This window comes from Pedobacter sandarakinus (genome assembly GCF_026240095.1).
Lineage (GTDB): Bacteria > Bacteroidota > Bacteroidia > Sphingobacteriales > Sphingobacteriaceae > Pedobacter > Pedobacter sandarakinus.
The window spans coordinates 1-57,671 of the sequence record NZ_JAPIVG010000008.1 but is presented as its reverse complement, the minus strand read 5'-3'; the positions used below and the strand labels follow the sequence as shown (position 1 = coordinate 57,671).

Annotated in this window: 44 protein-coding genes and 2 tRNA genes (1 of these 46 running past the window's edge); 23 read left to right on the top strand and 23 right to left on the bottom strand. The window is 38.8% G+C overall.

Translation table 11 applies throughout. The annotated features are described in order from the left end of the window. The 11 genes from gatA to feoB all read left to right on the top strand — a co-directional run. Nucleotides 1-158: the end of an Asp-tRNA(Asn)/Glu-tRNA(Gln) amidotransferase subunit GatA gene (gatA, locus tag OQ268_RS17435; RefSeq protein WP_265858075.1), read on the top strand. Its footprint begins 1,264 nt before the window's first position; 158 of the gene's 1,422 nt are visible here — the last part of the coding sequence; its start codon lies beyond the left edge, outside the window; it ends in the stop codon at nt 156-158. 44 nt (nt 159-202) lie between these two features. After that, nucleotides 203-1,606, top strand: a complete 1,404-nt coding sequence (locus tag OQ268_RS17430) for a lytic transglycosylase domain-containing protein (RefSeq protein ID WP_265858074.1) — start codon at nt 203-205, stop codon at nt 1,604-1,606. Nucleotides 1,607-1,861: 255 nt separating this feature from the next. Continuing rightward, nucleotides 1,862-4,180, top strand: coding sequence for an NADP-dependent malic enzyme (locus OQ268_RS17425; RefSeq protein ID WP_265858072.1), 2,319 nt, complete (start codon nt 1,862-1,864; stop codon nt 4,178-4,180). Between the two features lie 50 nt (nt 4,181-4,230). Then, nucleotides 4,231-4,815 carry a Holliday junction branch migration protein RuvA gene (gene ruvA, locus OQ268_RS17420; protein ID WP_265858070.1) on the top strand — a complete coding sequence of 195 codons (585 nt, stop codon included), beginning with the start codon at nt 4,231-4,233 and terminating at the stop codon, nt 4,813-4,815. A gap of 12 nt (nt 4,816-4,827) precedes the next feature. Further along, complete coding sequence (sov, locus tag OQ268_RS17415; protein ID WP_265858068.1) at nt 4,828-12,009, top strand: T9SS outer membrane translocon Sov/SprA; 7,182 nt, start codon at nt 4,828-4,830, stop codon at nt 12,007-12,009. Between the two features lie 496 nt (nt 12,010-12,505). Beyond that, nucleotides 12,506-12,886: a glycine cleavage system protein GcvH gene (gene gcvH, locus OQ268_RS17410; protein WP_265858065.1), complete on the top strand. Its 381-nt coding sequence runs from the start codon at nt 12,506-12,508 to the stop codon at nt 12,884-12,886. A 10-nt stretch (nt 12,887-12,896) separates the two neighbouring features. After that, nucleotides 12,897-13,295, top strand: coding sequence for a VanZ family protein (locus OQ268_RS17405; RefSeq protein WP_265858063.1), 399 nt, complete (start codon nt 12,897-12,899; stop codon nt 13,293-13,295). Nucleotides 13,296-13,541: 246 nt separating this feature from the next. After that, nucleotides 13,542-16,358, top strand: a complete 2,817-nt coding sequence (locus OQ268_RS17400) for an outer membrane beta-barrel family protein (protein WP_265858061.1) — start codon at nt 13,542-13,544, stop codon at nt 16,356-16,358. Nucleotides 16,359-16,515: 157 nt separating this feature from the next. Continuing rightward, nucleotides 16,516-19,281, top strand: a complete 2,766-nt coding sequence (locus OQ268_RS17395) for an outer membrane beta-barrel family protein (RefSeq protein WP_265858059.1) — start codon at nt 16,516-16,518, stop codon at nt 19,279-19,281. Between the two features lie 164 nt (nt 19,282-19,445). Continuing rightward, the gene (locus OQ268_RS17390) at nt 19,446-19,661 is read left to right on the top strand and encodes a FeoA family protein (RefSeq protein ID WP_265858057.1); all 216 of its coding nucleotides are present in this window, start codon (nt 19,446-19,448) and stop codon (nt 19,659-19,661) included. Between the two features lie 12 nt (nt 19,662-19,673). Beyond that, nucleotides 19,674-21,782 carry a ferrous iron transport protein B gene (gene feoB / locus OQ268_RS17385; RefSeq protein ID WP_265858056.1) on the top strand — a complete coding sequence of 703 codons (2,109 nt, stop codon included), beginning with the start codon at nt 19,674-19,676 and terminating at the stop codon, nt 21,780-21,782. A gap of 204 nt (nt 21,783-21,986) precedes the next feature. On the opposite strand, the gene OQ268_RS17380 is transcribed toward feoB, so the two are convergent. Beyond that, a complete protein-coding gene (locus tag OQ268_RS17380) occupies nt 21,987-22,463 on the bottom strand; it encodes an Lrp/AsnC ligand binding domain-containing protein (protein WP_265858054.1) in 477 nt (158 codons plus the stop codon). A gap of 156 nt (nt 22,464-22,619) precedes the next feature. Between OQ268_RS17380 and OQ268_RS17375 the strand changes: the two genes are divergently transcribed. The 3 genes from OQ268_RS17375 to OQ268_RS17365 all read left to right on the top strand — a co-directional run bounded on the left by OQ268_RS17375 (nt 22,620) and on the right by OQ268_RS17365 (nt 24,140). Continuing rightward, a tRNA-Asp gene (locus OQ268_RS17375) sits at nt 22,620-22,728 on the top strand. 88 nt (nt 22,729-22,816) lie between these two features. Continuing rightward, nucleotides 22,817-22,960: transfer RNA gene (locus tag OQ268_RS17370), tRNA-Asp, on the top strand. Nucleotides 22,961-23,099: 139 nt separating this feature from the next. Further along, nucleotides 23,100-24,140, top strand: a complete 1,041-nt coding sequence (locus tag OQ268_RS17365) for a LacI family DNA-binding transcriptional regulator (RefSeq protein WP_265858052.1) — start codon at nt 23,100-23,102, stop codon at nt 24,138-24,140. 34 nt (nt 24,141-24,174) lie between these two features. On the opposite strand, the gene frr is transcribed toward OQ268_RS17365, so the two are convergent. The 7 genes from frr to rplM all read right to left on the bottom strand — a co-directional run bounded on the left by frr (nt 24,175) and on the right by rplM (nt 29,599). Next, nucleotides 24,175-24,738: a ribosome recycling factor gene (frr, locus tag OQ268_RS17360; protein WP_265858050.1), complete on the bottom strand. Its 564-nt coding sequence runs from the start codon at nt 24,736-24,738 to the stop codon at nt 24,175-24,177. A gap of 40 nt (nt 24,739-24,778) precedes the next feature. Then, complete coding sequence (pyrH, locus tag OQ268_RS17355; protein ID WP_265858048.1) at nt 24,779-25,483, bottom strand: UMP kinase; 705 nt, start codon at nt 25,481-25,483, stop codon at nt 24,779-24,781. Nucleotides 25,484-25,547: 64 nt separating this feature from the next. Beyond that, nucleotides 25,548-26,642, bottom strand: a complete 1,095-nt coding sequence (nagA, locus tag OQ268_RS17350; RefSeq protein ID WP_265858046.1) for an N-acetylglucosamine-6-phosphate deacetylase — start codon at nt 26,640-26,642, stop codon at nt 25,548-25,550. Between the two features lie 296 nt (nt 26,643-26,938). Further along, on the bottom strand, nt 26,939-27,784 hold the full coding sequence (tsf, locus tag OQ268_RS17345; protein ID WP_265858044.1) for a translation elongation factor Ts: 846 nt from the start codon (nt 27,782-27,784) through the stop codon (nt 26,939-26,941). A gap of 129 nt (nt 27,785-27,913) precedes the next feature. Beyond that, on the bottom strand, nt 27,914-28,747 hold the full coding sequence (gene rpsB, locus OQ268_RS17340; RefSeq protein WP_265858042.1) for a 30S ribosomal protein S2: 834 nt from the start codon (nt 28,745-28,747) through the stop codon (nt 27,914-27,916). A gap of 18 nt (nt 28,748-28,765) precedes the next feature. Then, a complete protein-coding gene (gene rpsI, locus OQ268_RS17335; protein ID WP_265858041.1) occupies nt 28,766-29,152 on the bottom strand; it encodes a 30S ribosomal protein S9 in 387 nt (128 codons plus the stop codon). 3 nt (nt 29,153-29,155) lie between these two features. Beyond that, entirely contained in the window at nt 29,156-29,599 is a 444-nt protein-coding gene (rplM, locus tag OQ268_RS17330) for a 50S ribosomal protein L13 (protein ID WP_010602007.1), read from the bottom strand. A gap of 847 nt (nt 29,600-30,446) precedes the next feature. On the opposite strand from rplM, the gene OQ268_RS17325 reads away from it, so the two are divergent. Next, complete coding sequence (locus OQ268_RS17325; protein WP_265858039.1) at nt 30,447-30,905, top strand: DUF2442 domain-containing protein; 459 nt, start codon at nt 30,447-30,449, stop codon at nt 30,903-30,905. 40 nt (nt 30,906-30,945) lie between these two features. On the opposite strand, the gene pnuC is transcribed toward OQ268_RS17325, so the two are convergent. Further along, nucleotides 30,946-31,608 (bottom strand): nicotinamide riboside transporter PnuC, encoded by a 663-nt coding sequence (pnuC, locus tag OQ268_RS17320; protein ID WP_265858037.1) that lies wholly within the window; start codon nt 31,606-31,608, stop codon nt 30,946-30,948. 224 nt (nt 31,609-31,832) lie between these two features. On the opposite strand from pnuC, the gene hflX reads away from it, so the two are divergent. The 6 genes from hflX (at nt 31,833) to OQ268_RS17290 (ending at nt 35,927) form a co-directional block, all read left to right on the top strand. After that, on the top strand, nt 31,833-33,023 hold the full coding sequence (hflX, locus tag OQ268_RS17315) for a GTPase HflX (RefSeq protein ID WP_265858036.1): 1,191 nt from the start codon (nt 31,833-31,835) through the stop codon (nt 33,021-33,023). Nucleotides 33,024-33,111: 88 nt separating this feature from the next. Next, nucleotides 33,112-33,492, top strand: a complete 381-nt coding sequence (rbfA, locus tag OQ268_RS17310) for a 30S ribosome-binding factor RbfA (RefSeq protein ID WP_265858034.1) — start codon at nt 33,112-33,114, stop codon at nt 33,490-33,492. Between the two features lie 4 nt (nt 33,493-33,496). Next, nucleotides 33,497-34,126, top strand: a complete 630-nt coding sequence (gene trhA, locus OQ268_RS17305; protein ID WP_265858031.1) for a PAQR family membrane homeostasis protein TrhA — start codon at nt 33,497-33,499, stop codon at nt 34,124-34,126. Nucleotide 34,127: 1 nt separating this feature from the next. Beyond that, a complete protein-coding gene (locus OQ268_RS17300; protein WP_265858029.1) occupies nt 34,128-34,820 on the top strand; it encodes a peptidoglycan DD-metalloendopeptidase family protein in 693 nt (230 codons plus the stop codon). A gap of 60 nt (nt 34,821-34,880) precedes the next feature. Beyond that, nucleotides 34,881-35,534 carry a TonB family protein gene (locus OQ268_RS17295; protein ID WP_265858028.1) on the top strand — a complete coding sequence of 218 codons (654 nt, stop codon included), beginning with the start codon at nt 34,881-34,883 and terminating at the stop codon, nt 35,532-35,534. Between the two features lie 57 nt (nt 35,535-35,591). Then, on the top strand, nt 35,592-35,927 hold the full coding sequence (locus OQ268_RS17290) for a hypothetical protein (RefSeq protein WP_265858026.1): 336 nt from the start codon (nt 35,592-35,594) through the stop codon (nt 35,925-35,927). On the opposite strand, the gene OQ268_RS17285 is transcribed toward OQ268_RS17290, so the two are convergent. After that, nucleotides 35,920-36,774 carry a diacylglycerol/lipid kinase family protein gene (locus OQ268_RS17285; RefSeq protein ID WP_265858024.1) on the bottom strand — a complete coding sequence of 285 codons (855 nt, stop codon included), beginning with the start codon at nt 36,772-36,774 and terminating at the stop codon, nt 35,920-35,922. The two genes, OQ268_RS17290 and OQ268_RS17285, sit on opposite strands and share 8 nt — an antisense overlap. A 54-nt stretch (nt 36,775-36,828) precedes the next feature. On the opposite strand from OQ268_RS17285, the gene OQ268_RS17280 reads away from it, so the two are divergent. Next, nucleotides 36,829-37,809: an App1 family protein gene (locus tag OQ268_RS17280; protein ID WP_265858022.1), complete on the top strand. Its 981-nt coding sequence runs from the start codon at nt 36,829-36,831 to the stop codon at nt 37,807-37,809. A 153-nt stretch (nt 37,810-37,962) separates the two neighbouring features. Here OQ268_RS17280 and OQ268_RS17275 read toward each other — a convergent pair whose 3' ends face one another. The 3 genes from OQ268_RS17275 to OQ268_RS17265 form a co-directional block, all read right to left on the bottom strand. Continuing rightward, the gene (locus tag OQ268_RS17275) at nt 37,963-38,331 is read right to left on the bottom strand and encodes a YccF domain-containing protein (RefSeq protein ID WP_265858020.1); all 369 of its coding nucleotides are present in this window, start codon (nt 38,329-38,331) and stop codon (nt 37,963-37,965) included. Nucleotides 38,332-38,766: 435 nt separating this feature from the next. After that, nucleotides 38,767-39,966, bottom strand: a complete 1,200-nt coding sequence (locus OQ268_RS17270; protein ID WP_265858019.1) for a DUF1501 domain-containing protein — start codon at nt 39,964-39,966, stop codon at nt 38,767-38,769. A 19-nt stretch (nt 39,967-39,985) separates the two neighbouring features. Then, nucleotides 39,986-41,425 carry a DUF1800 domain-containing protein gene (locus OQ268_RS17265; protein WP_265858018.1) on the bottom strand — a complete coding sequence of 480 codons (1,440 nt, stop codon included), beginning with the start codon at nt 41,423-41,425 and terminating at the stop codon, nt 39,986-39,988. A 75-nt stretch (nt 41,426-41,500) separates the two neighbouring features. On the opposite strand from OQ268_RS17265, the gene aat reads away from it, so the two are divergent. After that, nucleotides 41,501-42,133 (top strand): leucyl/phenylalanyl-tRNA--protein transferase, encoded by a 633-nt coding sequence (gene aat / locus OQ268_RS17260; RefSeq protein ID WP_265858016.1) that lies wholly within the window; start codon nt 41,501-41,503, stop codon nt 42,131-42,133. A 2-nt stretch (nt 42,134-42,135) separates the two neighbouring features. Here the strand turns inward: aat and OQ268_RS17255 are convergent, their stop codons facing one another. The 10 genes from OQ268_RS17255 to OQ268_RS17210 all read right to left on the bottom strand — a co-directional run bounded on the left by OQ268_RS17255 (nt 42,136) and on the right by OQ268_RS17210 (nt 57,588). Further along, nucleotides 42,136-42,723: a TMEM175 family protein gene (locus tag OQ268_RS17255; RefSeq protein WP_265858014.1), complete on the bottom strand. Its 588-nt coding sequence runs from the start codon at nt 42,721-42,723 to the stop codon at nt 42,136-42,138. 80 nt (nt 42,724-42,803) lie between these two features. After that, nucleotides 42,804-43,586: a 3-keto-disaccharide hydrolase gene (locus OQ268_RS17250; RefSeq protein ID WP_265858012.1), complete on the bottom strand. Its 783-nt coding sequence runs from the start codon at nt 43,584-43,586 to the stop codon at nt 42,804-42,806. A gap of 65 nt (nt 43,587-43,651) precedes the next feature. Next, nucleotides 43,652-43,963, bottom strand: coding sequence for a YgaP family membrane protein (locus OQ268_RS17245; protein ID WP_265858010.1), 312 nt, complete (start codon nt 43,961-43,963; stop codon nt 43,652-43,654). 82 nt (nt 43,964-44,045) lie between these two features. After that, entirely contained in the window at nt 44,046-46,937 is a 2,892-nt protein-coding gene (locus OQ268_RS17240; protein WP_265858008.1) for a DEAD/DEAH box helicase, read from the bottom strand. Nucleotides 46,938-47,085: 148 nt separating this feature from the next. Further along, on the bottom strand, nt 47,086-47,442 hold the full coding sequence (locus tag OQ268_RS17235; RefSeq protein ID WP_265858006.1) for an iron chaperone: 357 nt from the start codon (nt 47,440-47,442) through the stop codon (nt 47,086-47,088). A gap of 248 nt (nt 47,443-47,690) precedes the next feature. Then, nucleotides 47,691-48,677: a pyruvate dehydrogenase complex E1 component subunit beta gene (locus OQ268_RS17230; RefSeq protein WP_265858004.1), complete on the bottom strand. Its 987-nt coding sequence runs from the start codon at nt 48,675-48,677 to the stop codon at nt 47,691-47,693. A gap of 239 nt (nt 48,678-48,916) precedes the next feature. Further along, entirely contained in the window at nt 48,917-49,474 is a 558-nt protein-coding gene (locus tag OQ268_RS17225) for a GNAT family N-acetyltransferase (protein WP_265858003.1), read from the bottom strand. 1 nt (nt 49,475) lies between these two features. Continuing rightward, entirely contained in the window at nt 49,476-49,910 is a 435-nt protein-coding gene (gene tnpA / locus OQ268_RS17220) for an IS200/IS605 family transposase (protein WP_265858001.1), read from the bottom strand. A gap of 1,385 nt (nt 49,911-51,295) precedes the next feature. Further along, nucleotides 51,296-54,172, bottom strand: a complete 2,877-nt coding sequence (locus tag OQ268_RS17215) for a PD-(D/E)XK nuclease family protein (protein WP_265858000.1) — start codon at nt 54,170-54,172, stop codon at nt 51,296-51,298. 152 nt (nt 54,173-54,324) lie between these two features. Beyond that, the gene (locus OQ268_RS17210) at nt 54,325-57,588 is read right to left on the bottom strand and encodes a UvrD-helicase domain-containing protein (RefSeq protein WP_265857998.1); all 3,264 of its coding nucleotides are present in this window, start codon (nt 57,586-57,588) and stop codon (nt 54,325-54,327) included. Nucleotides 57,589-57,671: the final 83 nt, after the last annotated feature.

The following is a 57,671-nucleotide window of genomic DNA, read 5'->3' as shown; positions in this document are numbered from 1 at the left end:
ATATCTTTACTGTGTTGCCTTCCTTAAGTGGTAATCCTGCTATTGCTTTGCCCTTGGGCAATAATGCTGCAGGTTTGCCGTTAAGTATTCAATTTACTGCCAAACATTTCGAGGAAGACAAGCTCCTGGCTTTTTCTCATGATTTTTTATCAAGTTAGTGAAGCCTATAGGGTTAATCACTGATTTATAATCGCATTTGCTCATGATTAGAAAATTACTTTTTATTTCAGTTTGTGCCCTAATCGGATTAATCTCTTCCACATCAGCCCAACAGATTCTTAAAAAAGATAGCGTTTCCAGGCCTCAGAATAATATTTTCATCAATACAGATACTACTGCAGTGCCTTCTATTTATGAAAACCCATTGCTAATGGGGCAAAATTATATTTATAAACTTCGTTTAGATTCGATTACCAAAACTGTACCGTTGCCTTATAATGAATATGTGCAGCAATACATTGATATCTATGCCAAACGGAAAGATATGTTTGGTAAGATGATGGGATTGGCGAATTACTATTTTCCAATTTTCGATAAGGCACTTAATGATTTCAATATCCCACAGGAGATAAAATACCTTACCATTGTAGAATCGCAAATGAATCCCCATGCCATATCTAGGGTGGGTGCTACAGGAATCTGGCAATTCATGTTTGGGACAGGCAAAGCTTATGGCTTAAAAATGGATAACTTTGTTGATGAACGTAAAGACCCTATCCAGGCCAGCTATGCAGCGGCTGCGTATTTCAGAGATGCATATGAAGAATTAGGCGATTGGTTATTGGCTATTGCAGCTTATAATTGTGGCAAGGGTAATGTTACCCGGGCAATGATTAAGGCAAACTCCCGGGATTTTTGGGAAATTCGCCAGTTTTTACCCAAAGAAACGAGAAATTATGTACCTGCATTCATTGCTGCCATGTATGTAATGCACTACTCTGCCAAGCATCAAATTACCGCACAGGCTTGCAACATGTTCTTAAAAACGGATACCGTACAAACTAATCGTTTTGTCTCACTTGCAAATTTAGCCAAAGCTTTAAATGTTGATGAGACCGCACTGTTTGCACTCAACCCGTCTTATAAGAAAAAGATTGTAAATGGAACAGATGAAGATCCTAAGCGTATTGTGATGCCTAAACTTAGAGATATTGATTTTGCAAGTGTTTATGAGGTGCTAAATGAAGGCGATGTAGAAGGAAGTACTCAAATTATTCAGGCCAGCACAGACGATGTCAGGGATTTAAGAAAACTCCATGCAAAAACTGTTACAAGCAGCTCGGTGGTTTACCATAAGGTGGTGCAAGGTCAAAATTTAACAACGGTTGCTAATAAATATGGTGTAGAGGTTCAGGATTTGCGTGTATGGAATGGCCTTAAAAGCAAAACCATTGTTCCTGGCCAGAAGCTGAAAATTCTTGCAAGAAATGTAAATCGCTTAAAGCCGCCGGTATCCTATTTAAGTTATAAAGTTAAAGTTGGAGATACCTTGTCGGAAATTGCCGAGAAGTTTGATGGTGCAACCGTACAGAGTATAAAACGCGACAATAAACTTAGCAAAGCTGGTTTGCAGGCAGGCATGGTTTTAAAGATTGGTAAAGGGTAAGCTCAACGGCACATCTTAACGTTTCTTAAGCGCTTCGTGAAAATAATCTATTTGCAGTTCCAAAAACCACCAAGTTTTTGATCTGGCCAATCAGTTTCTATGAACAGGATTCTCTATTCTATCCTCCTTTTATTTTCTAATCTTACCTTGGGTCGCAGCTGTTTGGACATTTAGGTAATAACTTAATTACTATTATATTTATTTTCTGCCCAATAAAAGAATTGTACCTTTGCAGCGTCACTAATAAGTTACGTAATGAGTAAAACCACTAGAAAGCAAGATGCGCTTGATTACCACTCGCAGGGCCGTCCGGGAAAGATACAAGTAGTACCAACCAAACCTACTAATTCGCAAAGAGATTTAACTTTAGCGTATTCTCCAGGCGTTGCAGAGCCATGTTTAAAAATTGCTGAAAATACAGAAGATGTTTATAAATATACCGCCAAAGGCAACCTGGTTGCGGTAATTAGTAATGGTACTGCCGTTTTGGGCCTTGGCGATATTGGTCCGGAGGCAGGCAAACCAGTTATGGAAGGCAAAGGTTTATTATTTAAAATCTTCGCTGATATTGATGTGTTCGATTTGGAATTGGACACCAAAAATGTTGATGAATTTGTAAAGATTGTAAAGGCTTTAGAGCCAACGTTTGGAGGCGTAAACCTCGAAGATATTAAAGCACCAGAATGTTTCGAAATCGAACGTCGCCTGAAAGAGGAGATGAATATTCCGGTGATGCATGATGACCAACATGGTACTGCTATCATATCTGCTGCTGCGTTGCTAAACGCTTGCGAAATTATCAAGAAAAAAATGGACAAGATAAAAATTGTAGTGAATGGCGCTGGCGCCGCTGCAATTTCTTGTACCAAGCTGTATGTTTCTTTAGGTGCAAAAAAAGAGAACATCGTTATGTGCGATCGTTCTGGTGTAATTCGCAAAGACCGTGAGGTATTAGATGCGACGAAAGCAGAGTTTGCTACCGCTCGTAACATTAGCACGTTAGAAGAAGCGATGAAAGATGCTGATGTTTTTATCGGTTTATCGTCTGCCGATTGTGTGAGTGCACAAATGTTGCTTTCAATGGCGAAAAACCCTATCGTTTTTGCTATGGCTAATCCTAATCCTGAAATAGCTTATGAGCTAGCCATTAAAACGCGTAAAGACGTAATTATGGCCACTGGCCGTTCAGATTATCCTAATCAGGTTAACAACGTATTGGGTTTCCCGTATATTTTCCGCGGAGCGCTTGATGTACGTGCAACGAGCATTAACGAACCAATGAAAATTGCTGCGGTAAGAGCCATTGCAGAATTGGCCAAGAAATCGGTGCCTGAAGCCGTAAACTTAGCTTACAATGCCCGTAACCTAAAGTTCGGTAAAGAATATATTATCCCAAAACCAGTTGATTTCAGGTTGATAACCGAAGTATCTACAGCCGTTGCTAAAGCTGCTATCGAAAGTGGTGTCGCAAGAAAAATTATTACTGATTGGGATGCATACAATGAGGAGTTGCGTAAACGCTTAGGCTTGGATGATGCCATCATGAGATCGATTACCACCAAAGCGAAGACCGATCCTAAACGTGTGGTATTTGCTGAAGCTGATAATTATAAGATTTTAAAGGCAGCACAGATTGTTAAAGATGATAACATAGCTATTCCAATCCTTTTAGGAAATAAGGAGAAAATACAATCTATTATCGATGAGCATGCGCTTGAGCTAGATGGTGTGGAGATTATCGATCAGATGCAAAATGCCGAAAAAACCAAGCAGTATGCAGAAGCACTTTATAAGAAACGCCAGCGTAAGGGAATTTCTTTGAACGATGCGACCAAGTTATTGAGAGATCGGAACTATTATGGTGCATCTATGGTAGAATTCGGCGAAGCTGATGCCATGATTTCTGGTTTAACTAAAGACTACGGATCTACCATCAAGCCTGCTTTACGAGTAATTGGGGTTGATCCAAGCGTTAAGCGTGTGGCGGGTATGTACATGATGATGACTAAAAAGGGGCCGGTTTTCTTTGGAGATACTACTGTTAACGTAGATCCAACGGCTGAAGAGTTGGTAGACATTACCTTATTGTTAGATAAATCTGTTAAACAGTTCAATATCAAACCACGTATCGCATTGTTATCATACTCTAACTTCGGTTCTAACGATGGTGTTACACCAAATAAGGTGAGAGAGACGGCTAAACTCTTGCATAAGAATCATCCAGAGGTTATTGTAGATGGCGAGATGCAAGGAAACTTTGCTATCAACAACGATTTATTGAAAGAAAATTTTCCGTTCAGTTCGTTAGCAGATGCCCCCGCAAATACCTTGGTTTTTCCTAACCTGGAATCTGGCAATATAGCTTATAAATTATTGCAGGAATTGGGTGGTGCAGAGGCGGTTGGTCCGATTTTATTAGGCTTAAACAAACCTGTGCACATCGTGCAGTTGGGTAGCTCGGTTAGAGAAATTGTAAATATGGTAACTATTGCTGTTGTAGATGCGCAGGCAAAAGAAGAAATTGCAGGAACTTCGAAACGAAAAGGTATATTTACAAAAACAACTAAGAAGTAATCAATTTATTACCAGTTTAAAAGCTGGTAATATATAAAAATCAAACATTCATGTACGCCTATATCGATGGTAAATTAACACATAAAAACCCAGCGTTTGTTGTGGTAGAGGCCGGAGGTATAGGCTATCATATTAATATTTCTTTAAATACTTATAGTGCATTAGCTGATGCAGAAAGGTGTAAATTATATACCTGGCTATATGTAAAAGAAGATGCACACACTTTATATGGTTTTGCGGATGAGGGCGAGCGTCGTTTATTCTTGCATCTCATATCTGTATCTGGCATCGGGCCAAATACCGGAAGAATGATTTTATCTTCCATCACCCCGGTAGAAATTCAGACAGCTATCGTTAAAGCCGATTTACCTCTAATCCAGCGAATTAAAGGCTTAGGTGCAAAAACCGCACAACGCCTGGTTTTAGAATTACAGGATAAGCTTAAAAAAGAAGGGGCAGACTCATTAATTTCTATGCCGCTGCACAATACCGTGAAGGATGAAGCGTTATCTGCATTGGTAATGCTCGGTTTTGCCAAACAAACTGCCGAAAAAACTATAGATCAGATTTTAAAAGTTACTGAGGGAACACTTTCGGTTGAGCAACTAATTAAACAAGCTTTAAAAAAATTATAGATCGTAACGCCTTTGAAGAGAATTTCTACACTCCTATTTCTCATCCCTTGTTTTCTATTTGCTACCAAAAACGCTTTCTCTCAAGTTGTTCCAGGCAAAGCGGATACTGCTGCGTCAAAAAATAATTTTAGCCTCCGAGAAAAACAACTTCTAGGCATTAGTCCTTCAACAAACCCATTCTATCCTCTGCCAAATAACATCAGGCGGGTGGTAGAATATGATGCTAAAAATAAACGATATATTGTTAAGGAACTTATTGGCGATAAGTATGTTACGCAAACACAATACCTTACTCTTGATGAGTACTCCAGGCTTGTAAATAGCGAAGTTAAACGGGGTAACTGGCGTAGTATCTCCAATGCTGAGGTAAGCGATTTCAGAAGTACAGGAATCATTCCGAAAATACAGGTCAATAGCAAGGCTTTCGAAAAACTTTTTGGTGGAAGCACGATAGATATCCAGCCGCGTGGCGAAGCTGAACTTACCTTCCTTGGTCGTATTAATAAGAATGAAAATCCTTTATTTAACGAGCGTCAACGTGTGCAAACCAACTTCGATTTCAACCAAAGGATTCAAATGGACCTGGTTGGGAATATCGGAACGAAACTTAAGATCAAAAGTAACTACAACACCGAAGCGCAATTCGATTTTGAAAATCAGATTAAGCTCGATTATACCGGCGGACCGGATGATATTATTAAAAAGATTGAGGCTGGTAATGTAAGCTTACCTTTGAATACAAGCCTAATTACAGGTACGCAGGCACTTTTCGGCTTGAAAACGCAACTTCAATTTGGTAAACTTAACGTTACGAGTGTTTATACCCAACAGAAATCTCAATCGAGGGAATTGCGCATTACCAATGGTGCCCAACAAAATGAATTTAGCATCAGTGCCGATAGCTATGAGGCAAACAAGCATTATTTTCTAGCACAATATTTCAGGAATAATTACAATAAGCACCTGGCAAATGCGCCGATTATTACATCGCCCATTCAGATTACAAAAATAGAGGTTTGGATTACCAATAAGGCAGGTAATACCACTGATTCTAGGGATGTATTAGGCTTCTTAAATTTGGGCGAAAACCAACCATTTAACCCAGGCTCAATAGTTGGGGGAGGTTCAGCACTTCCAGCCGGTACAACCGCTACGGGTTTTCCCCAGCAATCGAATACTTTATTGGCAAGTCTCCCTGCAGATGCAAGGCTAACCAACTCAAATGCCATCATTCCGTTTTTCCAGGGAAATGGTGGTCCAGATCAATATGCAAAGCTGATCTATGCCAGAAAGTTAACAGAACGCGAATTTACTTTCCAGCCGCAGTTGGGCTATATTTCGTTGAATAATCCGCTAAACGCTGATGAAGTTTTGGCTGTTGCTTACCGTTATACATACAATGGAGTGGAGTATCAGGTTGGGGAATTTTCTACAGATGTTACTTTTGATGCAGCCAATCCCAAAGTGCTGTATGCCAAATTGCTGAAAAACGAAACCACTAAGATAAACCTACCTACCTGGGATTTGATGATGAAAAACATTTATTCCATAGGTGGATATCAAATCAGCCCGTTAAATTTTAAGCTTGATATATTTCGAATTGATAATGAAACCGGGGTAGAAAAACCTATCATGACCGAGGGTCAGAATACAGCCAACAAACAATGGATTTCTTTAACCGAATTTGATCGCTTAAACCAGCAAAATGAAAAAAAACCTGATGGTATTTTCGATTTTGTGGCGGCAAATAATGCCTTTGGCTCATATTTTTCTAATAATGCCACATCAAACAATCAATTTGGGTCTGGTCTATCGCCATCTGGTTTGGCTTCCTTAGTTAATAACACCAACACTGGTTATATTACTATCGATCCTGCAAACGGTCGAATTATTTTCCCTATTATAGAACCATTTGGCAACGATTTGGCCAACAAGTTCTTGCCTAGCGAACAGGCTTTGATTGATAAATACACCTTCAGGGCACTTTATGATTCTACGCAGACCATCGCCCGCCAGCTGTTTCAAAACCAGAACAGGTATTTTATTAAGGGACGTTACCAATCTGAAGTTTCTTCTGAATTTAGTTTAAATGCCATCAACGTTCCCGAAGGATCGGTTAAGGTTTTTGCCGGAACAATGCCCTTGCAAGAAGGGGTAGACTATACAGTAGATTACCAGGGCGGAAGAGTAAGCATCATCAATCAGGCATTGCTTACATCCGGACAGCCGATTAGAATTACAACAGAAAACAACGAACTTTTCGGCTTGCAACAGCGTTCGCTTTTTGGAACCCGACTAGATTATCGGGTAAACAACAAGCTAAATCTAGGTGGTACCTTAATGAACTTAACTGAAAAGCCCCTTACGCAGAAAGTAAATATTGGTGAAGAGCCGATTTCAAATACCATTTGGGGTGCAGATATTAATTATAGCTCTCCTTCGAGGTTTTTAACCAAACTGGTTGATAAATTACCTTTTCTATCTACCAAAGCGCCGTCTAACGTAACTTTTTATGGCGAATTTGCGCAGTTGGTACCAGGGCATCCAAGGGCTTTAAACTTTGCTGGAAGTAAAAACGGAGTTAGTTATTTAGACGATTTTGAGGCATCAAGATCTATCATCGATTTAAAGAGCGCCATATCATGGCAACTTTCGGGCACTCCTCAAGATTTTCCGGAATCGCAGTTGGTTAACGATTTGGCTTATGGCTATAACCGTGCTCGGGTTGCTTTTTACAATATCGATCCTACATTTTACAATTCCAACGCTACTACTACGCCAAGCAATATCAGGAATAACCGTAACGAACTTTCTAACCACTATGTTCGGCAAGTTATAGAGCAGGAAGTTTTTCCGTTCAAAGAAACGGCAACCGGCCAGGCGCTAAATATTACCACTTTAGATGTGGCTTATTACCCAACAGTTCGCGGTCCTTATAACTATACCACTACAGGTTTTGGTAACGACGGAAAGTTAACCAACCCCAAACAACGATGGGGTGGTTTTCAGCGGAAAATAGAAACCAATGATTTTGAGGCGCTTAATGTTGGTTTCATCGAAATGTGGGTTTTAGATCCATTTATCTATAATAGAAACAACCAGGGGGGCGATGTCTATTTTAACCTGGGAAATATTTCAGAAGATATTCTAAAAGATGGTAGAAAATCATTAGAAAATGGTTTGCCCGCTACCAATGATCCATCGAAGTATGATGAAACCAATTGGGGGAGGGTACCTAAACTGCAGCCAGTAATACAGGCTTTTGATAATGATCCGGATGCAAGGAGGGCGCAGGATGTTGGTTTAGATGGTTTATCAGATGCCAACGAGAAAGCCAAATTTGCCACAGCTATCAATCAAATTAAATCGCAATTGAATGCAACTGCTGCAGCAGAAATTGATGCTGACCCCTCTTCTGATAACTACTCTTATTTTAGAGGTCCGGCATTAGATCAAATTAATGCAGGAATTTTAAAACGCTACGAAAAATATAACGGCCCTGAAGGAAACTCAAAAACATCGCAGCAATCCCAGGAAGAATTGGGATTAGAAAACTCTGCTTCTACGGCTTTGCCAGATGGAGAAGACATCAACAGGGATAATAACATGACCCAAAGTGACGAGTATTATCAGTATAAAGTATCTATGCGTCCGAATGATTTGGTAGTGGGTCAGAACTTTATTACAGATAAGGTAACCTCGCAAGTTAGACTAGCAAATGGAAATACCCAGGCTGTAACCTGGTATCAATTTAGAATACCCATTACCCAGTACGAGAAAAAAGTTGGGAACATTCAGGATTTTAAATCCATCAGGTTCTTTAGAATGTTTCTGACAAATTTTGCGGATACTGCAATTATGCGTTTTGCAAAGCTACAACTGATACGTGGAGAGTGGAGAGAATTTAATGCGAAGAATGTTGCCGACCAAGTAATTGTTGATCCGAATTTACCAGCATTTACGCCAGACAACTCTACGGTTGAGGTTTCTACAGTCAATATTGAAGAAAATGGTAGAAGAACACCAATTCCTTACGTTACGCCTCCAGGTATTTTACGCGAACGCGATTATAGCAACTACCGTGGAGATACCCGTTTAAATGAGCAGTCTTTAGCTGTTACGGTTAAAAACTTACGTGATGGTTATGGAAGGGCGGCATTTAAAACAGCATATAGCGATTTCCGTTCTTACAAGCATCTGGAAATGTTTATTCACGCAGAGGCGATCAATAATGATAACCTAAGCGATAGGGATGTGTCTGCATTTTTAAGGATTGGTACAGATAACCAGGATAACTATTACGAATATGTAATGCCTTTGAAAATTACCACACCGGGCACGAGTGATCCTGACGCGATTTGGCCTGAGGCTAACAGGATGGATATTGATTTAACGTTCTTTCAAAATGCCAAGCTTGCCAGAAATGTAGCCAGACAAGCAAATGGCCAGCCTTGGCCAATAAATGTGCCGTTCCCTTATACCGATGGTGATAGAACCATTTTGGTTAAAGGACAACCAGACATGAGTAAGGTGAGAGTTTACATGATGGGAGTTAGAAACCCGTTGAGGAATGCCAACACCCTGGAAAGTGATGATGGCCTAGATAAAAATGTGGTGGTTTGGTTCAATGAATTAAGATTAACAGAATTTGATGAGCAGGGCGGTTGGGCCGCAACAGCGAGATTGAATTTGAAGCTGGCTGATTTTGCAGATGTAAACGTTTCGGGTAGCAAATCTACCATTGGTTTTGGTTCTATCGACTCTAAAGTTAGCGAACGTAACAGGGCAGATAATGTTCTGTTAGATGTATCTTCCGCAATGGAGCTTGGTAAATTTTTACCCCAAAAATCGGGTGTAAAGATTCCAATGTTTGTCAATTATTCCAAGCAGGTTTCTACTCCACAATATAACCCACGTACGCCAGATATCGAGCTTAAAAATGCGCTTGATCAATCTTCCAGGGCTCAGAAAGATTCCATTCTAAACTTTGCGCAAGACTATACCGTGCGGCGTGGAATAAACTTTACTAATGTTAGAAAAGAGCGGGTAAACAATGCCAAGCCTGTTCGTTTGTGGGATATTGAAAACTTCGCAGCAAGCTATGCTTTTACACAGTATAATCACAGGGATTTTATCAACCAAAGCAGTATCCAAAATACCTATCGGGCATCATTACAATATAGTTATGCCAAGGAGGCCAAAGTATATGCACCTTTTGAGAAAATTATAAAATCTAATACCCTTGCCTTGCTTAAAGATTTTAATTTCAGCATTCTGCCAAGCGCCATTAACTTTAGAATTGATGTAGATCGATTATACGCAGAAAATACCCTGCGCAACAATGATCCAAACAATGCTATTCCGGTATTTCAAAATGGTTTTGGTACCACTTTTAATAAGAATTTTAGAATGAGCAGGATCTATGGAATTGCCTGGAACCTGACCAGATCCTTACAGCTAGATTTTAATGCGACAAACTATTCTATTATCGATGAGCCTGATGGCAGAATTGACGGCATGAAGCGAGATACCGTTTGGCAAAACTTAAAACGCTTGGGTAGGACTACCGACTACAACCACAACCTAAATGTAACGTACACATTGCCAATAGAGAAAATACCTGGCTTTAATTGGCTTACGGTGAAAACGAGGTATGGCACCAATTTCAACTGGCAAACCGAACCTTTATCTACCCTTTTAGATCCGAATATAAATTTAGGTAACACGGTTCAGAACAGCAGGAATATCCAGGTAAACCCAACATTGAATTTTACAATGCTGTATAATAAATTTGGATTTCTACGCAATGCAACAACCAGCAATGAAACTTCTGGAAAGTTTAAGAATTTCTTCATCAACCTGCTTACCAGCGTTAAAAATCTAAATGCAAATTATGTGCAAACCAAAGGTATTTTCTTGCCTGGGTATTTGCCAACTACAAAATATTTCGGAATTGATAATGTAACCGGCGCCCCTGGCTTAGGCTTTGCCTTCGGTAGCCAACGAGACATTCGCGATATGGCCCTAAACAATGGATGGCTAACTACCGATACCTTGCAAACTCAACTTTATGTAAATACCCTTCGTGAAGATTTACAGTTTACGGGTTTGATCGAGCCGATCCGCGATTTACGTATTACCATTAGGGCAAGCAAAGCGCAAACCAGAAATTTCTCTTCCAACTTCAGATATCTGGCGAGTACCAATAGTTTTGAAAATTTGAGCGCCATTACCACTGGCGATTACAGCATCTCTTACATTGCCTTGGGAACTGCATTTAAAGAGAAAAACTCGAGCGTAGTTTCCACTTTATTTAACCAGTTTATGGCAAATCGAATTATTATTTCGAAACGCTTAGGTGCCCAAAACCCTAATTCTGCTGGTCAAAATGCTGGCTTTGCGGATGGTTATGGCAAGGAAAGCCAGGATGTTCTAATTTCCGCTTTTATGGCCGCTTACACAGGCAAGGATGCAGGATCTTCAAAATTAAACTCATTTCCACGCATACCTTTGCCAAACTGGACTTTAACTTATAATGGCTTAACTAAAATTCCGTTTATTGCCGATCGTTTTTCATCGGTAGATATCAGACATGGCTACCGCTCTGCGTATAACATCAACGGCTTTAACTCCCTACTTCGCTATCAGGAATCGAACGGTTTTTCCGTAAATCGTGATGCCAACAATAATTTCTTACCAGAATTTCAATTTGCGCAAGTAACGGTTTCAGAATATTTTTCTCCATTAATTGGTGTAGATACCCGATTTAAAAACAACCTCACAGCCAGTTTAGAATTAAACCGCTCGAGGTTGTTAGGCTTAAGTTTAGCCAATAGCCAACTTGCACAGTTATCAGAAAACAATATGGTTTTAGGCTTGGGCTACCGTACCAATAAATTCCGTTTCCCATTTGGCCTGTTTAAGAGTTTAAAAATGGATAACAATATGGATTTTAAATTGGATGTTGCCATTCGCGATAATAAAACGGTTATCTATCGTGCCGATTTGCTGGAGGCAGAAGTTTCCGGGGGATCGAAGAACATCAGCTTAAGGCCAAGCGTGGATTATGTACTTAACCAAAAGTTTAATATAAGGCTTTTTTATGATTCGAACATTACCAAGCCGTATACATCTCAAACCTTCAACACGTCATTTAGCAATTTTGGTTTTAGTTTAAGGTTCACGTTGAATTAGGAATGCTAGCCCGGATGTGTAAAGTATTGATTTTGAACTTTTCGAATCTTTGATAACTTTCACCTAGAACCGTAAGCTATCAATTTTATCAGGTACAAAGCAGACTGAAGTATGGAAGTCTTCGCGTTGGCGATTTTGTTTTTAAACCTAATTTTAACATGCACTACAAGCCATCAAAGCCTACATTAAAATGCTGAGCCATCCATCCCTTTTGATGAATAAAACATAAAAAACAAAGTGAGATTTAGCTTTGTAGAAGTAGTTATTTTTCAAATGCACAAAAGGATTCGGGAATCTTATTAGAACCAGCCTTCTTTTGCATCTCTGCACCCCAAAATTTTAAATGGAAGCTAAATCAAATTGCTAAAAGCAAAACTAAATTGTACTTTTGAGGCACTAAGGTAGCCAATTGTAATTAAACCATTAGTGTATACAATTAGGCATGCCACTTCGAGGCTAAAAACATAACATATTCATAATCATCAATTAAATAACAATGAATTTTCCATCAGAATTAAAATACACTAAAGACCACGAGTGGGTTAAGGTAGAAGGTAACGAAGCTTATATCGGTATTACTGATTTTGCTCAACGTGAATTGGGCGATATCGTTTATGTTGATATCAATTCAGTTGGCGAAGAAGTTGCCAGAGAAGAAGTTTTTGGTACAGTTGAGGCAGTAAAAACAGTATCTGATTTATTTATGCCAGTAACCGGTACTGTATTAGAAATTAATCAAGAATTAAACGACAATCCAGAACTGGTAAATTCAGATCCATACGGAGAAGGTTGGATGGTGAAAGTTTCCTTATCAAACCTAACAGAGGTTGAAGATTTATTGACAGCAGATGCTTACCAATCTTTGGTAGGTGCTTAATTTAAATAGTTTGTACAAAGCACTAAAACATCAAAAGTGGGCCATATTTTGGACGCTGATTATTTTAGTGCTTTGTAATATCCACATGCCCGATACTGGCGGCGGTGGCTTCTTCTTCGAGGGTTTCGATAAAATGACTCACCTCGGTTTCTTCTTTATCCTCTCTGTATTGCTATTTTACGGCAAAATTAAATACCAGCATAGTTATGGCTTTAGAACGCTAACTATTTTTAAGATTTTACTAATCAACGCAATAATTGGTGGCGGTATAGAGTTATTGCAATGGAAAGTTTTTACCTATCGCTCTGGCGAGTGGTGGGATTTTGCCTGCGATATGCTTGGCGCATCAATGGCTGTATTCAGTTATGTGTTGCTTCATAAATTAAACTTCGATGAAAAAAATAATTAGTTTACTCCTTTTTACTATTTGCATATCGCTTGGTGGATGTAGCATTTTTAAAAAAGACTGCAATTGCCCAAAAGTTTACTACAAAACTTATCCTTCCCAAAATAGGCGGTAATGCCTGCCATAGTACCTACGGCAACATCTTAGTTGCTGTATTTAAAATGTTACCAAGCTTTTAACACATCTTAACAAACCTTTAAGCATTTGCCTAGTCTGATAGCTTAGTTTTGTACATATTATCTAATTTTAATGAAAAGGAACGTTCAAAGGGCAATCTTCATTGTTCTTATTTTTTGTGGCTATATCGCTCAGGCGCAAAATTCTGGCTCCATAACCGGGAAGGTTATCAATGCCAAAGATAAAAAACCGGTAGATTTCGCTACTATAGCTGTTAGAAACTTAAAAGATTCATCAGTAGTAGCATCGGGGCAAACCGAGCCGGATGGTACTTTTAGCTTTAAAGCTATTGCCCCCGGTAAGTACAGGATTTATGCCGCATTCTTAGGTTTAAAAACAACAACAAAAGATGTTGAGGTAGCAAAAGCTGCTGTAAATGCTGGTGAAATTGCTATGGGTGATGATGGTGTAGATTTAAATACGGTAGATGTTACGGCTAGCATTCCTGTGGTTGTAAAAACAGATACCTTAGAATTTGATGCAAAATCTATAAAAGTACGCGAGAATGCAGTTGTAGAAGATGTATTGAAGAAACTTCCTGGAGTGGAGGTAGCAAAAGATGGCAGTATTAAGGCGCAAGGTGAAACCGTGACCAAAGTAAAGGTAGATGGTAAAGAGTTCTTCGGTACCGATCCTCTATTGGCCACTAAAAACCTCCCTGCAGATATGGTAGATAAAATTCAGGTGATTGATGAAATGTCTGAGCAGTCGCAATTTTCTGGTGTTGATGATGGTACGCGAAGCAAGATTTTAAACATTACTACAAAAGCCGGGATGAAAAAAGGGTATTTCGGGAATAGTACCGTGGGCTATGGTACACAAGACCGTTATGATGCCAGCATCAACGTAAATAAATTTGATAACGACCAACAATTCAGCGTGATTGGACAATTCAATAATGTAAATAAGCAAAACTTTGGCCAAGGAAATGGCGTAGGTAATGGCTTCGGTGGCGGTGGTCGTGGTAACTTTGGAGGTGGTGGCAGCGGTGCTGGTAGTGGTGGTATCACCAATACCAATGCAGGTGGTTTAAACTTTTCTGATACTTATAAAGATGGTACCCAAATTCAGGGAAGTTATTTCTTTAATAAGTCTGATGTGTATAACCAACAAACCAGTTTTACTCAAAACCTGTTGGGTAATAGGGTTACAACCGTAAATAATAATTCAGATAACAATACCGACCGCATTAACCATCGTTTTAATTTTATGATTGATACCAAATTGGATTCTTCAACCACAATAAAAATCCAACCTAATGTATCTTACACCGAAAGCGATGCGACGAATTTAAGCGACTATAACAGAAATTTGTTACAAGCTCAAACAATTGGTTCGCAACGTTATCTAAGCAGTAGCTCTACGCCAAACATCAACAATAATTTATTGATTCGTAAAAAGTTTAAAAGAAGAGGCAGGACCTTATCTTTGAATGTAAATACTTCAATTAACAACAATGATGCAGATAACTTCAACAGGATTCATGAAACCAACACCATCAATTCAGTTGTAACATCAAATTTGTTAGACCAATTAAACAAGGTAAATACCAACTCCATTAACAACACATCTCGTTTGGTTTACACCGAGCCGTTATCTAAAACCACTAGTTTGGAATTTAACTATCAAAACGGTTATAGCCACGACAACCAAGGTAGGCAGGTTTTGGATTTTAACTCGGCAAGTGGTCAGTACGATTTAGTAAACCTGGATTTTACTAACCTTTACGAAAACCAAACCCTTACAAATGCTGCAGGAGTGAGTTATACCACCAACGAGAAAAAGTATAACTGGAATATTGGTTTGGCTGCACAGCAGACCAATAGAGAAAATACCAACCTTACAACGGGTATGGTTAGAACACAAAATTTTTTAAACCTAACACCATCCGCAAATTTCAGGTACAACTTCAGTAATTCGAGAAGGTTGAGCATCCGTTACAGGGGAAATACACAACAGCCAAGTATTAATCAAATTCAACCTATTCCAGATAACACCAATACACAAAGCGTTTTCGTAGGTAATCCAGATTTAAAACCATCATTTAATAATAATTTAAACTTCAACTACAACAACTTCGATTTTGCGAAGAGTAGAATGTTTTTTGTTTTTGTAAATTTAAGCCAAACCTTTAATGCCATTGGTAACCAGAGCCAATTGGTTACTAATCCATTAGATTCTAACTATGGTAAAATTAGAACCACTTATGTAAACGTAGATGGGGTATATGCTGGCAACGCCAGTGTTAATTTAGGTTTGCCTCTGCTGCCAGAGCGCAAATTAACGCTCAACGCATCGTTAAATGCTAATTACAATAGAAACGTAAACTTTACCTCTGGCAATGATAATCCAGCGGATTTAATTAGAAACATCACCAACGCATGGACAATCACTAACCGTTATAATTTCGTAACCAACTTTGATAAGTTTGATTTAACAGGAGGAATTTCGGGCACCTATAATCGGGCTACTTATTCTGCTCAACCAAATTCAACTACTAACTATTATACCATCAATCCAACTTTCGATGTCAGCTATGTTTTTCCGGGAAATATACGTTTTGCAGTCGATTTAGATTACATTAAGAACACAGGGCGTGGAGAGGGTTACAACACTCAATTTACCTTGGTAAATTCTTACATCAGTAGACAATTCTTTAAAAATAGGGGTACTTTTAAAATTGCAGTTAATGATGCCTTCAATCAAAACCAAGGAATTAGCAGAACGGCAAACAACAATACCATTACCGATTTAAACTACAATGTATTAAAACGTTATTATATGTTCTCATTCACTTATTCTTTAACCCGCATCGGCGGAAGAAATATGAGTGGTGATATGCAAATGCCTGGTCAGGATGGCGGGGGCGGCAGACGCATGAGAATGTAAGTCAGAGATTTTAAGGCCCGTTTAATAATAAGCGGGCCTTTTTATTTTGAAGAAAATTAATTGTCTAAACGACAATTATGTATTTCATTTGTTACCTAACGTAAGTAAACCTTTTTAAAAACGCTAAGTCTTTAAAGCGTAACCATTAACTAGCCGAATGAAACAAATCTTTACGTTCTTCTTCATCATTATTTGTTCTTTTAACGCCATTGCCCAGAAAACGGGTTCGGTTAGTGGTAGGGTTATCCAGTCTAAAGATCGGCAGCCTATCGATTATGCCTCAGTGGCAATTAAAAACATGGCAGATTCTACCACGGTAGGTGCGGTAAGTACTGAAGAAAACGGAAGTTTTGTTTTCAAAGGTCTTAAACCGGGAAACTACAGGCTTTATGCAGCATTTTTAGGTCTTAAAAATACCAATAAAGATTTTATAATTTCTGCTGAAAAACTAGATATAGCCATTGGCGATATCGTGTTGGAAGGTGGTGCTATAGATTTGCAAACGGTAGAAATTAAGGCTGAAGTTCCGCCAATTGTGGTAAAGAAAGATACTTTAGAATTCAATGCCAGCTCTTTTAAGGTTGTAGAGAATGCCGTGGTCGAAGATTTATTAAAGAAACTGCCTGGCGTGGAGGTAGATAAAGCTGGGGCGGTTAAAGCCCAGGGCGAAACCATCACCCGGATAAAAGTAGATGGGAAGGAATTTTTTGGTAACGACCCACTGCTGGCAACCAAGAACCTTCCAGCAGATATGATAGATAAAATTCAGATCATCGATGAACTTTCAGACCAGGCACAATTTACAGGAGTAGACGATGGATCGCGAACAAAAATCATTAATATCACCACAAAGAAGGATAGAAAACACGGCTACTTTGGTAATTCTACTGCGGGCTATGGTTCCGATGATCGGTATGATATTAACGCCAATATCAACCAGTTTAATCAAGACCGTAAACTAAGCGTGGTTGCCCAGTTCAACAATGTAAACAGGCAGAACTTTGGAGGTGGTTTGGGCGGTGGTAATGGTGGCAGCAACGGCGGACGAGGAGGTATTACGGAAACCAATGCCGGAGGTTTTAACTTCAACGATACCTATGCCGACGAAACCGAGCTTAGCTTAAACTATTTTGTTAACAGATCGGAAAACTTGATTTTACGCAATAGCGTTACTCAAAACCTTCTAGGTGATGTAACCACTATTTTCAACAATAATCAAATTAATAATTCGAGCCGCCTAAATCATCGGTTAAATTTTATGATCGATACCAAGCTTGATTCACTTACATCCCTTCGGGTACAACCCAATTTAAGCTACACCAATAATGAGGGTTTAAATTCAAGTGAGTATTCCAGAGATTATAGCACTTACATGATAAATGGTTCACAAGCGCTTACGAACCATAGCACATCACCGTCTATCAATAACAATATACTACTACGCAGGAAATTTAAGCGCAGGGGCCGAACGTTATCTTTAAATTTAAATACCAGTATCAATAACAATGATGCGGCTAATTATAATCAGAATAACGAAACCAGAACCCAGGGAACAGCAATTACACCCAAAAATACCAACCAATTTAATGATCAGGCAAGTGAATCCTTAAACCAAAGCACCAGGTTGGTTTATACCGAACCACTAGATAAAACTTTAAGTCTAGAGTTTAACTATCAAAACGGCTACAACCATAACAAATCAGACCGATTTACATATAACTTCAATCCAGCCACGCTACAATATGATCTACTCGATCAAACCTATAGCAATGCTTATGAGAATACAATTTTAGTAAATACTGCAGGTTTCAGTTTCAACAAAATGGCTAAAAAATACAATTGGAATGTGGGTTTTGCCGTTCAAAATACCGATAGAACGAATAATAACGTTACTCAAGGTTTTGTATTGAAGCAAAATGTTTTTAATTACACGCCATCGGCCATGTTCAGGTATAATTTCAGCAATAGCAAACGCTTTGTAATTAACTATAGGGGAAGTACCAACCAACCAAGTATACAGCAATTACAGCCTATCAGAAATAATACCAATACGCAGAACGTTCCAATTGGTAACCCAGATTTAAAGCCAGAGTTCAATAACAACTTGCGACTGTCTTTTAATACCTATACCGTTGGTAAAAACAGGTCGTTATTTGTAAACTTAAATCTTACCCAAACAAGTAATAGAATTGCCAATAGCGTTAGTTTAATCCCAACAGGTCCAGACCAGGGTAAACTTGCTATCCTCCCAGTCAATGTAAACGGTGTTTACTCCGGGTCATTAAATTCATCTTTGAGTTTACCACTTATGGCCGAAAACAAATTGAATTTTCATGTTAATGTGGGTGCAAATTACGATCGCGATGTAAACTTTACCAATTCCTTGCGAAACATCACCAATGGCTGGTCTATCAGTAATGGGTATCGTTTGGTTTCTAACCTCGAACAATTAGATCTTACAGCAGGTATTAATGGATCTATAAACCGTGCAACCTACTCAGAACAGCCAAATTCCAACACACGCTTTTATACCTTCAGCCCCAATATTAGTGTAAGCTATTTATTTCCTGGCAACATTCGTTTTGCTATAGACGCAGATTATAACCAGAATACAGGCAGAGGTGAAGCATTCGATACTCATTTCACGCTTTTAAATTCCTATATCAGTAAACAACTTTTTAACAATAGAGGTACGCTAAAGGCTGCGGTAAATGATTTATTGAACGAAAACCAAGGCGTAAGCAGAACGGCAAATAACAATACCATCAGAGATGAAAGTTACAATGTTTTGAAACGCTATTTCATGTTTTCCTTCACATACTCGCTCAATAGAATGGGGGGAAAAAACCGAATTCGAAGAAATGAAGATGGCGGTGGCAGAAATCGTGGCGGTGGCTCTGGCGGCGGTCGCCAGCGAAATTAAATCATTGTGGCGTAAAAGCACTTATTTCCTTCATTCATCACCATATCTTATTTGGAATAAATCTAAAGAAAGATTAACTTGCGCTAAATTTAGCATCAGCCTTCATTTTTAACATTTTCGTTTTTAAATGAGGCTCATGAGCAGTTAATAACTAAAGCAGGCAGATGAAACTTTCACATCTAAAGATTGGCGAAAAAGGAGTCATTGTAGCTTTTACAGATTTAGACATGTCTGTAAAGCTCATGGAGATGGGATGTTTGCCGGGCGAAATGGTGGAAGTGGAACGGTTTGCGCCACTTGGCGATCCAATGGCTATTCGCGTTGCTGGTTACCAGCTTTGTCTGCGTAAAAGCGAGGCTGAAGTAATCATCATTCAATAAATAACAAGGGTTTTGGATATTAAAGTTGCGTTAGTTGGGAACCCCAATACAGGTAAATCTACTCTGTTTAATCGCCTTACAGGATTAAACCAAAAGATAGGTAATTTTCCGGGCATCACTGTTGATAAGAAAACAGGTTTCATGAAATTTGTCGACGGTAGATCGGCGAGCGTAATTGACTTACCCGGAACATATAGTTTGTATCCTAAAAGCAGCGATGAACGCATCGTTTTCCAGGTTCTGGCCGATGAGAAAAATGCTAGCCATCCAGATGTGGTGGTGCTGGTAGTAGATGCCTCCAACCTAAAGCGTAATATGCTGCTTTATTCGCAAGTTGCAGATTTAGGTATTCCAACCATATTGGCTTTAAACATGATCGACCTTTCTGAAAAACAGGGGATCAAAATAAATGTCGATAAACTGGCAGAACGTTTGGGGGTGCAAGTAGTTCCTATTTCTGCTAGAAATAACATTGGCCTGGATAAACTTAAACAGGCCATTACCAATACCAATAAAATAGCCACCCAATTGCAAGAGGTAGATGTAAATTTCCTCGCACCAGAGGCTATCGATTCGGTAAAAGAGAAGCTTAATACCACTAGCGATTACTATGCTTTACAAGTACTCCATCAACACGAATATTTAAACTTCTTTTCCGAACAGGAGCAGCATGATATAGAAGCAATCGAGCAATTACATCAATTCGAATCTTCGAAAGTGCAGGCGGCAGAAACAATTGCCCGCTACAAATACCTCAGTACCATTTTAATTGGTGTAGTTTCAGATGTGGGTATGGCGAAGAAGTTTGTCATCAGTGATAAGTTAGATGCCATTTTAACCCACAAAATATGGGGATTGGCAATTTTTCTATTAATCTTACTGGTTATTTTCAATGCCATATTTGCTTGGTCTAGCTACCCCATGGAGTGGATTGAAACCGGCTTTGGCTACCTTACCGCATTGGGACACGAGTACTTACCAGGTGGAATGTTAACAGATCTTTTGCTCGATGGTATCATCGCTGGTTTAGGCGGAATATTTGTGTTTATTCCGCAAATTGCCATCCTTTTTGCATTTATCTCTATTTTAGAAGACACGGGTTACATGGCCCGGGTTACCTTTATGATGGATAAAATCATGAGTAAGGTCGGATTAAATGGTAAATCAGTAGTGCCTATGATTGGGGGTTTGGCTTGCGCCGTTCCATCTATTATGGCGGCCAGGAATATCGAAAACTGGAAAGACAGAATCATAACCATTATGGTAACGCCGTTAATAAGCTGTTCTGCCCGCCTTCCGGTTTATATCCTCATCATCTCACTCATTATTCCATCGCACAAAATCTTTGGAATTTTCAATATCCAGGGCTTAGCACTAATGATTATGTACTTGGTTGGTGTATTTGCCGCGGTTATTGTAGCATGGGTAATGAAACTCATCATCAAAACCAAAGAGCGGGCTTACTTCATTATGGAGTTGCCTGTTTACCGTATGCCAAGGTGGAAAAACGTATTCTACACCATGTACGAGAAATCAAAAACCTTTGTATTTGAAGCAGGAAAAGTTATCATTGCCATATCCATTATCTTATGGGTAATGGCATCCTTCGGACCAGGCAATCGCTTTCAACAGATAGATCAAAAATATCAGGCACAGTTATCGGGTAACAACCCCGAAGCTGCCCACATCCAAACCCTTGTGGCTACAGAGAAATTGGAAAACTCTTATGTTGGCATTTTAGGGCATTGGATAGAACCGGCCATAAGGCCACTTGGCTACGACTGGAAAATAGGTATTGGGTTAATTACCTCATTTGCCGCACGCGAAGCATTTGTGGGCACCATGGCAACCATTTATAGTGTAGATGGTGGCGATGCAGACACCTCTACCATCAGAGAACGCATGTCTGCGTCTATAAATAGCCGTACAGGTTTGCCAGTTTATACTTTTGCCACTGGTATATCGCTGATGCTTTTTTACGCCTTTGCCATGCAATGTATGAGTACAGTTGCCATTGTTTACCGTGAAACCAAGGGCTGGAAATGGCCCATTATTCAATTGGTTTACATGACTGCAATGGCGTACCTTGCTGCATTAGTTGCATACCAATTCCTAAGTTAAATACAAAAATTAGAAGAGCAGGGAAACTGCAACGAGCTGACGAACGTCCCGCTTTCCGTTTTACTTCACCCTCCCTTTCAGTACGGGCTACGTGCTCACTGCAATCGGGTCTAAACAGTTAGTTCAATGCAACTATTTAAAAACCATTGCACATCCTATCCTCCAGCATTCCACCTTGAAGCCTTCCGCCTTCAGCACCTGTTGCTACCCTAGTTCTATCTGGCGCTTAATGCTTTCTTCTAAAGAAATAAGAGTCTCTGTACGTTGTATGCCATTAACTGCCTGAATTTCCTCATTTAACACATGGCGCAAGTGGTTAGTATCTCTACAAATAATCTTCGCAAACATGCTGTAGGCACCCGTGGTATAATGCAGTTCAACTACTTCTTTAATGCTGCTTAGTTGAGCTACCGCATCTTTATACTGTATACCTTTCTCTAAATAGATACCGAGAAATGCACAGATATCATATCCTGCCTTCTGCGGATCAATAATGAGGTGAGACCCCTTAATAATGCCCATTTCATGTAATTTCTTCATTCGCACATGTATTGTTCCGCCAGAAACAATCAAATCTTTTGCAATTTCGGTGTAAGGCTTTGTGGCATCCTGCATCAATTGTTTCAAAATATCGATGTCGAGGTTGTCAATTTCTAAATTGGAATTGTCTTTTTTAAGCATATTTTTTAATAATGATAAGCGAATTTAGCAATATTTATGAATATTATAAAAATAAAATTAAATGTTTAAAATATTTGCAAGGTATTACATGTTCCTTTACATTTGTATCAAGCAATTAACAAAAGGGTACGTTCTTTAAACGATTGCAAAACATACTGTAGGGTGGTGAAACAGGCAGACACACCTCCTTGTCTCGGTGGCGGAGAAAATGGGAAAACCAGCAATGGCTAACTACTCCTTGAAGGTTCGATTCCTTCCCCTACAGCACTAAAGTTGTAAGTTACAGTTTTAAGTTATACGTTTCGCATATGGAAACCTTACTTATAATGTAAAACTTGTAATTATAGTAATAATGTTGGGTGGTGAAATTGGCAGACACGCCTCCTTGTCTCGGTGGTGGGGAATAATGGGACAAACGCAGTTTATTGGGTTGACCACAATTAATTTTTTGAACTGTAGCTAACTACCCCTTGAAGGTTCGACTCCTTCCCCAACAGCATTTTTTATGAATAATAAGTTAGTTAATTGAGCAATCCTGGATAGGTTGCTCTTTTTCATTTAAAGAAGATTTGCTAGCAACAATTCTCCCATTATTGTTATCTTGACAGCTTATTAATTATTGTGTGAGACATACTCATGAAGAAAAGAGTTTCAATTAAAGATATTGCCAAACAACTTAACGTTTCCATTACTTCTGTTTCTTTCGTTATTAATGGGCGTGCTAAAGAAATGAACATTAGCGATGCACTAGCTAAACGCGTAATGGATTTAGTTGCCGAATTAAATTATCAGCCGAATTCATTGGCTACAAGCCTGCGGACCGGAAAAACACGTATTTTAGGTTTCCTGGTAGACGATATTTCTGAACCTTTCTTTTCTGGCTTAGCAAAGCATATTGATGAAATTGCTTCTGAACTGGGTTATAAAATTCTTTTCAGCAGCACCAGAAACGATACCAAGAAAGCAACAGAGCTGCTTCAAATTTTTAAAGACAGACATGTTGATGGTTACATCATGGCGCTACCTGAGGGTTTAGAGGAAGAAATAAAAAAACTCATTGCAGCCCATGCACCAGTTGTATTGTTCGATAGATCGGTGCCAGAAATTGATACTGATTATGTGCTGATTAACAATAGACACAGTACGGCCACAGCAACGAAACACCTCATCAGTAACGGTTATCAGAAAATAGGTTTCGTAACCATAGATACTCACCAACAGCAGATGATTGATCGGCTTAATGGTTATGAACAAGAGATAGCCAATCATAAACTGCCGGCCACAATCCTGAAGATCAATTATACATCCTCTGCCAAAGCCATCGAGGAAATGACTCAATTTTTTAAAAATAACAAACATTTAGAAGCCGTTATTTTTGCTGCCAATTACATAACTTTAGATGGCTTACGTACCTTCAAGAAACTCGGATTACGCATTCATAAAGACTTAGCTGTAGTATCATTCGATGATTTTGAAATCCTTGAGTTTTGTGATCCCCCGGTTACAGCCATTGCCCAGCCTTTACGTGCCTTGGCAGAAAACATCATGAAAACATTGATGAACAGACTCGAGAACGCTACCCATGTTACCAGTTACAAGGAGATTGTTGTTCCTACAATATTTAATATAAGAGAGTCGAGCAAGAGATCTTTAACAAAAAAAAAGGGAACAGATTAATCAGCTGTTCCCTTTGATATTGTAATGTCGGTTATTATACCGTCATTACATCTTTTTCTTTAGCTTCAGCATGTTTATCTACCTTCACAATGTATGCGTCGGTTAATTTCTGAACCTCACCTTCACCAGTTTTAATTTCATCATCAGACACGCCGTCGCCTTTTAACTTTTGTATTTTAGTATTGGCATCTTTACGAATATTACGTACTGTAATTCGGCCACGTTCTGCTTCTTCTTTAACTTTTTTCACCAAATCCTTTCTCCGTTCTTCTGTTAAAGGTGGTACAACCAAACGAATAACAATACCATCGTTCTGTGGGTTAATACCAATGTTAGCTACCTGAATAGCTTTTTCTATTGCGGTTAAAAGCGATTTTTCCCAAGGTTGAATTACAATTGTTCTGGCATCTGGTGTGTTAATGCTGGCCACCTGAGCTAATGCTGTAGAGGCACCATAGTAATCTACAAAAATACCGTCAAGCATTCCTGCAGACGCTTTACCAGCTCTTATTTTAGTTAATTCAGCTTCACAATGATCGATGGCTTTGTCCATAGAAGACTGCGCATCCATTAATTGTAATTGTATGAGTTCGTTCATAATGTATGTATTTCTACAAAAGTAATAATTTTTTTAAAGGCTATTTCACCAATGTGCCAATAGGTTCGCCGTTGGCTATTTTCATGAAATTTCCGTGTTTATTCATGTCAAACACGATAATAGGCACTTGGTTTTCTTCGCAAAGGGTAAATGCCGTCATATCCATAACATTTAATCCTTTAGCATATACTTCTTTAAACGTAATTTCTTCGTATTTGGTTGCCAAAGGATCTTTTTCCGGATCAGCAGTATAGATACCATCAACGCGTGTGCCTTTTAAAACGGCATCTGCTTTAATTTCTATCGCCCTTAATGCAGCTGCAGAGTCTGTGGTAAAGTATGGGTTGCCTGTACCAGCCCCAAAAATTACCACCCTACCTTTTTCTAAGTGGCGCACAGCTCTTCTTCTGATGAATGGCTCGCAAATTTGTTCCATTTTAATGGCAGTGAGCAGTCGGGTTTTTATACCCACTTTCTCTAAAGCATCTTGCAAGGCCATGGAATTGATCACTGTTGCCAACATACCCATGTAATCTGCCTGTGCTCTATCCATCCCACTTTTTTCGGCACTTAAACCTCTGAAAATATTTCCGCCGCCTATTACGATTGCGATTTCCAAACCTTTATCATGTACGGCTTTAATATCCTCGGCATACTGTTTAACTCTCTCGTTATCAATGCCATATTGTTTGTCGCCCATTAGCGATTCTCCGCTAAGTTTTAATAGGATGCGTTTGTATTTCATGACCTCAAAAATATTAACATTTTTTTAATACCTGGCTATGCTTTTTAACAATTGATGTAAATATTTAGATTGAAACCGTTTGGCCTTTAAAAAATACCTTTTGTAACGCCAACTCCTCATCCACAACCAGCAGGTTGGCCTGTTTACCGAGGGCAATCTGGCCCATTAGATTATCGATGCCCATTAACTTCGCTGGATAGCTTGTTGCCATTTTAATTGCTTCTGCCAGTTCAATACCACAGTGTATAACACAGTTTTTAACTGCTTGTAACATTGTTAAAGATGAGCCAGAGAGTGTTCCATCTGGCATTACAAACTTGTCGCCGCTTTTAACATGTTGGTATGGGCCATTGCTGCATTCCGTTACCGCATCTGTAATTAGAAACAGCCTATCTTCTAATAATTTTTTGGCGAATTTTACCACTTCAAAATCTACATGCCTTCCATCAGCAATAATACTGGCCATGGCTTTATGGTGGTTAAAAATTGCGGTAGGTATGCCAGGTTCGCGATGATGAACAGGGCTCATGGCATTAAAAAGATGCGTTGTGGTTTGGATACCTTTATTATACGCGTTTGTTGCTTCTTGATGCGTTGCATTGCTGTGGCCCAAAGATACTACAACACCGTTGTCTAACAAATATGCAATTACCCGATCATCTTGCAATTCGGGCGCAATTGTCATCATCTTAATTACGCCATCTGCAAAATCTAATAATTCCTTAATCTCTTCGAGACTTGCTTTTCTAACAAATTCCGGAACGTGTGCGCCTAATCTTTTAGGGTTTAAAAAGGGACCTTCTAAATGCAAGCCTAAACAGTTCTTTGCAATGGTGCGATGTTCTTTAGCTGCTTTGATACACTCGTTAAAAACATCTGGTGTATTCGTAGCCATGCAGGCTAAAAAGCCCGTTGTGCCTTTTTTTAACAAATCATCTTCCATAATGGTTAAAGATTCTACTGTTGGGTTGGCCGAAAATAATCTGCCACCGGCACCATAAATTTGTAAATCGATAAAACCTGGAACAATGAATGTGTCAGCGGAGTTTTTGCCGTCTGCATTCCCGATAGACACGATTTTACCGTCTTGAATGTTTATGCTTTTGCTTTCATACAGTGTATTATTCTGGTAAAACTTTATATTGGATAGGTTTAACATAGGTTTGCTTTTAAAGTGCCTAATTTACTAAGATGATAGCTAATTTTGCGTTTTTATGAACAAACTTCAATAATAAACCCGATAGCGTGAAAATACTTTTTGTTGCAATTGTATGGTAGGTTATCACCATGTTCATGCTACTATTGCTGCTGTAGGAAAGAAGGCCGAAGCCAAAAAGATTGAAACAAGAGCGGGGCTGCAGTTGCCAAGCATTGCGAGCCGTTCATTTTCTAAAAAAAGGATATAAAAAAACCGCCCAGATTTACATCGGGCGGTTTCTATAATTTTATTTATGCTTATGCACCTAATTGTACACGTTTGAAAGCAGTTACGGTTAAACCTTTAGCAGTGTTATCTAAAAATTTACGAACATCCATAGAGCCATCTTTTACAAACTCTTGGTTTAATAAAGTGCTGTCTTTGTAGAATTTGTTCAATTTACCTGCAGCAATTTTTTCAACCATTTCTTCTGGTTTACCTTCCTGGCGGATAACGTCTTTCGCAATTTCGATTTCACGCTCGATAGTAGCCGGATCTACACCATCTTTATCTACAGCAACTGGGTTCATTGCAGCAATTTGCATTGCAACATCTTTACCTGCTTCAGTAATATCTGCGCCATTAGCACCTTGGAAAACTACTAAAACACCCATTTTACCGTTAGAGTGGATATAAGAAACGATTTTTTCGCCAGAGATATTTGCATAGTCCTGGATAACGATTTTTTCGCCAATTTTACCTGTTAACTCAGTAATGGTTTCAGCAACTGAACGGCCATCTTCTAAAGTAATAGCAGATAATTCTTCGATAGAAGCAGGGTTGTTGGCAACCGCCGCAGCTAAAACAGCCTGTGCAAGGTTACGGAAATCTTCAACTTTAGAAACTGGCTCAGTTTCGCAAGCTAAAGCAACTAATTTACCATTAGTGCCATCAGCAGAAACTTCGATAGATACTAAACCTTCTGAAGTAGCATTACCAGAACGAGCGGCAGATACCTTTTGACCTTTTTTACGCAATAAATCAACAGCAGCTTCGAAATCGCCATTAGCTTCTACTAGAGCTTTTTTGCAATCCATCATACCAGCGCCAGTTTGTTGGCGTAGTTTATTTACATCTGCGGCAGTAATTTGTACTGTAGACATTTTATTTCCTTTTTTAAAGTTTACAATCTTGTTATAACAATTACAGGTTACAAATTACAAGCGCTAAGTTAAACTCATATTAAGCCAACTTAAAACCTGAAACCAGTAACCTGCAATTAAAAAATATTACTATTCTTCTGTTTTACTTTCTTCTGATGAAGACGCTTCAACTTCTGCTTCAGCAGCTTTTTTACGTCTTGGCTCTTTTACTTCAGGAGCATCAGCTGCTGCTTTAGCTGCTACTGCTTCTTTTTCAGCCTCATCATCTTTTTCGCGTTTACGCTCGTCTAAACCTTCTTCAATCGCTTTGATAATTACATCAGTAATTAACGAGATAGATTTTGTAGCATCATCATTCGCCGGAATAGGGAAATCGATGTTAGAAGGATCAGAGTTTGTATCAACCATCGCAAAAGTTGGGATGTTTAATTTTAACGCTTCAGTTACCGCGATGTGCTCTTTCTTAACATCAATTAAGAATAAAGCTGCAGGTAAACGGTTTAAATCAGCAATACCACCTAAAAGTGATTCTAATTTAATACGCTCACGCTGAATCATTAAACGCTCTTTTTTAGATAAGATCGAATAAGTACCGTCTTTAGTCATTTTATCGATGTTAGACATCTTTTTAATTGACTTGCGAACAGTAGCAAAGTTAGTTAACATACCACCCAACCAACGCTCGGTTACGAAAGGCATGTTTACTTTTTTAGCTTGCTCAGCTACAATTCCTTTAGCTTGTTTTTTTGTTGATACAAATAAAACTTTACGTCCTGATTTTACGATTTGTTTAATCGCAGCCGCAGCTTCTTCAGTTTTAGTTAAAGTTTTGTTTAAATCTATAATGTGAATTCCATTACGCTCCATGAAAATGTAAGGAGCCATTTTTGGATTCCATTTACGGGTAAGGTGACCAAAGTGTACACCTGCATCCAATAAGTCTTGATAAGTTGTTCTTGCCATTGTCTTTGCCTCCTGTGATTAACGTTTACTGAATTGGAATTTCTTACGAGCTTTAGCACGTCCTGGTTTTTTACGCTCAACCATACGCATATCACGCGTCATTAGGCCTTTAGCACGTAATGCAGGTTTTTTCTCCGCATCTAGTTCAACAATCGCTTTAGCAATAGCTAAACGAACAGCTTCTGCTTGTCCTTTTACTCCACCACCTTGTACGTTTACAGTAATATCATAACGGCCAGTAAGCTCAGAAACCTCTAAACTCTGGTTTACGATATATTGCAAAGGTAAAGTTGGGAAATATTCTTTGTGATCTTTACCGTTTACGGTAATTGCGCCAGCACCATCTTTTAAGTAGATACGTGCAACAGCTGTTTTTCTTCTGCCTGAAGTGTTAGTAATTGACATTTCTTAAAGTTTAATGGTTTTTGGAGACTGAGCTGCATGAGGATGAGTTTCACCAGCATACACAAAAAGATTGGTGTAAAGTTTTTTACCCAATTTAGTTTTCGGTAACATACCACGTACCGCTTTCTCGATTACACGTTGAGGGTGTTTCGCCATTAACTCCTTTGGAGAAATAAAACGTTGACCACCTGGATAACCAGTATAAGAAACATATTGCTTTTCGCTGAATTTGTTTCCTGTCAATTTAACCTTGTCTGCATTGATAACGATTACATTATCGCCGCAATCTACGTGTGGGGTGTACTCTGGCTTGTTTTTACCACGGATGATCATAGCGATCTTCGATGACAAGCGCCCCAAAATCTCGCCTTGCGCATCAACAACAATCCACTGTTTGTTAACAGTTTTCGCATTGGCCGAGACAGTTTTGTAACTTAACGTATTCACTTGCTTGTATTTAATTTATTAAACAATTTATTATTCCCATTAAAATTGGGACTGCAAAGATAGAGAGAATACTTTTATTATCAAATAGTTGATGAGAAAAAAGTTGAAGGTTATTAGGTATTAGTTTTAAGATCGCTTAGATAGACTTAGGGCTAACGGTATTGTGGTTAGTCCCGCTCTTTTAAAGGGGTGTTAGTACGGTGGCGTGTTTTATTTTTTTGTAAATCAATTACAGTAATCCTTCGGTGGGTTTCAGCCCCGCTTTTTGTTGCAATCTTTTGCCATGGTCGTCATTGCGAGGAACGCAGCAATCTCAAGCAAAAGGATTTCCACTTCAATCGGGTTTAAAATAGCCTTGGTCCAGGAGTGAGATTGGTTTTCTACCCTGATTATTTAAGATCTTAATATTACATATTGTGATTTTAAACGATAATTATGAATTGTGATCATTCTCTGTAAGGACCTTTAACTTTAATCATCAAAATGAGGATTATAGAAACAGCCGTACAAAGCAGAAATATTTTAGCTCCCATAGCTTACTATAAAACTCTATAATTTAGAACATATCTAGAGCAAAGATCCTGAAATCGTTATTCCTTCACCATTCCAAACAGCCAAAAGTTCCAAAACAAATAAGTGCGACTATAACAAATAATTTTTTCATATACATAAAAGTATTAATATTCGTCCTACTGATCATCAAGCTTAAAGCCAATTCTACATAGAAATTCTATCTATAATTAATTATATTTGTGTAATGCCAAAACTCTATGAATATTTAGGTCTTATTATACTTTTTTATTCCAACGAGCATGAGCCGATTCATGTTCATGGGAAATATTAAGGTATGGAAAGTAAAGCCGAAATAATATTTATTAATGGTGTTTTTAAAGAGATTGTAATTTCTGATGTTAAAGGTAAAAAGCCTTTAGATTCAAAAAACCTAAAAAATTTTAAGGTTTTTGTCGAAGCATATAGAAATGATATCGTTACCAAATGGGTCGATTATTTCATTTACAACAAACCAATACAATCAGCAGTAATAACTAAAAAAAATATAGCTATGGTTATTGAAATTAAAAAAGCTGAGTATTTTGAAGATTATAAAATTGCTTTCGAATTTTCTGATCGCGTAAACCAGATTGTAGATTTTGAAAATTTCTTAAGTTTATCAAAAAATCCAATGACAAAAAAATACTTGGATAGAGGTAAGTTTAAAAATTTTACTATCGAGTTTGGTGATATTATTTGGAATGACTACGAAATGTGTTTCCCTATTTGGGATTTGCATAGTGGTAAAATTTAGAGATATTTTACAATTTTCTACAACATCTTCTTAAACTTCTTCATACAGGTTTACCATAACTTTTATATTCCTTTATCCAGTTCCATAAGGCGAAAGCGGCAATCAAAGTAAAAAGGACGTACTCCACACCAAAGAACATGGCGCCCTTTAAAAAATACAGGTAGGTGGCCACCACGTCTATCATCAACCAAATAATCCAGCATTCTATTCGTTTCTGTATCATTAAAAAAGTGGTAATTACACTCATTACCAAAATAAACGAATCTACAAATGGATAGGCGCTAGGTAGGTTAAACACCAAGGGGAACCAATGGTGCAACTGTGCCGCTAAGCTGCCAATTACAAATGTGCCGGCAGTGCCAGCAACGAGCCAAATCAGAAATTGCTTTTTGGGCAGGTAACTCACCTTCAACTCTTTTTTGCGATCCTCTTCTGCAGGATTAGGGTTAGCCCATCTCCACCAACCTAAAATATTGGTAACGAAGAAAAAACCCATTAAGAACATATCGGGGTACAGCTGAATTTGATAATAGAAGAAGGCAGACAAGAATACATTTACAATGCCTGCTGGCCAGCTCCAAATATTAGCTTTGGCCGAGAGAATAACCGATACAACGCCGGTAAGTACAGCGAAGAATTCGAGGTAGCTCATTTGGTAGCCCAGTACAGTAAAAAAGATACTACGGGTATCAAAAAAATTCATACTTAAAATGGTTTACATGCCTAAAATATGTAAATAAATGCAGCTTTGATTTTCAGGTCGAAAACAAAATTAAAAACAGGTATGTTGATAAGTTAGACATTAGACCAAATATAACTGACTTACCAATTTCGAGAAGGAAAATTAGCTTTGCTTGATTGCCACATTTGCCAGGCATGCCTAGGTCTAATACAATTTGCAAATTTTGTATCTTTGTACATAATTACATGGGAAAACAAAAATTTTATGATACTGCGATCAAGCAGGAGCGAGCCATTTTGGTCGGAGTAGTTACCCCGGGAGAGAAGGAAGAGCAAACAAAGGAATATTTAGACGAGCTCGCCTTCTTGGTAGATACTGCAGGAGGGAAGGTAGAAAAGGTTTTTACGCAGAAAATGCTTAAACCAGAGCGTGCCACTTTCGTGGGTACCGGGAAATTAGAAGAAATTAAAGCCTACGTTAAATCTGAGGAGATTGATACCGTTGTTTTCGATGATGAACTTTCGCCATCTCAACTGCGTAACATCGACAGAGAGTTGGGGGTGAAAGTTTTAGATAGAAGTAATCTCATCTTAGATATTTTCGCAAGCAGGGCCCAAACGGCACAGGCGAAAACTCAGGTAGAACTGGCGCAATTGCAATATGTTTTACCTCGGTTAACCGGTATGTGGACCCACCTTGAACGTCAGAAAGGTGGTATTGGTATGCGTGGACCTGGTGAAACGCAAATTGAAAGTGACAGGCGGATTATTTTAAATAAGATTTCCTTGCTTAAGGAGCGTTTAAGAAATATCGATAAACAAAATGAAACGCAGCGAAAAAATCGGGGACAATTAATTCGTGTTGCCCTGGTCGGTTATACCAACGTAGGTAAATCTACTATCATGAATATGCTTTCAAAATCGGAGGTATTTGCAGAGAATAAGCTGTTCGCTACGCTGGATACAACGGTTAGAAAGGTGGTTATCGAAAATCTTCCTTTCTTATTATCAGATACAGTAGGATTTATTAGGAAATTACCTCACCATTTGGTAGAGTGCTTCAAATCTACCCTAGACGAAGTTCGGGAGGCTGATTTACTCATCCACGTAGTAGATGTATCGCATCCTAATTTCGAAGACCAGATTAATACCGTAAATGAAACTTTAAAAGATATTGGTGCAGTAGATAAAGACATGATTTTGGTGTTTAACAAGATAGATGCTTATGTTTCGCCAGAGGTAGACAATGAAGACGACGACGGAAAGCTAAGTTTGGATGATTTTAAAAAAAGCTGGATGAGTCATGGCAAAGTACCTGTGTTGTTTATTTCGGCTACCGAAAAGGAAAATATAGAAGAGTTTAAAACATTGCTATACGATAAGGTAAAAGATGCTCATGTGGCTAGGTACCCGTACGATAGTAATTTGTTATATTAGTTTATTAGGTCGAGCAACGTAAGATTTCGTGTCGGCAATAGATTCAGGATGGTCTGCCAAGGGCCTAGATTGAGATAGAAGGAAAATTATGGAAAGTAAACGTCAGCAGAAATTTGCAGGAGTACTACAGGAAGAGTTAGCACAGGTTTTTCAACGAGAAGGCGCTGCCTTTTTGCCTAATACCCTGGTAACTATTACCCGGGTTAGGGTTTCACCAGATTTAGCAGTAGCAAAAGTTTATCTAAGCTTTTTTAACACCACCAACACAACATTATCTATTAACACAGTTAATGCACATGCAGGTGAAATAAGGTATAAGCTAGGTGCCAGGATTCGCCACCAGGTAAGGGTAGTGCCAGAGCTTACTTTTTTTGTAGATGACACCAACGAATATGTAGAACGGATGGATCACCTTTTCGATAAAATAGCGAAAGAACCAAGGCAAAAAGAAGAGGACAACGAAGAGTAATACTTTGAGAAAGTTAAGAGAACCCGTTAATTTTTTTACACATTTTATACCCGCATTGGTAGCAATCCCTGCGGGTTATTTTTTGTTAGTTAAATGCCATACGCCAATAGCATTTACAGCAGCGTGGATCTATAGCATCGGGATGTTTGTTCTCTTTTCGGTAAGTGCTATGTATCATGGCTATCCGGCCAGTGATTATGGCATTCGGTTTTGGCAAAAGTTAGACCATTGTTGTATTTACTTAATGATTGCCGGTTCTTATACGCCCACTGCACTATTGGTGTTCGATGGCTATTTGCGTTGGGGGCTTTTTACTATTGTTTGGCTTATTGCTCTTGTAGGCTGCTTATTGAAAGTTTTTAATCGGCTCAAAAGCACTTTAATCTCGGTGTCGATTTATATATTAATGGGCTGTTTGATAGTTCCGCTGTTACAAAAAATGCTCATTACCTTATCCATCGGTGCTATTTTCTGGTTGCTGCTGGGCGGTGTTTTGTACATAAGCGGCACCTATTTTTACGCTAAAGACAAACAGATGTACCGCTGGATGCATAGCCACGAGCTTTGGCACCTCTTCGTTATTGGAGGCGCACTTGCTCATTACATTTACAACTACATTTACATCTTCAAGTGAAATGAAACCTTTTGATCAAGTTATCGCCGCTAATTTTGAAAAGCTGCACCATGTTGTAGATTTTAACCCTGGCACAGATAAAGTCCTTGAACTGGATTTTACGGCCACCAATGCAGCGCTAACCCCCGAAATTTTGGGCGACACCGAATCGTTCGCGACATGGATTAATCAGCATTTGGCTAAAAATGGTGCTTCTCATGGTATTGGTGGTTACGATGAACACCGAACCATTTATGCTCGAAGTGCACATTTTGATGCAGGGGAAGAACCCAGAAGGTTACATTTGGGGGTAGACATCTGGGCGCCGGCACTAACACCAATTTACAATTTTTACGATGCCACGGTGCATAGTTTTGCCAACAACAACAACTTTGGCGATTATGGCGCAACGATAATTTTAAGCTACAATATAGACGGATTTGAATTTAACGTACTATACGGGCATTTAAGCCTAGCATCTCTTAACAATTTAGTAGTTGGTAAGCATATTAGCGCTGGGGAGCAGTTTGCTACCCTAGGTTTAAAAGAAGAAAACGGTTATTGGCCGCCCCATTTGCATTTTCAGATTATAAAAAACATGTATGGACTTAAAGGCGATTACCCTGGGGTTTGCAAATTTAGCGAGCGATCGCAATACCTGGCCAATTGCCCAGACCCAAATTTAATCTTGAAGCGCACTTTCAGTTTGAAATAAAAATGTAAGTTTTCTGTCGAAGCCTCTTAAAAGCAGGCTTTTTTTATTAAATTGGTAACAATGAGGAAGTTGTTGATTTTTATTTTTTTGATTAGTGCTTTTGTTTGCAATGCGCAACTGCAATTTAAATCTGGCAAGAGCGGATGGTCAGACTTCTTGCGCAATAACACCATTTATCCGGGTTTTTCGAAAGCAAATTGCATCCAGGGAACGGTTAATGTAAGTTTCAAACTAGATCAAGATGGCAAGGTTTTTTATTCGAAAATAAGTAAGGGCATTTTATCTGATTTAGATGAAGAAGCTTTGCGTTTGGTAAGGATGAGCAGCGGAAAGTGGCAGGTGCCAGCTAACTACGATACCACCACCTCTGTAATTGTTCCAGTAACTTTTAAGCTCCAGGGCTATAACTGTGAAGGCAGATCAAGTAGCGATATCCAAACATCCATCCAAGCATACCGGGCAGAAGAAGAACTTACCAATTCAGTAATCAATTTCTATAAAAACATTGATAAGGCGCAACCCGGTCAAGAAGTGCAATTTATCGCAATTAAGAAGCAGTTAGGGATAGATGATGAATACCTTAATTCCAGGATTGAGAACGGGCTAAAAAAAATAAAGCAAGGAGATAGGCAGGGCGCATGTGAAGATTTTTTGTTTGTTAAGCATATGGGTAGTAGCTTAGCAGATGAGTATCTATCCAAGTACTGCCAATAAATGAAAAATACAGCCAGGTTTTTTGCTTTGCTTGATGTTATTAGTATACTGCTGCTAATGAAGCAGTTTTGGGGCATGGTCACCCATCTCAATCTCATTCCCGATCAAACCTTATCGCAGGTAAAAGTTTACTTCACCCTATTTGTGTTCGTTTCACTCTTTATCTCTGCAGTTGGCTTGGCCTTATTCAAGTCATTTGGATTTATTATGTATTATATCCAATTCCCTTTCCGCCTGGTGGTATGGATTTTTTCTTTCGGTTTTATTACATTTCTTCCCGAATGGTTTGGCCTAAGCGATGGTTGGTTTACCATTCTTTTTAAGCTTTGTTTTATTGCAGAGGTTTTCCGACTATACTTCACTGTTAAACTCCATCGGAAATTGCCTAGGTAATTACGGTAATGGCAGCAGGTAAAATTTTAGCTTCAACTGTATTTACTTTGCCAACATATTCGCCATCAACCTGGAAATGGACTTTATGTTTAGATGATATTTTCACCTCTTCCGTTTGAAAAACTTCGATTTTCTTTGGGTTAAACGGAATTTTAGTTAGCCAGATTTTTAAGATTTCGAGATAAGAATAATCTTTAACTACTACAATTTCAAACAGATTATCGTCTAATTTTCCGTCAGGATTTATCTTCAGGCCGGTACCATACATGGTGGCATTGGCTATGGCTACCATTGCAGCAGCAGATTTTATATGCTTACCTTCAATATTTAGTTCTACTTGCATCCGCTTATGGTTCCATAGCGCATGCCATGTTGCTTTTGCATATCCCCACATGCCACGGTCAGGTAGCATATCAAATTTTTTAACCAAATAGGCATTAAAGCCCAAATCAGATAGATGAATACAAATTTCATCGTTAAGTTTAACTGCATGTATTTTACGTGGTGTACCTTGTTCCACTACATCCAGTGCCAACTCAATATCGGTAGGGATACCCAGTTCTTTGGCCATCCCATTTGCAGATCCGGCGGGAATGATGCCAATGGGAGTATCCGTGTTTAACAGGCATTCGGCAACCAGTTTTAAGGTTCCATCGCCACCAACAGCAACAACCCGATCTGCTTTTTCCTGATTTATTTTTTGCTTAATCTTTTCAATGTCGCAATCTTCAGGGAGTTCAAAAATTTCAACTGAGCTATCTTTATCAGCAAAGTGCGTAGAAATTACTTCCTTCAAGTCAATATCATGACTTCCAGAACCCGGATTTACAATAAATAGCAATTTCATCTTTCTTATGGCTTTACACACAAACAAGTTTTGCCTAACTCTGTTTTACTATCAATGAATAAAAGTGTTAGTGTAAAAGTTTATCGTGGTTATGGGCACAAACATAATCTAGTAGTATATGGTCATGTATTTAAAAAGAAAGCAAAAACACAGCAAATTTTTAGCAATAATATTTTCATCAACATTATCCACCTACTAAAGCTTTTTATCTTAAAGCCTTACCCTTCTTTGTCGGTAAGGTTGCAGTTTTTCGGTCAAACGGTTTACAACAAAACCGAAAAAGATGGCTTTTTTAAATTTGAATGGGAGGCCGAAGAAGACGTTGCCGGGGGTTGGCATTTTGTTAAAGTAGATGCGTTAGATGAGCAGGGAAACGTATTAAATAGTGGCGAAGGAAAAGTTTATGTACCACACATTACACAATATGGGTTCATCTCTGATGTAGACGACACCGTAATGGTATCTCATTCGGCAACAATTGGCCGCCGGCTAAGAGAGCTTTTTATCAAAAATCCACATACCCGCAAAACCTTTCCAGAAGCTGCAAGCCATTACCAACAACTGGCTTTGGCACATACCGAGAAAGACCAACCGAACCCTTTTTTTTATGTGAGTAGCAGCGAATGGAATTTGTACGATTACCTGGTTGAAACTTTTCACTTTAATAAGCTTCCCGATGGGGCTTTTCTGCTAAATACCCTAAAACGTTGGAAAGATTTGATTAAGACAGGAAAGACAGGGCATGAAGGGAAGCTGCTTAGGGTAATGCGGATTTTGGATGCATTTCCAAACCAAAAGTTTGTATTCTTTGGCGATAATTCTCAGCAGGATCCACACATTTATGCCTCTATTGTAGAAAAATATCCGGTAAATATCGCTGCGGTTTACATTCGGAACATTGTGCCAGCAAATGCTGAGGACACGAAAATTACGTTGCAAAAAATTGAGGATAAGGGGGTAAGTACTTGTCTTTTTGTTGATAGCAACGAAGCCATTGCGCATTCGAAAGCTTTGGGTTTAATTGCGCAAGATTAGAAGCGCAAGTGTAGTACACATTTGTTGCAGCAGTCCCACTTTCCATTGCAAGTCCTCGCCCAATGAAAAATTGGGCTGTGGGCTTTCCATTTCAATTGGGGCTATAGTACGGGCGTAATTCGCATTTTTTTGAGCAAGCTGTTGGTCTATTGCTTAAGAGATCGATTTTCCGAAGGGCGTAAAAGCCAGGTTCATTAACTTAAAATGCTGCCTGCCAAACGGGATCCCTATTATTGTAACGCAAAAAAGCAAGCCAAAAAATAAATGTGTTAGGGCAATCCAAAAGCCGCCGCACACCAGCCAAATTAAATTCATTACGGTAGAAAGGCATCCTGTGTTTGATGAGGTATCGGTAATTTTGATGCCAAAAGGGGCCAAGCCAACAATGGCAAATTTAAAGCATTGAATGCCAAAGGGAATGCCAACAATAGTAAGGCAAAGTATTAAGCCCCCAATAATATACTCGAAGAATATAAAAATACCACCAAAAATTATCCAGATGATGTTACCTAAAAAGTTCATTTTTGTTTTTAGGTTAAGATTGCATCCAAATTAGAATGTTACAAAATGAAGTATAAATTATGGGTTTGGGTTATCATCTCTCAACTTGGTTTTGTCATCTTTCGAAGTAGGTGAGGTGTTATCAAACTATTAACGAACGCGATTTGCTATTCCCCATCCGTTGGAGGCGTGGATGCGGAACAGACGGGGTGGTTAAGTTATATTCAACAGCTGGCAATATATTAGCTCCTAAATGCTAGAATAGCTAACCTTTTGCGAAGTCAAATGTATTTAGCGTTTTCCCTGAAAGTGGCTTTTTTATGTTTAACAGACAGTTCTAAAATAAACCCGATAGCAGCAAAAAAAAGCCCCAATTTGCTTATGATAGTGGGCTTTTTTTTGCGAATAGCGGGACCGAAGCTCAGCTATGATATGCAGGTTTTGCTTTCCAGAAAATTAAATAAAATCTAGGGTATTAAACTTTTTATTCAAGATATCGGCATTGTTTACATCGAGCCATTTATCTAAAATGGTACCGTAAACCTGTCTAAAGTCGAGTTGATATTTTAGATCGCCGGTATCTAAATCGCTTAAGTTTGGTGCTGAGTTGAAGATACCTTGTTTTTTTAAACGGCCTCCAAAAACAAACATGTTATTGGCGGTGCCGTGGTCGGTACCATTGCTGGCATTTTGCTCTACCCTGCGGCCAAATTCGGAGAAGGTTACCACCAAGGTATCTTCTAATTTGTTGTTGGTTTTTAGGTCTTTTAAGAATGCGGCCATACCTTCGCTATACTGTTTAAGCAGGTTGCCCTGTTGGTTAATTTGGTTTACGTGAGTATCGAAACCGCTGAGGGAAACATAATATACCCTTGTTTTTAAGCCCGACGAAATAAACTTAGACACTGTTTTTAGCTGATTGGCGAAACCACTCTGTGGGTAAGTAGATTTTGATTGATAAATTTTTGAGGTATTTTGAATATAGCTTGCTGATGATTGCGTTTCGATCATGGTTTTGTATAGATAACCCAAGTTATCTTCATCCAGATGCTCTTTATCGCTTTGCAGCATGGCTTTAAAAAATGGATCGTTGGTGTTGCGGTACAATGCTGCAGGATCTTTTAGGGCGATACCTTTTTTAGTTTGCCCCTTCATGGCCAGCGATAAAGAATCGTCTACTTCGATGGCGGTATAAGGGAATTTGCAGGTTTGGCAGTTGCTGTCTAAATAACGGCCAATCCACCCAGTAGATAGAAATTGGTTGCTATCGCTACCGGTTTGCCAAATATCCATCGAGCGGAAGTGAGAACGATCGGGATTTGGGTAACCTACATCATTAATGATAGTCATCCAGCCTTGGTCGTAAATTTCTTGCAGTGCCTTCATGTTGGGGTTTAGTCCCTGCATATCATTCAGCTTAATTACCTCCTCTGGCTTTATGGCAATGCCTCGTCTTTTTTGGTAGTAAATATCGTTTCCAAAAGGAACAACGGTATTTAGACCATCGTTACCACCAGAAAGTTGTACCACTACTAAATTTTTATATAGGCTTAGCTCACCTAGCGCCATGGCCTCTAGCGGTTTCATAAACGCAGGAACAAATAAAGAACCTGCTGCCACGAAACCTGTATTTCTTAAAAAATTTCTTCTGTTCATGTTACTAAGTGTTTATGAATTAGCAAAGTTGATATTCGGGCATGCTGGTTATTTCTACGGCTGTACTGCGTAAGCCCTTATTATCTGCCACCATGTTTGTTATTTTATCGTTTAACTTAGGTTGAAGTAAAAATTGTGTGAGGGCAAGGGGCGTAAGGCCTTTGGGAAGGGTAGCCAAAAATTTTGGCCAATCTGCGCTGGCATTTACGTAAGATTTTGGTTGATTGTTATTGGCATTTGCCGTATTGGTTCTGCTCAGGGCAATCACCGCCTCATCTTCAGGGTCTGCCTTGCCACTAAAGTCAATTTCGCCATCATTGAGTACTAGTGAAGGGATGCGCATTCGAAGCATGAGCGAAGAACTATCGATCCAGTTTTGCCCACCAGGCCAACCAGCCACATTTGGCGGGTTGAAAAGATATTGACCCAAGCTACTTTGTAATTGGATAAGCACCTGCGGCTTATTATAGGTAACATAAAATTCTCTACTGAGGCCAACTAAGAACTCAACCGGCGATTTTATTTTGTTACCAACATTTTCGCTGCTATAAAACCAGTCTGCCGTAAGGAGCTTGTGCATTAGGGCAGCGATATCGTACTTGCTGTTATAGAAATGACTGGCCAGCTCTTTTACATGTACTTCGTTAGGGGTATCATTAACAAAGAATCTGTAAGCTTTCCGAGCAATGAACTCGGCTGTTTGTGGTTTTTCGAGAATAATGTCGATGATATTTTCGCCCTCGAAATTGCCAACCTTACCGAAAAAGGTTTTGGTACCATCATCATGTAGCGCCTTACGAAAGATAAAAGATCCGTCTCTGTCGTACATCCATCCGGTAAATGCCCTGGCCGATTCTTTGATGTCGTTCTCGGCGTAATTTCCACGGCCTAAGGTGAATAATTCCATCAGCTCCCTGGCAAAATTTTCATTCGGTTTGCCCTTTCTGTTTTGCTGGTTGTTTAGGTATTGAAGCATGGCTGGCGATTTTGAAACTTCTACAAGTAACGTTTTGAAGCTACCTAAACCATGCGTTCTTTGGATATTATTGAGCTGCTGGGCGTACATTGGGTTATTGCTTCTGCAGGCAAAATGTCCGTGCCAAAAAAGCGTCATTTTTTCGCGTAACGGCGATTCGGTATTTATCATCTGGCTAATCCAGGCAATATTTAGATCCCTGCTTACCTCATTTTGCATCCGTACAATATCGCGACGCATTTTTTTTTCCTCTTCGCTGAGGTCTTTCTTGGAATATAACCCCGCTTGCGCCAGCATTTGCCTTTTAGATTCTGTTTGATCTACCAACGTAATTAAATCGTCTTTCTTCGGGGCCCGTAACAACTCTTCTACTACTTTATCAAGATTTTTATTGCTTATTTTAGTAAGGTCTGGATAGGCAATGCCGAAACCTGCTCTGTTGTAAAGGTGCTTTACTTTTGAGAAATTATCTTTTGCGCTCATAGGTGGACGGTTTAACAGTATGACAATAATTTAACGTTAGGGTTTAATGGTTGTTTTGTTTCTTACTTTAGCAATATGTTTTTTCAGTTACCAGATAATGAAGTCGTTTTTCCTAACCCATCTTTAGCAGACGAAGACGGATTACTTGCCATTGGCGGTGATTTAAGCCTGCAAAGGTTGTTGCTTGCTTATCAAAATGGAATTTTTCCATGGTTTAGTGAGGGTGACCCAATTTTATGGTATGCGCCCCATGAGCGCTGTGTAATTTATCCCGAAAAACTACTCATTAGCAAAAGCATGCGCAAACTTTTACGCGACAATTTATTTACAGTGACGTTCGATACTGCTTTTCAGGATGTTATTCGGAAATGCGCTAATACCAAGAGGAAAGGGCAAGATGGTACTTGGATTACCACCCAAATGCAGGAAGCTTATACAAACTTATTTGAAATTGGCTTCGCCCATAGTGTAGAGGTTTGGCTCAACAAAAAATTAGTTGGCGGACTTTACGGAGTGATGATCAATCGCGTTTTTTGCGGTGAAAGTATGTTTAGCATGGTAAGCAATGCATCCAAAGTCGCCCTTATTTACCTTAGCCGGCTTGATATTGATTTAATCGATTGCCAAATGCCTAACGACCATTTGATGAGCCTAGGCGCCGAAATGATGGACAGCAGCTCCTACCTGGAGATATTAAGAAGTGAATGATTTTATAAAAGACCTTCTTCTCTCATTGCTTTTTCTATTCTTCTATCGGGAATAAACCAGATACAGGCTACAATCGTGTACATTAAAACGCCGAGCCACGGCACCACAAAGCTTAAGCCCACACCCAAAACATAAAAAGTGAGTGAGATTTTTCCTTTACTGTCGTTCCCAATGGCATGCATCACAATAGAATCTTCTCCGTCGGTTTTTTTTAAAACAATAACTAAAATCGTGTACGCAACGGCGGCAAGGAAAAGCACTACACCATATACCACAACCGGCCAAAGCGCAAAATGGTTTTCGCCCATCCACCCGGCTGCAACGGGAAATAGAGAAAGCCAAAAGAGGAAGTTAAGATTTGCCCACAGCATGCGACCGCTTACTTTTTTAACCGCATGTAATAGGTGATGGTGATTGTTCCAATAGATGCCTACATAAACAAAGCTTAACAAATAACTGATAAATTTTGGCAGGAGCGGCTTAAGTGTGGTGAGGTGCTCACCTTCTGGCACCTTTATTTCGAGCACCATGATGGTAATGATAATGGCAATTACGCCATCACTGAAAGCTTCTAAACGACCTTTATTCATGTGATTTTTTTTCACAATTATCAACCAAAAAATCGAATAAACAAAAAACCTGCAAATTTATGTTTGCAGGCTTTGATTGTTTAAAGTTCTCTTACCCAAATGTTTCTAAAACTTATCGGCGGACTAGGGTCTCCGTGGTCTTGCAGTTTGATAGCTGATGGGCCGTGCTTCTTATATTCTGGTGCACCAATCCACCTGGTTTCGCCTTTTAATACAAAGTGGTTTTGAAGTAAGACACCATTTAAAAACACCGTTACGTTTGCGGGGCTTGCTACCGTACCATCTTCATTAAATCGTGGCGCATTCCAAATAATGTCGTAATACTGCCATTCGCCTGGTTTTTTATTTGCATTAGCCAAAGGAATAGCTTGCTTGTACACGCTTCCGGTTTGGCCATTTACATAGGTTGGGTTGTTATAGGCATCCATAATCTGGATTTCATAGCCGTTATCCCCATCGCCGGTTGATGCAAGAAAAACACCACTGTTACCCCTGGCCTGGTTGGTGCCAGTAATATTTGTTGGAATTTTCCACTCCATATGCAACTGGTAGTCGGTGAACTTTTTATTGGTTTCGATATTTCCCGTGCCTTTTTTTACAGTGAAAAAACCATCGTCAATTGTCCATGCTGCAGGTTTACCCGGGTTGTTTACCGAGTGCCAGGCATCTAAATTTCTGCCGTTAAAAAGAATAATGGCATCAGAGGGAGCCTCTTGAGGCAAGTTTCCTGGTTTTACCATTTTTGGAACAGGTTCCCAAACTTCTGTTTTTGCAGCTTCTGTAGCTGGATCTGTTTTTTTATCCTGCGCCAACGCCGCAAAGCCAAATAATGCCTGAATAAAAATTAATGCGTACTTGTTCATAATTATTGATTAACACTTTAAAGTTAACCAGTTTATTAAGAAATGGAAATTTGGTATTCAATTTATTACGCCAAATCTTCAAGTAAATTGGAATCGGTGATTATTAGTTCCTCGCTTTCTAGTTTTTCCTGTGCCGCAATGTCTTTAACCGGGCAGTAACCAGTAAGGCCGCGATACAATAAACCGGCACCAATGGCAGCGCCTGTTAGGCCCATAACTGGATGTGAAAATAAACTGGTAATGCCCTTAAAAAGCAGATAACCGCCAACGGCACCAGAAAGTACACGCTCTGATCTGGAAACATTTTCGAATAACTCTGGATATTTCCAGGCTTCTTTAACGTTGGTAATTGCGATATTGAAATTGTCGTTTGTCATGATAGCTATATTTAATACTACCTTTTAACAAATTCTATCTATTACAGTTTTTAAATGTTTGCAATAAACGAGAACTAAGCAGCTATTTCAAAATATCCCGAATATCATCTTTACTTAAAGATTTGAAAAAACTCTCTTCTGTAGTAATTAAGGAATTTGCCAGCGATTTTTTGCGATTTTGGAGGGCTAGAATTTTCTCCTCTACAGTATCTTTTGCTATAAACTTGTAGATAAAAACCTTTTTATCTTGTCCAATTCGGTGGGTTCTATCAATGGCTTGCTGCTCTACTGCAGGGTTCCACCATGGGTCTAGTATAAATACATAATCGGCCTGGGTGAGGTTTAAACCTACTCCACCAGCCTTGATAGATATCAGGAACACTTTCAGATTGGTATTCTGCTGAAATTCTGCTACAATTTCTCCTCTGTTTCGAGTAGCACCATCCAGATAGGCAAATGGAATCTGCTCTGCCTCAAAGTGTTTCTTGAAGATATCGAGATGTTTTACAAACTGTGAAAAAACCAGCACTTTATGCCCGCCTTTGAGCACGTTATCTAAGGTGTGAATTACATTTTCGAATTTACCGGAATCTGAACCGTACTCTGCGTCAATCATCACCGGATGGTTAGCCAACTGCCGCAGCGCTGTTAACCCTTGTAAAAGTTGTACTTGCTTTTGGGCAAATGTGCCATCGTCCATGCTTTGCAATAAATCATTGCGATAAGCGGATTTGGTCTTTTCGTAATATGCGGCCTGGTCTTCGCTCATGTCGCAATAAATTACCTGCTCTGTTTTTGGAGGTAATTCTGCAGCAACCTGTTCTTTGGTTCTGCGAAGTACAAAGGGCTTTATAATCGATTGAAGCTTGCGTGCTTTTTCCTCATCTTTTTTCTTCTCGATCGCTTGAACATATTCATCATAAAAAAAAGCTTGCGTACCCAATAAACCAGGGTTTAAAAATGTTAATTGCGACCAAAGATCGCTAACGGAATTTTCTACTGGTGTTCCGCTTAGTATAAGGCGGTGCCTGGATTTGAGGCTTCTTACTGCCTTAAAAGATTTTGAAGCAGGGTTTTTGATATTCTGGCTTTCATCCAAAATAACATAGTTAAAGTAGAAAGATTTAAACTCTTCTACATCCACACGTGTAACGCCATATGTGGTAATAACAATGTCGTAGTTAGCAAAATTAGCTACATTTTTATTTCTATTGCTCCCGGTATGTGCATGTATTTTTAGTTTCGGTGTAAACTTTTTAGCTTCTGTTAACCAATTATAAATTAATGAGGTGGGCATGATGATGAGGGAAGTACTTGGCGTACCCAACAACTGATGGTCTTCCTTAACCTTTTGTAGCATGGCCAGCGTTTGTATGGTTTTACCCAAACCCATATCATCTGCCAGGCAACCGCCAAAATTATATTCACGTAAAAAGCTGAACCAATTGTAGCCTGCTTTCTGGTAATCGCGAAGGCTACCTTTAAAATTTAAGGGCATTTGCGTATCGGCAATGTCTTCAAAATCTGATAAGCGCTGAAGTTTGCGTTCTAGCGTAACATTTGCCAGGCTATCTTCAGCCAAATCATTTAGCAAACCAATATGGTGTTTCTTGAGCTTTAGGCTTGTGCCCGTATCTGCAAGGCTAAACAGGCTTCCATATTGGGTAAACCATTTGTCTGGGATGATGGCCACCTCCCCATCAGGAAGTAAAAATTCCCGCTTTTTATGTAATATGTGTTGCTTTAAGGAAAGAAAAGGAATTTGATATTTGCCAAACCAGACTACCGCATTAATATCGAACCAATCGTTACCTTCTTTAACCTCTAAATCAATTTTATTGGCGCCAAAAACGAAGCGCTTTTGGCCGGTGGCCTGTTCTATTTCGAAACCTGCTGCCTCTAGGATCTCGATATGCTCATTAACCCAATTGATAGCGGCATAGCTCTGATTCTCTTCAGTATTGATTACCTCCAAATTGCTAAAGAGTGCGCTAGCTTTTTTGAGACCCAAAGAAAGTAAAAGGTTAAACTGTTTTTTCTCCCACTCTGCAGAACGTTTAATGCGGTGAAAAATGTAATTGTCGTCCGTTTTCTCCAATCTCACAGTAACCTTGTGTGCATTTTCTATCGGAAATTGGTATTCTCCATATTTAAAATAGAGCTGAATTTGAGATATGCCACCATCTACGTATAAGACTTTGATTATGGGGATGGCATCATATTGTTCAGTTCTAATTTCGAAACCCTCTGCATAAACATGGTGCTTTTCTATTAAGGGGGCAACAAATTTCTCGAAATAGGTAGTTTCGGTAGATTTTGGAATTGCAATATATCGCTTTGCTAAAAAAGGCTGCAATTTCTTGCCTTCTACATCTTGATCAAAAAAGTATAGCACATCGTTCAACAACAGCCATGCTGGTTTATTACTGATGATTTGCGCTTCCTTGAACATAAACTCGATGCGCAAGTTTTGATATTTGATAGTAGGGAAGTAGCGTGTTTCTGTTTCGTTTCTGCGGAAATGAAACAGTATAGATGCAGGTTCGGCGGCAAGCTCAATTTTGCGCTCTACTGGCCAACCATCTTTATCCATAATGTAAAGCTCGTTTTGTATTTTGAGCAACTCTAAGGCTTCAGCTAGTTTCTTTTCTATCTTCGGACGAACAGTATTGTAAAACTTATCATCGAAAATTTTGGTGAAGAACTCCGTTGGCCTGATGAGTTTTTTATAATATTTTTTAATTACCGCATCTTGTTCAATATCATCTAAAATTTTAATGAGTTTGGAATCTATATCGGTTAGGCAGTTTTTAAATTCTGCGGCGGTATGGGTAAAAATGCGCTGATAGGTAAAAGAGAAATCGCCCTGCGGATTTAGCTGAACAATATGTGGTTCAATTAAATAGCCTAAGTACTCGTGTTTGCACAATGAGTATACAATTTTGCAAGGTTTAGAGCTATCTACGCGTAACATTGTAAGGTTTGAAAAATCTTTTAAAAGCAGCCTCTTAAAAAACTTTAAACTTACGATATTTTAGGCGCACATCAAAAGAAGTGTAACATTTTCAATGCGATTTGTTTTCGTTGCATGGGTTTATAGTTACAGACATTTTTAGACGGTGCTATGCCTTACTTTCGCTCTCGGCCCTGAATTTTGTTATTCTAGCAATCAAATCTTTTGGTAAAGGTTTATTCAGTGGGAATTGTACCGCTCCTTTGCTCCACTTTAGGTTGCCAAATTCATGTTTGAAGGCTTCGATGCCTGAATTAGTAGGGTAGAAGCCAATATGTTTTTGATATGCTGCAAAATAAACCAATACTTTATTTTGTTTAAAAGCCGGCATTTTGTAACTGATTACTTCTGTTGCCTGAGGTATTGCCTGGCGAATAGTGGTGCGAATTTCTTGTAAAACATTTTGCGTTTCTGAAGGGAAAAGCGCAATGTATTCGTCGATAGTACCTGGATTTTCCGCGTTCATTTCTAGAATTTTTACTTGAAATTACGAAAACTTACTGATTTTTGATATGCTGAAGTATAGGTCTGCAAGGTTTAATGCATTGTTTTTAGTGTAATAAACCCGATAGGAATGATTCCGATTTTTCATCGGATTAATGGATAGCGGGGCTTTCACAACCGAAGTATTGCCGAACATTGCTTTCCAAAAAAAACAAAAAAAATCCCCCAAATTTGATTTGGAGGATTAAATATCATAATAAATTTTTGCTGTTATTTTGTTGCGTACATTACTTCTTTAACTGCTTTAACAACTTTTTCTGCATTCGGTAAGCTTGCAGCGATTAACGTTGGTGAGTATGGAAGTGGTACGTCTGCACAAGTAATACGTAATACTGGTGCATCTAGGTAATCAAATGCCTGTTTTTGAACCATAAAAGCAATTTCGCCAGAAAGTGAAGCCAACGGCCATGCTTCTTCAACTACTACTAATCTGTTGGTTTTTTTAACTGATTCGATAATGGTTGCATAATCAATAGGGCGAACAGTACGTAAATCGATTACTTCTGCATTGATGCCTTCTTTTGTTAATTCTTCTACGGCTGGATTAACTACGCGGGTTAACATTTTACCGAAAGTTACGATTGTTACATCGGTACCTTGTTTAGTTACGTTTGCTTTACCAAATTCGATGTAATATTCTTCTGCAGGAACATCGCCTTTATCGCCGTACATTACTTCAGATTCCATAAAAATTACTGGGTCTGGATCGATAATGGCTTGCTTTAATAGACCTTTAGCATCGTATGGTGTTGATGGAACAACGACTTTTAATCCTGGTGTGTTTGCATACCAGTTTTCGAAGTTCTGAGAGTGTTGTGCACCAAGCTGACCAGCATTACCTGTTGGTCCACGGAAAACCATTGGGCATGAGAACTGACCACCGCTCATTGATAAAATTTTAGCAGCACCATTGATTATTTGATCGATGGCTACTAATGAGAAGTTAAATGTCATGAACTCTACAATTGGAATAAGGCCAGCTGTTGCAGCTCCAGTTGCGATGCCTGCGAAACCTAACTCGGCAATTGGGGTATCAATAATGCGTTTCGCACCAAATTCTTCAAGCATGCCCTGACTAACTTTGTACGCTCCGTTATATTCTGCTACTTCTTCACCTAATAAAAAAACGCGGTCATCTTTGCGCATTTCTTCGCTCATGGCTTCGCGTAGTGCTTCTCTAAATTGGATTTCTCTCATTGTAAATTTTAATAACGGTGGCAAATATAATTATTAATCGCTTTGAAACCAAAGGCAATAATGCCTGCGGTTTGTAATAATTGTTATGTAATTTTCTTAAGATAATTTGGTGCTATACACCATTCTTGATTTCATAAAATATTATTTTGAAACTGGCCGTATTGGATTGCTTTTGTTTTTAAGGCATCTAATTTGTCGGAATTTTGAGGATTAATTTTCCAGGAATAATGGTTGCCGTTCTAGTGTTGGGGATTAATTAAGCCATAGATTTCGCTGTCTAAAAATCGCCCTCGAAAATAATAATCTTGCTTAAAATGAGCTTCTTTAACGAAACCATGTTTGATAAGCACTTGCCTTGATGCATCATTTTCTACATTAATGTTTGCCTTAATTGTGTGCAAATTCATTTCTTCAAAACCAAAATTTATCGTTCTTTTTAAGGCTTCGGATATTATTCCCTCTCGCCAATAATCTGGGTGAAGCATGTATCCAATTTCTGCCCTATGGTTTGCATAATCTGTTCGCCAGTAACCAATGGAGCCAATCATTTCGTTTGGGTTTTCTTTCAGCGCAATTACCCAGGCAAGGTTGTCGCCATTTTCGAAACCATCGTTAAGGATGCTGATGAAAGTTTTTATTTCCATCAAATCCTTTGGCCGTTCACGGTCGATATATTTCATTACCGTTTCATTTGTGCGCATGGCAAATAATGTTTCAGCATCAGTTAACTTATGCTCTCGTAAAATAAGGCGCTGGGTTTCGAGGCTTGGAAATTTTGTAAAATTGAGGGTTAGCATTTTATTCTTTTCTTATTTCGAATTTATATTTATCGGTGAACTCTTCTACCTCTTCTTCAAATGATTTTTTGTGATGATGGTTTTCCTGGTATTTGATGTAGTTGTTAACAATCTCTAAATTGGATTCGCTTACTGAAACTGCGAAATAATCATCTTGCCACATAAAGGTTTCATCGGTTAGTTTATTTTTGTTTATCCAATAGGCTGATTCACCTTTAATTAGCTGTGCTATTTTAGCTATGCTTTGTTCTTTTCCTACAGATATTAAACAGTGCAAATGTTCTGTATAACCATTAACAGTTTTAAGGAAAATTGATTTCTGTTTACAATTTTCTATGATATGATTTTGAAGTTTATAGCGGATGGTTTTTGTTAAATAGGGATGTCTGTTTTTAGTTGAGAACACCAAGTGAACCCAAATTTTTACATATGACATATTTTAAAGTTTGGCTAAGGCCAATATAAGGATTTATTTTTTTTCGTCGGCTAAAGCCAGACGGCCAATAAATGGATGGTGCAGGCGTATTTATAGCGGTTGGTGGGTGTTCATTGCCGTTGGTTGAAACAAACAGGTTTTGTTTGGCTAAAGCCAATATAAGGATATATTTTTTTTCCGTCGGCTAAAGCCAGGCTGCCAATAAATGGATGGTGCAGGCGTAGTTACAGCGGTTTGTAGGTATTCATTGTCGTTGGTTGAAACAAACAGGTTTTATATGGCTAAAGCCCATATAAGGATTTATTTTTTCCGTCGGCTAAAGCCAGACGGCCAATAAATGGATGGTGCAGGTGTTTTTACAGCGGTTGGTAGGTATTCATTGCCGCTGGTTGAAACAAACAGGTTTTGTATGGATAAGGCCAATATATGGATATATTTTTTTATTCCGTCGGCTAAAGCCAGGCTGCCAATAAATGGATGTTGCAGGTGTTTTTACAGCGGTTGGTAGGTATTCATTGCCGCTGGTTGAAACAAACAGGTTTTGTATGGATAAGGCCAATATATGGATATATTTTTTTATTCCGTCGGCTAAAGCCAGGCTGCCAATAAATGGATGTTGCAGGTGTTTTTACAGCGGTTGGTAGGTATTCATTGCCGCTGGTTGAAATCAACGGGTTTTGTTTGGCTAAAGCCAATATAAGGAAATATTTTTTTATTCCGTCGGCTAAAGCCAGACGGCCAATAAATGGATGGTGCAGGCGTATTTACAGGGGTTGATGGGTGTTCATTGCCGTTGGTTGAAACAAACACTTTTGCTATGGCTAAAACCAATATAAGGATTTATTTTTTCCGTCGGCTAAAGCCAGGCTGCCAATAAATGGATGTTGCAGGTGTTTTTACAGCGGTTGGTTGGTATTCATTGCCGTTGGTTCAAACAAACAGGTTTTGTTTGGCTAAAGCCAATATAAGGATATATTTTTTTTCCGTCGGCTAAAGCCAGACGGGCAATATATAGATGGTGCAGGTGTATTTACAGCGGTTGGTGGGTGTTCATTGCCGTTGATTGAAACAAACAGGTTTTATATGGCTAAAGCCAATATAAGGATATATTTTTTTATTCCGTCGGCTAAAACCAGACGGCCAATAAATGGATGGTGCAGATGTTTTCAAAGCGGTTAGTGGGTATTCATTGCCGTTGGTTGAAACAAACAGGTTTTGTTTGGCTAAACCCAATAAGAGGATATATTTTTTTCCGTCGGCTAAAGCCAGGCGGCCAATAAATGGATGGTGCAGTTGTATTTACAGCGGTTGGTAGGTATTCATTGCCATTGGCTAAAGCCAACGAACTAGAAACAAAATCAAAAAGGCTTTAGCCACAAACTAATCTACCTCCCAAACAATGTAGTATAGATAGAATACACATAATTACCTGGCACCTGGCTGGCTCTAAAAGGGATAGAATAATCGAACAATTCTTTTAACTTCTCTCTTAGCGCTTGCAAAAACAACATTTTCTCTGATGCTAAAAAAGCATCTTTTAACACACCATTTTTGCCGGTGAAGGTAATGCCCTCTTTGCTCATCGTTTTAACAATATAGAGATTAGGCTCAACAGTTTCGTTTTTGGAAATCTGCTCGTAAACATGCGTATAAAATAATGTTTGCACCAATGCTTTATTGATATTTCCGCAGTCGGTATCAAAACATTCTTCAATAGATGAATATTTTAGTTTGTCGCTACCTGTTTTATAATCAACAATTCTGTATACACCATTTTTCAAGTCAACCCGATCTATAATGCCATAAAGTTTTACCTGTTGCTGTTTCCCATTAGCTTCGAAATTAAAGCTTGCATTTCCTTTTTGCTCCAAACCAATTAAAGTGAAAGGTGCATCTTCTGCATCTTGCTTTAAAATAATATTTACGTATTCTAGCACGATAGCATAAATAACTTTTTGCATGCCATTAAGGTTCACCTGAACATTTCTATTCTCATATAAAACTTGAGCAAAACCCTGCATAATTAATGTCGGAATATCAGTCCTTTTTTCCCTAATGCGTTCGGTAGTAATTTCTGGATCAACAGCTTTTAATTGAGCATAAAACTGCTCCATTACATCATGCAATATCAAACCAACTTTGTATGCTTCAACGGTTTCTTCTACTTCTTTTGGCTCTTCAATTCCGGCTACGTACTTATAAAAGAAATCTATTGGGTTTGCAATATAGGTAGTTAAGGCCGATGCAGAGAGGTATTTCTGACCAGATAAATACTTGTTTAGCACCTGCTGTACCTTTGCAGATTTCACCACAACTTCATCCCTTTTCAACTCAGTTTTTACAGAAAGCTGCAATTCTCTATGATGAAAATTAAAGCCACTTTCGTATTCCAACTGTTTAATAAATCGAGATGGCTCCCCACTATTGCTCTCGTCAGTTAAAGCATTATAGACAAAATGTATATTTTTTGATCTTTGTATCAATCGATAAAACATATATGCCGAGATCGCATCCTGATTTTCTAAAACCGGTAATCCATAGGCCCGCCGCAAACTATCGGGAATAAATGTTGTGCCTGTTGATGCCTGAGGTACAATACCCTCATTTAAGCCTAAAATAATTACCCGTTCAAAATTCAAGTTTCTACTTTCTAACAACCCCATTATTTGGATCCCGTTTAAAGGATCACCTTCTAGTGGAACCGCAATTGCGCCAAGCGATTTTTGTATGAGCGATAGCACAAAAGTTAATTCGATATCTTGCTGATATTTGTTAATGTGGTGTTGAAGTGTATCTTGCAGTCTGTTCAGCTCTTGCATGGTCTTGCCAAACAGTTCTGCATCTATTTTTTTCAGTTTTCTGGCAGCTAGTTCACGTTGTAAAACGTAGTCTAATACCTCAATCAATTTTTTTACCGCATCGGCGGATGATGTTATAGGTTCGAAAAAGCTAGCGAAAAGGCCACCCTGCCTAGTTAAACGCCCGTATGGAATTTCTATCAACTGCTCTTTAATTAAAGCATCGATGATTTTTGGTCGCATTACATCGCTAACTCCAATTAAAGGGTGCGATAAAAAGGCAATTGCGGTTTGGTACTGAATAGTTTTTTTTCCATTGACTTCTGCCTGTACGCTTAACCACAAGTCTGCCAAACCATATAGCGAGGAGTTGATAAGTCCAAAGCCCATTGTGATGTTCACATCTAGTTTTTTGCCTTCTACTTTTGCTGGGATAGTTTGCAAAACCGGGATCAACAAACTTTCATCTGCAAGGATGATTGCAGTATTCACCTCCTGTTGGCTTAATATTCGCTCTTTTTCATTAGCCAAAAGCTCGTTTATAATTTTTGCTTGTGCGGTTTGCCCCTGCACTTTGTAAACGTTAACATCGCGTGGCGTAGATTTGATATTGCTCGAGGCACCTTCAAGCTGATTCTTCAAGCCAATCTGGTTCAGATTTCTACGGAGAAAAAGTCCGGCCTCTTGCATTTCATCTTCCAAATAATAACTGTCTGTATCAAAATAAAAGATGGCCTTTTCTTCTTCTTGCCAGCGTTTAAATGCTCTAGCTTCAGATTTGCTAAGTGCGTTAAAGCCTATAAAAACAAGTTTACCTCCCACATATTTTGTGGTAAAATCGATGTCGTTGTTGCCATAGGCGATGTTTTTATATAGCCTTGCCATTGTGGTAAAGCCATTGTCTGATAGCCTTTGATGAAAATTGCGATACAAGACAGGCATTCGGTGCCACATTTTTATAAAAAGTTCCTGCTGCTTTTTGTACTTGCCTTCTGAATATGATTGCCAAAATTGCGATAGAAATTCCTTTTGCTCTGCAGTTAAGAAATCAAATTGTTGATTGATGACCGCGATATCTTCCAATTCGGTAAACAATCTATCAGAGTCTACCAAGTCGTTATCAATTTGTGTGAAATCTCCTAGAATGATGCGGGCAATGTTATGAAACTTAGCAATTGATGGTAGTTTTTCTAAGCCTTCTTTTTTTAAAAGGTCGATGTAGCAGTCGTAGAGCGTAAAAAACTGCGTGTAATGATCGGCGATTTTTAAACTGGTTGCTTCTGCAAAAAACTCTTGTACAGTAAACAATGAAGGGCTCCAAAATGGTTTTTTATAAATATCTGCCAAATGCTTTTGCAGGTATGCTACAGGGCGCTTGTTGTTAAAAACAATGGCACAATCTTGCAAGTTTTGGCCAAACTTGGCTACTAAATCTTCGGCAACTTCTTTTAAAAATGGGGTCATATTTTAGATGTGAGTATTGAGATATGAGACTGAGGTGTACAACGTAACCTAAAGGAAATTCCTTCGTTCCTCGCAATGACGCCCGCCTAACTATCATTGCAAGGAACGAAGCAATCCTAAAGCGGTTAAAAATTAATCATGCCTTCCATACGCTACACTGCTTTTAATTTCTTTAACGAAGCATAAAATAAATACGGTTTTACATTTTCATAACCCATTGCTTCTATCAAACTTTTATAATTCACTATTTGTGCTACATGATTTTGGCTTTCTTCGGCAGTAAACTTGTAATCGATGATGGAGACTTGCTTGCCGTTGAGCACCAATTTATCTGGCCGGTAGGTTTTACCATCAGTGCCTATAATAGATTTTTCGTTGATCTGGTTGGCATTTTGGCTCAATAAAGCACTCAATTCCGGGTGCGACAAAACCGCTGCAACTTGCTGTAAATAATCAGCTCTTTCATCTTCCAAAATTAAACCTTCTAAAACCAACCGATCTAGTGCGCTATCTACTTCATCAACATTGTTTACCTCTGCTAAGATAGCGTGCAGGTTGCTACCTTTTATTCCCGATTTGGTAATGTTATCGATGTATTTTTGCGGTCGGTTTTCAGTTTCTTGGTAAACTTCCTCTAAGCGAGAAGTGGTTGGATAAACAGCTAAATTGAGCGTATCGAAATTTTCTACGCCATCACCTTTATCAGAAAAAGTGCCGATTTGAATTTCGTCTGAATTTTCAAAGTCTTCTGCAAAAGCATCAAAAACGGCATCGCCAACATGGCTCAAAGATGGTTTTTTCTTTCCAGGGAATGAGATATAAATGTAATCTTTCGCTCTCGTAGTAGCAACATACAAACTATTTAAAGCATCCATATAGTTCATTAACAACTCTTCTAAATAATATTTTGTTACGCTAGAGCCTTTAAGCTGACTGGTAAATTGTAATGGAATGCTTTGTAAATCTGCATAAGGTGTATTGTCCATTGGAACCCAAAATGTACTATTGGGTCTGCCGCCCAAAGGCCAGTCGCAAAAAGGAATAAAAACAGCCCTAAATGCTAAACCTTTAGATTTATGAATGGTCATTACCTGTATGGCATTAGCTGTTTCTGGCGAGGGTAGGTTTTTATTGTGCCCTTCCTCCTCCCACCAATTTAAAAAAGCAGAAATTCCTTTTTCGCCCTGTCGGGATGCTTTGTTGGTTAAATCTCTAAAAGCTAAAAGATATGGTAGAAATGGGTTAATGTTGTGTTTTTGATATTGATCTAAGCCGAACGCAGTGATGATATTTTCGATTAAAGCCGATAAAGGTAAACCTAACCATGTACGATAATTTTCGCAAAAATTACTTGGTAGAACGTGTTTAAGGTTTTCAATTGGTGTTTCTTTTAATGCAAAATAATCATCTCCGTTGATTGCTTTTTCGTGCAACTGTGCATATAGGGCAATACAATTTGCCTTATACAAAGCAGAATTTGCCGGACTAACCACTAATAGTTTTAGCACATTAACAATGAGTTTGATGGCTGTGCTGCTGGCAATTTTTAAGGCTTCGCCTGATATCACATCTAAACCTCCGGCCATTAACGCGTTTACTACTTCGGTCGCTTCTGCATTAGAACGAACCAAAACACCAATCTCCCGTTGCTGATATCCTTTTTCGTTGAGCAAAAGATTTACTTCTTTTAGCATTTCGTTTAGGGCAGCTTCTTTTTTATTGTCGGGCTCAATATCTGAAGCTATATTTTCAACTAAACCATCAGCGGATGCTTTCGGCTTATCAAAGTTTATTTTTTTTATTTTAATGATGCCACCATTGGTCGTTTTTGAATGTTTATTTTGAGCTACTCCATCGTAAATCTTGGTAATAATATCTGTGTATTGATTGCGTTTATCGTTCCAAAAACTGTTCAGCAATTCATCATCAGCAGGTATTTCCCCGTTGATTTTATTTTGCAATAGCTTAGCCAATCTCGGGTACAGGTTGTTATTAAACTTGATAACTTCCTCTGTACTCCGGTAATTTTCTTCCAGCTGATCGGCGAAGGCGTTATGCTCCCCTAAATCTGCCATGGCTTTTTGGTGCAGCAGTTTATAATCGCCATCTCGCCAACGGTAAATAGACTGTTTGGCATCGCCCACAATTAAATGATCGTGCAATTTGCCGTCATGTACCGAGATAGCATTGCTTACCAAGGCTTTGAAACTATTCCATTGATTGGCAGAGGTATCTTGAAATTCATCAAAAAGAAAATTTCGATATTTGTTGCCCATCTTCTCCCAGATAAAACTTGGGTTTTCTCCGGCATCTTCGGCAATTCCGTTGAGCAATTTTTGCGCATCGCTGATAAGGAGCGTTTCATTTTCATCGCGATAGGCTGCCAGTAGCACGGCAATTTCCTGCATCAATCTCAAAAAATACCCATTTTTAATAAATGCTTTAGCTAAAATATAATCGGCGATGCCGGTGTTGTAAATTGCGCTTAACTGATGTAAAATGGGATTGATGTCCTGGTAAAGTTCATTACTTTTCCCTTTCGGGAACCAATTCTCTTCATCATCCATTAGCTTTAATACTTTTTCTACGTCGTTAAAATTTCCATAGATGATGCTATTGAACTTGAGCAGAGGCGAACGACTTTTGCCTTTGAAATCTTCAATGCCGAAACCACTAACCTCAATAATGCCAAAAGCGGTCTCGGCAAGTTCAGTTAAATCTGCCTCAAATTTTTTTATATAATTTTTCGAAAAATCAATATACTTTTTGAAAACCTCATCGGTGTTTTCTGTGCCAAAATGCTCTACTGCAGTCTCAAAATCTTTAAACTGATCTTTAAAAACTTCACCAACCAACTTGAGAAGTTCTGTATTGTAATTCCAAGATTTATTGTTGCTAATTCGATCTAAAGCCAGCTCAACTACCCATTGCAATAGATTATCCTTTTCATCTAGTAATTTTTCTAGCTTGGCAGTTAGTTCGTTCTTTACCTTTTCAGTGTTCATTTCCAGGCTGTACCCACTATCTAAACCTAGCTCAAAAGCAAAACCACGAATTACTTTTTGCACAAAACCGTCGATGGTGCTTACAGAGAAACGACTGTAATCATGCAGGATTTTTCGGTAAATTTTATCAGCCTTTAGCTTTAATGTTTGCGTGTTTAGTTGCGGATGAGCTGCTAAAACAAGTTGCCTGTAGTCGTCTGTTTTTTTAGAAACATCACCTTTGGCAAAACCGAGTAAAACCTCTAAAATACGGGTTTTCATTTCTTCGGTAGCCTTATTGGTAAAAGTAACCGCTAAAATTTCCCTGTATTTGTTATCTCCGCTAAATAATAATGTGAGATAATGAGCTGCCAAGCTGAAGGTTTTACCAGAACCTGCGGATGCTTGAAGTATTTTAACGGGTTTTTGCATATTTTAAATTTGATAATGAAACCACCCCGCCTTTCAGGCACCCCTCCGCGGGAGGGGAATTTCTAGATGCAGAGCTTGCATTT

Coding starts and splice junctions, on each gene's coding strand:
- OQ268_RS17430 (WP_265858074.1), top strand. CDS start 203: ATGATTAGAAAATTACTTTTTATTTCAGTTTGTGCCCTAATCGGATTA.
- OQ268_RS17425 (WP_265858072.1), top strand. CDS start 1,862: ATGAGTAAAACCACTAGAAAGCAAGATGCGCTTGATTACCACTCGCAG.
- ruvA (WP_265858070.1), top strand. CDS start 4,231: ATGTACGCCTATATCGATGGTAAATTAACACATAAAAACCCAGCGTTT.
- gcvH (WP_265858065.1), top strand. CDS start 12,506: ATGAATTTTCCATCAGAATTAAAATACACTAAAGACCACGAGTGGGTT.
- OQ268_RS17400 (WP_265858061.1), top strand. CDS start 13,542: ATGAAAAGGAACGTTCAAAGGGCAATCTTCATTGTTCTTATTTTTTGT.
- OQ268_RS17395 (WP_265858059.1), top strand. CDS start 16,516: ATGAAACAAATCTTTACGTTCTTCTTCATCATTATTTGTTCTTTTAAC.
- OQ268_RS17390 (WP_265858057.1), top strand. CDS start 19,446: ATGAAACTTTCACATCTAAAGATTGGCGAAAAAGGAGTCATTGTAGCT.
- OQ268_RS17380 (WP_265858054.1), bottom strand. CDS start 22,463: ATGCTTAAAAAAGACAATTCCAATTTAGAAATTGACAACCTCGACATC.
- OQ268_RS17365 (WP_265858052.1), top strand. CDS start 23,100: ATGAAGAAAAGAGTTTCAATTAAAGATATTGCCAAACAACTTAACGTT.
- frr (WP_265858050.1), bottom strand. CDS start 24,738: ATGAACGAACTCATACAATTACAATTAATGGATGCGCAGTCTTCTATG.
- pyrH (WP_265858048.1), bottom strand. CDS start 25,483: ATGAAATACAAACGCATCCTATTAAAACTTAGCGGAGAATCGCTAATG.
- nagA (WP_265858046.1), bottom strand. CDS start 26,642: ATGTTAAACCTATCCAATATAAAGTTTTACCAGAATAATACACTGTAT.
- tsf (WP_265858044.1), bottom strand. CDS start 27,784: ATGTCTACAGTACAAATTACTGCCGCAGATGTAAATAAACTACGCCAA.
- rpsB (WP_265858042.1), bottom strand. CDS start 28,747: ATGGCAAGAACAACTTATCAAGACTTATTGGATGCAGGTGTACACTTT.
- rpsI (WP_265858041.1), bottom strand. CDS start 29,152: ATGTCAATTACTAACACTTCAGGCAGAAGAAAAACAGCTGTTGCACGT.
- OQ268_RS17325 (WP_265858039.1), top strand. CDS start 30,447: ATGGAAAGTAAAGCCGAAATAATATTTATTAATGGTGTTTTTAAAGAG.
- pnuC (WP_265858037.1), bottom strand. CDS start 31,608: ATGAATTTTTTTGATACCCGTAGTATCTTTTTTACTGTACTGGGCTAC.
- hflX (WP_265858036.1), top strand. CDS start 31,833: ATGGGAAAACAAAAATTTTATGATACTGCGATCAAGCAGGAGCGAGCC.
- rbfA (WP_265858034.1), top strand. CDS start 33,112: ATGGAAAGTAAACGTCAGCAGAAATTTGCAGGAGTACTACAGGAAGAG.
- OQ268_RS17300 (WP_265858029.1), top strand. CDS start 34,128: ATGAAACCTTTTGATCAAGTTATCGCCGCTAATTTTGAAAAGCTGCAC.
- OQ268_RS17295 (WP_265858028.1), top strand. CDS start 34,881: ATGAGGAAGTTGTTGATTTTTATTTTTTTGATTAGTGCTTTTGTTTGC.
- OQ268_RS17290 (WP_265858026.1), top strand. CDS start 35,592: ATGAAGCAGTTTTGGGGCATGGTCACCCATCTCAATCTCATTCCCGAT.
- OQ268_RS17285 (WP_265858024.1), bottom strand. CDS start 36,774: ATGAAATTGCTATTTATTGTAAATCCGGGTTCTGGAAGTCATGATATT.
- OQ268_RS17280 (WP_265858022.1), top strand. CDS start 36,829: ATGAATAAAAGTGTTAGTGTAAAAGTTTATCGTGGTTATGGGCACAAA.
- OQ268_RS17275 (WP_265858020.1), bottom strand. CDS start 38,331: ATGAACTTTTTAGGTAACATCATCTGGATAATTTTTGGTGGTATTTTT.
- OQ268_RS17270 (WP_265858019.1), bottom strand. CDS start 39,966: ATGAACAGAAGAAATTTTTTAAGAAATACAGGTTTCGTGGCAGCAGGT.
- OQ268_RS17265 (WP_265858018.1), bottom strand. CDS start 41,425: ATGAGCGCAAAAGATAATTTCTCAAAAGTAAAGCACCTTTACAACAGA.
- aat (WP_265858016.1), top strand. CDS start 41,501: ATGTTTTTTCAGTTACCAGATAATGAAGTCGTTTTTCCTAACCCATCT.
- OQ268_RS17255 (WP_265858014.1), bottom strand. CDS start 42,723: ATGAATAAAGGTCGTTTAGAAGCTTTCAGTGATGGCGTAATTGCCATT.
- OQ268_RS17250 (WP_265858012.1), bottom strand. CDS start 43,586: ATGAACAAGTACGCATTAATTTTTATTCAGGCATTATTTGGCTTTGCG.
- OQ268_RS17245 (WP_265858010.1), bottom strand. CDS start 43,963: ATGACAAACGACAATTTCAATATCGCAATTACCAACGTTAAAGAAGCC.
- OQ268_RS17240 (WP_265858008.1), bottom strand. CDS start 46,937: ATGTTACGCGTAGATAGCTCTAAACCTTGCAAAATTGTATACTCATTG.
- OQ268_RS17235 (WP_265858006.1), bottom strand. CDS start 47,442: ATGAACGCGGAAAATCCAGGTACTATCGACGAATACATTGCGCTTTTC.
- OQ268_RS17230 (WP_265858004.1), bottom strand. CDS start 48,677: ATGAGAGAAATCCAATTTAGAGAAGCACTACGCGAAGCCATGAGCGAA.
- OQ268_RS17225 (WP_265858003.1), bottom strand. CDS start 49,474: ATGCTAACCCTCAATTTTACAAAATTTCCAAGCCTCGAAACCCAGCGC.
- tnpA (WP_265858001.1), bottom strand. CDS start 49,910: ATGTCATATGTAAAAATTTGGGTTCACTTGGTGTTCTCAACTAAAAAC.
- OQ268_RS17215 (WP_265858000.1), bottom strand. CDS start 54,172: ATGACCCCATTTTTAAAAGAAGTTGCCGAAGATTTAGTAGCCAAGTTT.
- OQ268_RS17210 (WP_265857998.1), bottom strand. CDS start 57,588: ATGCAAAAACCCGTTAAAATACTTCAAGCATCCGCAGGTTCTGGTAAA.